The organism is Martinezella lusitana, assembly GCF_010668395.1.
Lineage (GTDB): Bacteria > Pseudomonadota > Alphaproteobacteria > Rhizobiales > Rhizobiaceae > Rhizobium > Rhizobium lusitanum_A.
Map to the genome: position 1 here is coordinate 1 of NZ_WUEY01000033.1, position 48074 is coordinate 48074.

The 48074-nt window shown below is 59.3% G+C and carries 45 protein-coding genes and 1 pseudogene; 22 read left to right on the top strand and 24 right to left on the bottom strand.

The features are described 5' to 3' along the window. Window positions 1-160: 160 nt before the first annotated feature. Complete coding sequence (locus GR212_RS33855) at window positions 161-1138, top strand: 3'-5' exonuclease (protein WP_163993902.1); 978 nt, start codon at window positions 161-163, stop codon at window positions 1136-1138. A gap of 653 nt (window positions 1139-1791) precedes the next feature. On the opposite strand, the gene GR212_RS33860 is transcribed toward GR212_RS33855, so the two are convergent. The 5 genes and pseudogenes from GR212_RS33860 to GR212_RS33880 form a co-directional block, all read right to left on the bottom strand. Next, window positions 1792-2091, bottom strand: a complete 300-nt coding sequence (locus tag GR212_RS33860; protein WP_163993904.1) for a DUF982 domain-containing protein — start codon at window positions 2089-2091, stop codon at window positions 1792-1794. Between the two features lie 67 nt (window positions 2092-2158). Next, complete coding sequence (locus GR212_RS33865) at window positions 2159-2632, bottom strand: Hsp20 family protein (RefSeq protein ID WP_163989924.1); 474 nt, start codon at window positions 2630-2632, stop codon at window positions 2159-2161. 356 nt (window positions 2633-2988) lie between these two features. Beyond that, a pseudogene (locus GR212_RS33870) lies at window positions 2989-3300 on the bottom strand (RNA-binding protein); the annotation flags it as partial. A 168-nt stretch (window positions 3301-3468) separates the two neighbouring features. Further along, window positions 3469-4110, bottom strand: a complete 642-nt coding sequence (locus GR212_RS33875; protein ID WP_163993906.1) for an NrsF family protein — start codon at window positions 4108-4110, stop codon at window positions 3469-3471. Next, a complete protein-coding gene (locus tag GR212_RS33880) occupies window positions 4097-4654 on the bottom strand; it encodes a sigma-70 family RNA polymerase sigma factor (RefSeq protein WP_163993908.1) in 558 nt (185 codons plus the stop codon). Before GR212_RS33880 ends, GR212_RS33875 begins: the two co-directional genes overlap by 14 nt. Window positions 4655-4914: 260 nt before the next feature. Here GR212_RS33880 and GR212_RS33885 point away from each other — a divergent pair, with 260 nt between their 5' ends. The 3 genes from GR212_RS33885 to GR212_RS33895 all read left to right on the top strand — a co-directional run bounded on the left by GR212_RS33885 (window position 4915) and on the right by GR212_RS33895 (window position 7288). After that, window positions 4915-5526: a hypothetical protein gene (locus GR212_RS33885; protein ID WP_163993910.1), complete on the top strand. Its 612-nt coding sequence runs from the start codon at window positions 4915-4917 to the stop codon at window positions 5524-5526. Between the two features lie 128 nt (window positions 5527-5654). After that, on the top strand, window positions 5655-6515 hold the full coding sequence (locus GR212_RS33890) for a cytochrome b/b6 domain-containing protein (protein WP_163993912.1): 861 nt from the start codon (window positions 5655-5657) through the stop codon (window positions 6513-6515). Further along, complete coding sequence (locus GR212_RS33895; RefSeq protein WP_163993914.1) at window positions 6512-7288, top strand: molybdopterin-dependent oxidoreductase; 777 nt, start codon at window positions 6512-6514, stop codon at window positions 7286-7288. Before GR212_RS33890 ends, GR212_RS33895 begins: the two co-directional genes overlap by 4 nt. Window positions 7289-7505: 217 nt before the next feature. On the opposite strand, the gene GR212_RS33900 is transcribed toward GR212_RS33895, so the two are convergent. Continuing rightward, window positions 7506-8066: a TetR/AcrR family transcriptional regulator gene (locus GR212_RS33900; protein ID WP_163993916.1), complete on the bottom strand. Its 561-nt coding sequence runs from the start codon at window positions 8064-8066 to the stop codon at window positions 7506-7508. 267 nt (window positions 8067-8333) lie between these two features. Between GR212_RS33900 and GR212_RS33905 the strand changes: the two genes are divergently transcribed. The 7 genes from GR212_RS33905 (at window position 8334) to GR212_RS33935 (ending at window position 13855) form a co-directional block, all read left to right on the top strand. Beyond that, entirely contained in the window at window positions 8334-8750 is a 417-nt protein-coding gene (locus GR212_RS33905; protein WP_163993918.1) for a hypothetical protein, read from the top strand. Window positions 8751-8931: 181 nt separating this feature from the next. Beyond that, window positions 8932-10233 carry an efflux RND transporter periplasmic adaptor subunit gene (locus tag GR212_RS33910; RefSeq protein ID WP_246726184.1) on the top strand — a complete coding sequence of 434 codons (1302 nt, stop codon included), beginning with the start codon at window positions 8932-8934 and terminating at the stop codon, window positions 10231-10233. A gap of 2 nt (window positions 10234-10235) precedes the next feature. Further along, complete coding sequence (locus GR212_RS33915) at window positions 10236-10958, top strand: ABC transporter ATP-binding protein (protein ID WP_163993920.1); 723 nt, start codon at window positions 10236-10238, stop codon at window positions 10956-10958. Then, window positions 10948-12153 carry an ABC transporter permease gene (locus GR212_RS33920; RefSeq protein ID WP_163993922.1) on the top strand — a complete coding sequence of 402 codons (1206 nt, stop codon included), beginning with the start codon at window positions 10948-10950 and terminating at the stop codon, window positions 12151-12153. The genes GR212_RS33915 and GR212_RS33920 overlap by 11 nt, the downstream gene beginning before the upstream one ends. A gap of 584 nt (window positions 12154-12737) precedes the next feature. Next, complete coding sequence (locus GR212_RS33925; RefSeq protein ID WP_163993984.1) at window positions 12738-12941, top strand: cold-shock protein; 204 nt, start codon at window positions 12738-12740, stop codon at window positions 12939-12941. 333 nt (window positions 12942-13274) lie between these two features. Next, on the top strand, window positions 13275-13475 hold the full coding sequence (locus GR212_RS33930) for a type II toxin-antitoxin system VapB family antitoxin (RefSeq protein ID WP_163993924.1): 201 nt from the start codon (window positions 13275-13277) through the stop codon (window positions 13473-13475). Beyond that, the gene (locus GR212_RS33935) at window positions 13472-13855 is read left to right on the top strand and encodes a PIN domain-containing protein (protein ID WP_163993925.1); all 384 of its coding nucleotides are present in this window, start codon (window positions 13472-13474) and stop codon (window positions 13853-13855) included. The genes GR212_RS33930 and GR212_RS33935 overlap by 4 nt, the downstream gene beginning before the upstream one ends. 131 nt (window positions 13856-13986) lie before the next feature. On the opposite strand, the gene GR212_RS33940 is transcribed toward GR212_RS33935, so the two are convergent. The 15 genes from GR212_RS33940 to GR212_RS34010 form a co-directional block, all read right to left on the bottom strand. Continuing rightward, window positions 13987-15081: a nucleotidyltransferase family protein gene (locus GR212_RS33940; protein ID WP_163993927.1), complete on the bottom strand. Its 1095-nt coding sequence runs from the start codon at window positions 15079-15081 to the stop codon at window positions 13987-13989. A gap of 498 nt (window positions 15082-15579) precedes the next feature. Further along, window positions 15580-16176, bottom strand: coding sequence for a flavin reductase family protein (locus GR212_RS33945; protein WP_163993929.1), 597 nt, complete (start codon window positions 16174-16176; stop codon window positions 15580-15582). 47 nt (window positions 16177-16223) lie between these two features. Then, window positions 16224-16928: an ABC transporter ATP-binding protein gene (locus GR212_RS33950; protein ID WP_163993931.1), complete on the bottom strand. Its 705-nt coding sequence runs from the start codon at window positions 16926-16928 to the stop codon at window positions 16224-16226. Further along, entirely contained in the window at window positions 16928-17713 is a 786-nt protein-coding gene (locus GR212_RS33955; RefSeq protein WP_246726186.1) for an ABC transporter ATP-binding protein, read from the bottom strand. Before GR212_RS33955 ends, GR212_RS33950 begins: the two co-directional genes overlap by 1 nt. Further along, a complete protein-coding gene (locus GR212_RS33960; RefSeq protein WP_163993933.1) occupies window positions 17710-18969 on the bottom strand; it encodes a branched-chain amino acid ABC transporter permease in 1260 nt (419 codons plus the stop codon). The genes GR212_RS33955 and GR212_RS33960 overlap by 4 nt, the downstream gene beginning before the upstream one ends. A 5-nt stretch (window positions 18970-18974) precedes the next feature. Next, on the bottom strand, window positions 18975-19904 hold the full coding sequence (locus tag GR212_RS33965; RefSeq protein WP_163993935.1) for a branched-chain amino acid ABC transporter permease: 930 nt from the start codon (window positions 19902-19904) through the stop codon (window positions 18975-18977). Between the two features lie 40 nt (window positions 19905-19944). Continuing rightward, a complete protein-coding gene (locus GR212_RS33970) occupies window positions 19945-21186 on the bottom strand; it encodes an ABC transporter substrate-binding protein (protein WP_163993937.1) in 1242 nt (413 codons plus the stop codon). Window positions 21187-21558: 372 nt separating this feature from the next. After that, entirely contained in the window at window positions 21559-22353 is a 795-nt protein-coding gene (locus GR212_RS33975; protein WP_163993939.1) for an alpha/beta fold hydrolase, read from the bottom strand. A 9-nt stretch (window positions 22354-22362) separates the two neighbouring features. Beyond that, window positions 22363-23109, bottom strand: coding sequence for a carboxymuconolactone decarboxylase family protein (locus tag GR212_RS33980; RefSeq protein ID WP_163993941.1), 747 nt, complete (start codon window positions 23107-23109; stop codon window positions 22363-22365). A 37-nt stretch (window positions 23110-23146) separates the two neighbouring features. Then, complete coding sequence (locus GR212_RS33985; protein ID WP_163993943.1) at window positions 23147-24169, bottom strand: acyl-CoA dehydrogenase family protein; 1023 nt, start codon at window positions 24167-24169, stop codon at window positions 23147-23149. Between the two features lie 18 nt (window positions 24170-24187). Then, entirely contained in the window at window positions 24188-25351 is a 1164-nt protein-coding gene (locus GR212_RS33990) for an acyl-CoA dehydrogenase family protein (protein WP_163993945.1), read from the bottom strand. 58 nt (window positions 25352-25409) lie between these two features. Continuing rightward, complete coding sequence (locus GR212_RS33995) at window positions 25410-27524, bottom strand: acetate--CoA ligase family protein (RefSeq protein WP_163993947.1); 2115 nt, start codon at window positions 27522-27524, stop codon at window positions 25410-25412. A 26-nt stretch (window positions 27525-27550) separates the two neighbouring features. Next, window positions 27551-28753 carry a CaiB/BaiF CoA transferase family protein gene (locus GR212_RS34000; protein ID WP_163993949.1) on the bottom strand — a complete coding sequence of 401 codons (1203 nt, stop codon included), beginning with the start codon at window positions 28751-28753 and terminating at the stop codon, window positions 27551-27553. A gap of 36 nt (window positions 28754-28789) precedes the next feature. Continuing rightward, entirely contained in the window at window positions 28790-29248 is a 459-nt protein-coding gene (locus GR212_RS34005) for a MaoC family dehydratase (protein WP_163993952.1), read from the bottom strand. Between the two features lie 13 nt (window positions 29249-29261). Beyond that, window positions 29262-29705: a MaoC family dehydratase N-terminal domain-containing protein gene (locus GR212_RS34010; RefSeq protein ID WP_163993954.1), complete on the bottom strand. Its 444-nt coding sequence runs from the start codon at window positions 29703-29705 to the stop codon at window positions 29262-29264. A 198-nt stretch (window positions 29706-29903) separates the two neighbouring features. Between GR212_RS34010 and GR212_RS34015 the strand changes: the two genes are divergently transcribed. Further along, window positions 29904-30821: a LysR family transcriptional regulator gene (locus GR212_RS34015; RefSeq protein WP_204326880.1), complete on the top strand. Its 918-nt coding sequence runs from the start codon at window positions 29904-29906 to the stop codon at window positions 30819-30821. 53 nt (window positions 30822-30874) lie between these two features. Here the strand turns inward: GR212_RS34015 and GR212_RS34020 are convergent, their stop codons facing one another. Both GR212_RS34020 and GR212_RS34025 read right to left on the bottom strand, forming a co-directional pair. After that, window positions 30875-31645, bottom strand: a complete 771-nt coding sequence (locus GR212_RS34020; RefSeq protein WP_163993956.1) for an alpha/beta fold hydrolase — start codon at window positions 31643-31645, stop codon at window positions 30875-30877. An 11-nt stretch (window positions 31646-31656) separates the two neighbouring features. After that, window positions 31657-32535: an MBL fold metallo-hydrolase gene (locus GR212_RS34025; RefSeq protein WP_163993958.1), complete on the bottom strand. Its 879-nt coding sequence runs from the start codon at window positions 32533-32535 to the stop codon at window positions 31657-31659. Between the two features lie 290 nt (window positions 32536-32825). On the opposite strand from GR212_RS34025, the gene GR212_RS34030 reads away from it, so the two are divergent. The 10 genes from GR212_RS34030 (at window position 32826) to GR212_RS34075 (ending at window position 45384) form a co-directional block, all read left to right on the top strand. Further along, on the top strand, window positions 32826-33593 hold the full coding sequence (locus GR212_RS34030) for an ABC transporter ATP-binding protein (protein ID WP_163993960.1): 768 nt from the start codon (window positions 32826-32828) through the stop codon (window positions 33591-33593). Window positions 33594-33600: 7 nt separating this feature from the next. After that, window positions 33601-34476 (top strand): branched-chain amino acid ABC transporter permease, encoded by an 876-nt coding sequence (locus tag GR212_RS34035; protein ID WP_163993962.1) that lies wholly within the window; start codon window positions 33601-33603, stop codon window positions 34474-34476. Beyond that, on the top strand, window positions 34473-35525 hold the full coding sequence (locus GR212_RS34040; RefSeq protein WP_163993964.1) for a branched-chain amino acid ABC transporter permease: 1053 nt from the start codon (window positions 34473-34475) through the stop codon (window positions 35523-35525). The genes GR212_RS34035 and GR212_RS34040 overlap by 4 nt, the downstream gene beginning before the upstream one ends. Window positions 35526-35588: 63 nt before the next feature. Next, on the top strand, window positions 35589-36779 hold the full coding sequence (locus tag GR212_RS34045; protein WP_163993966.1) for an ABC transporter substrate-binding protein: 1191 nt from the start codon (window positions 35589-35591) through the stop codon (window positions 36777-36779). A 4-nt stretch (window positions 36780-36783) separates the two neighbouring features. Next, window positions 36784-37560, top strand: coding sequence for an ABC transporter ATP-binding protein (locus GR212_RS34050; RefSeq protein ID WP_163993968.1), 777 nt, complete (start codon window positions 36784-36786; stop codon window positions 37558-37560). An 11-nt stretch (window positions 37561-37571) separates the two neighbouring features. Next, window positions 37572-38348 (top strand): enoyl-CoA hydratase/isomerase family protein, encoded by a 777-nt coding sequence (locus GR212_RS34055; RefSeq protein ID WP_163993970.1) that lies wholly within the window; start codon window positions 37572-37574, stop codon window positions 38346-38348. Window positions 38349-38368: 20 nt separating this feature from the next. Beyond that, window positions 38369-39358, top strand: coding sequence for a D-2-hydroxyacid dehydrogenase family protein (locus GR212_RS34060; protein WP_163993972.1), 990 nt, complete (start codon window positions 38369-38371; stop codon window positions 39356-39358). Between the two features lie 2 nt (window positions 39359-39360). Continuing rightward, window positions 39361-40989 carry a GMC family oxidoreductase gene (locus tag GR212_RS34065; RefSeq protein ID WP_163993974.1) on the top strand — a complete coding sequence of 543 codons (1629 nt, stop codon included), beginning with the start codon at window positions 39361-39363 and terminating at the stop codon, window positions 40987-40989. A gap of 78 nt (window positions 40990-41067) precedes the next feature. Next, window positions 41068-43149, top strand: a complete 2082-nt coding sequence (locus GR212_RS34070; RefSeq protein WP_163993976.1) for a 3-hydroxyacyl-CoA dehydrogenase NAD-binding domain-containing protein — start codon at window positions 41068-41070, stop codon at window positions 43147-43149. An 894-nt stretch (window positions 43150-44043) separates the two neighbouring features. Continuing rightward, on the top strand, window positions 44044-45384 hold the full coding sequence (locus GR212_RS34075) for a CHASE2 domain-containing protein (protein ID WP_163993978.1): 1341 nt from the start codon (window positions 44044-44046) through the stop codon (window positions 45382-45384). Between the two features lie 381 nt (window positions 45385-45765). On the opposite strand, the gene GR212_RS34080 is transcribed toward GR212_RS34075, so the two are convergent. Beyond that, a partial coding sequence (locus GR212_RS34080) for a caspase family protein (RefSeq protein WP_204326881.1) occupies window positions 45766-48074 on the bottom strand: 2309 nt, incomplete at its 5' end.

Below are 48074 nucleotides of genomic sequence, written 5' to 3' on the forward strand. Positions count from 1 at the left end.
ATGAGCCATGACGGATGCACATGCGACAAAGTTCGGTCGCAGCCAGCATCCGACGTCCGGCGGTCGATATCGGTGGGTATGAGTTCAAAGGCTCGGCCAAGGACTTTTCATGCGGAGACCTCCCCGTTAAACTCTGTGCATCCTTTTGGTCGGATGCGCAATGACGTCTCAACTCGATATGTTCACCGGAAATCCACAGGCGCCACGCCGGTCGCAAGCTCCGAGTGCCCGTCTTCAAAGGACCAAAGCGGCGCCAGACGAAGCAGAAATGGTACGCATTCTGGAAGCAACTGGACGCTATCAGATCCTGCGACAGCTTGAACCACGGGCGATCGTGGCCACCGCCAAGCAGGGTTATCCGCGGCGCGGCGTCGTCCTCGACACGGAGACGACCGGACTCGACGCGCGCCAAGACGAAGTCATCGAAATCGGATTGATCGGCTTCACCTTCAATGACGAGGGCGAGATCGGCGATGTCACTGCCGTCTACGGTGGACTACAACAGCCAAGCAAACCGATCCCCGAGGAAATCACCAGGCTGACCGGCATCACGGATGAGATGGTTCATGGTCAGATCATCGATATGCCGGCCGTCCGAGCGCTCATCGAGCCGGCCGATCTGATTATCGCTCATAACGCCAGCTTCGATCGTCCCTTTTGTGAAGCTTTATCCCCGATCTTTGCCCGGAAGGCCTGGGCCTGCTCGAACTCTGAAATCGATTGGGGAATGAGGGGCTACGAGGGTACCAAGCTTGGCTATCTCATCAACCAGAGCGGATATTTCCACGTCGGGCATCGGGCGGTCGACGATTGTTTCGCACTGTTGGAAGTGCTCGCCCATTCCAGGTGGGATGGCGACCGATCGCCCTTTGCCGAGCTTTACGACGCGGGCAAGCGCTCCAGTGTACGCATCTTCGCGGAAAACTCGCCTTTCGATCTTAAGGACCGGTTGAAGGCAAGAGGCTATCGCTGGTCCGATGGCAGCGATGGTCGTCCCAAATCGTGGTGGATCGAAACCGCTGAGGAAGCGATGGAGGACGAGCTGCGGTTCTTGCGAAGCGAAATCTATCGATGGGAGGAAGCAGACCCGCTGGTCCAGCGGCTGACGGCATTCGAGCGTTTCAGGAGCAGAAAGTAGTTTCAGCGCCTGTTTTGCTCTGCGTCAAACTTATCTGACATCGAGACGTGAGGTTGCGGCCGCGGAGTCGAACCGCCTAGCTCGGCCTTTTGTCACCGACGAGCGCACCGGCGCTCTTAGCCGCATCTCCCCTCCACATTTATTCTCGTGATCATAGTTCTACCACCGGTGCGGCAGTGTTCCAGTTGCCAAATAGTACTAAATTATTGCGCCTTCTGCGCTAGCAACTTCTCTCTACGCATTCAACTCCGACCAAAACGTGCGTCAGATCACTGCGGAAAGAACCGTGGGCGCTGCAACATCGGTACTTTTAGGTAAAAGCCTGGCATCCGTGGCTTCTCAATAAGCATGAAACATAGCCGCGCCGTATTCGGTCTTCAACAACTACCACATCTCATCTTCCGCCGAGTCAACGCGAGATATCGTGGTGAAAAAGTGCTTCGGCACGGAATTACCTCATTGTTTTCGAAGAAACAACCTGGCCCATTAGGCAATTCTTATTTTTACTCCATCACTCAAAATCGGCTCGGGCGCCCCAAGCACCTACCGGAGCGCCAGCTTCAAATCGGTGCGTAAAAATCGACAGCGAGACAGCGAGACAGCGAGACAGCGAGAATCGTCCGCCGTAAGCTGTCGCGCAATAACGCACAATCTCACCGCATGTGCGGATCCCGATCGCGCCACAGGCGTGAGGCGGCGATCACGTTGGTCTCCGGCGCCAGCAAATCGTGTTTCTCGGCAAAGGCGGCAAACAGGCCGCGCGCGGTCTCGGCTTCGATCTCACCGCACAACGCAGCGCTGCATGCCTTGAGCGCGACCGTGTGTGCGACGTCTCGCATTGACACCGGCCACTCGGAAAGATGTCGGTAGGCCTCCACTACGCTGCGAACTTCCGTCGGAAAGCCGAGGCCGACGAGAATGGAAACAGGTCGCTCGAACATATCGGGTTTCATTGCTCTCTCCTTCCCAACCCGGGATGGGCGCCGTAGCCACGGCGCCCTCGTTAGCGGACAATGCAGGTTAAGCCGCCTTCTGCGCTTCGATTTGCGCGGGAGCAGCAGGGGTCAAAGCGGGAGCGCTCTGGATGGAAATTTTCCGCGGCTTCAGTGCCTCGGGAATCTCGCGAACCAGGTCGATCGACAGCAGACCGCTGCTGAGGTCCGCCCCGTTCACCCGGACGTGGTCGGCAAGTTCGAACCGGTGTTCGAACGGCCGGCCGGCAATGCCGCGATGCAGATAGCCGTCATCGGAAGCCTCCTGCTTCTTACCGGTAACGGTCAGAAGATTGGATTGGAAGGTGATGTCGAGATCGTCCTGGGCAAAGCCGGCCACCGCAATCGAGATCCGATAGCTGTCATCGCCGGTCTTGACGATGTCATAGGGGGGCCAGTCGCTGATCGAGCGGGCGCGCTGGGCGTTTTCGAGAAGATTGAAGACCCGGTCGAAGCCGATGCTCGAACGGAACAGCGGTGCGTAGTCGTAAGATGTTGCCATAGCCATATCCTCCTTGAAGCAACATGGGTACGGAAGCGCCGAAAGCGGCGCTCCCAGCAAGGCCGGCCCTGTCATCAGCGGCTGGCGGCAATCGATTTGGTTTTTGAGGATTTGCGATTCAAGAGCGGACAGAGAAAAAATTCGGCATGCCTATTGTTATCAGCACCGGCTCGATGAAGCCCATAGACCGCAGCATTGTCCACCGCACAAGCCCTTATGCGCGATGCCATGCTACTCATTCTTATGGTCATAGAGCAGTTCAGCAGAGGCAAGAGATTCATCGAGAGAGATTCGCGGCTGCGCAGGTCGTGGTCAGGTCGAAGACGGTATAGCAGCGTTAATCTGCGCATCGCTTATTTCTCGTAGACCGAAGCCGAAGAGATGAAGATGTACTGACTGCAATTGCCCGCAAACACCTCGATGTCTCGCGCAATCTGATCCGGTGTGAACGCGATGAACTGGCATATGACGTTATAGTTGGCCCTGGCGGGATCGGAATAGGCAGCCGATCCGAGTTCACCGGTGATCGAAGTCACACCCGAAGGCAACGGGTCTCCCCTCAGGCCGCGATTGTAGACATTGACGCGATGTCCCTCGCCAACAGCCCGCTCGACGCAGCGATATGAGATTTGGCCTGTCCCGCCAATGAAAAGCACGTTCAAAGCCATGTGAAGGGCCTCGGTGTCTGATTGGTAGGATCAATGACCACCATTCATAACATGAAAATGCCCGATCGTCTCCCGCCGACCACCCCCACGATGACTATCACCATCAAAAATTGGGAAAGGCTTCAGGTCGGCAGCATGCCTGCAGCACCTCGGCAGGTCAAAACAAGGCTACCAGCGCAGACTGAATTTGCCGACCAGGCTTCCGACCAGCCCGCTCAGCAAGATGCCGAGCGTGTACCATATCGCGATGAATGGAATACCGTTTTCGACACAGGCCCAGGAGTAGACCCAGCCGCCGATGCCGCCGGCGCAAGCGCCCGCAACGAAACCGGCAAGGACGGGGCGCGTGGGGGCTGCACGCCTGAGAAACCACATGTTGGCGCAGAAAGCGGGAATGCCGAAAGCCACGATCAGGAAGGGGCAAAAAGACGCCGAATATCCGACGATTAAACCCGGATAGGATGAAGCCGGCGACAGTCCGAGTTGAGCGATGGCCAGAAGCACGACGACGCTGAATGTCACGACCAGAACCCGAACCATACTCCCAATCGAACCCTCTGGGCGCGCAACCCGTTCAAGGGCTACGATCGTCGTGCTCATTAGTACGGCGGTATATAAAAATTTCACCCAAAACGCCGCCACCGTCACGTGGTGCAGATGCGGGCGAAAGCTGAGCGACATCAGCAGCGCGATGGCCGCACCGATCACGCCGACAATGATTGTAAGCGCAAGCCTTACTCGCAGCGCATGATGGCGAACCGGAGTGAGATCGCTTACCAGAGCCTCGATGAATTCATCATTTTTCGTCATTGGCAAAACCCAGCTTGCGTCCAATCGCGCGCATCCCGCGGTGAATGCTGACACGAACCATTGCTTCAGACTGCCCGCTCTCGGTGGCGGCTTCAGCAGTGGTCTTTCCGGCAATCTTTACCTGGCGCAGAAGTTCTCTCTGTTTGGCAGGCAATTGATCGAGAAGACGGTCGATGTCGAGGTGGGCAAAGAGTGCCTCCTCTCGAAATTCAGCCGCGATCTCGTCTCCCAAAGCAATTTCGACACCTCTTTTTCTACCATTCACCCTGAAGTGGTCGATCAGCTTGTACTTCGCGATTTGGAAAAACCACGCGGTGAACGGCCGTTGCCGATCATAGGTAATGCGCCGGCTATGCACCGCCAAAAGCACCTCCTGGACCAGATCCTCGGCGTCACGGTCTGCATTCGATCCAAGCCTCCTTCGATAAAATGCCAAAAGCAGATCTCGCAAAATGACGAGCAAGCGTCTGTACGCAGCCTCATCGCCGTCAAGCGAGAGAAGCATCAAGCCTTTCAGGACCTGTTCCGATACCGATTTCGTCATCCGCGTGCAGTCATTCGTTGATCGGCGCTATTTGTTACATCCTGAACCGGATTTTTTGTCGCCTTTATTGCGATCACAACGGCGTGATCACTGTAACGCATTCTCAAAAGCGCCGAATGAGGGGACGGAATTGAGGGACAATCGGTTGTCTCCGGTAGGATGCCATAGCCACCTTGTCTCATTTCCAAAGCGATCGCCCTACCCGCTCCAGATTGCCGGATGGGCATCATATCGAAAAGATGAAAGATATGGAGAGCAGAATGGCGCTCACGAAGTTGAAGATCATGGGTGTGGTGCTGGCGCTTGGAGCCGTGACCACACTATCCGCACAGGCTGCCGACAAGGCACGCGTCCGCGGCGTCGTGGAAAGCCTCAGCGGCGATACGTTGATGGTCAAATCGCGCGAAGGCAAGGACGTGACGATCAAGCTGAAATCCGGCTGGGCCGTCAACGGCATCGTCAACGCCTCCGTGACAGACATCAAGCCTGGGGATTTCGTCGGCATCGCGTCCGTTCCGACCGACAGCGGCATCAACGGGGCGCTGGAAGTGCTGATCTTCCCGGCCGCGATGAAAGGCACCGGCGAGGGCGATTACGGCTGGGATCTGAAGCCGAAGAGCTCGATGACCAATGCGACGGTTGCCAGTGCCGTCACCTCGGTCAATGGTCCCACCCTGTCGCTCACCTACAAGGGCGGCGAGAAGAAGATCTCGATCCCTCCGGGCACGCCGGTCGTCACCTTCGGCAAGGCGACGAAGGACGACATCAAACCCGGCGCAGGGGTCATCATCAACGGCACGACCAATGGAGACAACACGGTTGAATCCGACAGTATCGTGGTCGGCATAAACGGCGTCATCCCGCCAATGTGACGCATCCATGCCGACAACACGGGGCTGCCCGGTTGCCGAGCGCATCCGGGCAGCTCAATGAGCGGCGATAGCGTCGCAGCATATGATTTCGGACACCGCCTTCCGGCGGCACGTCAGGAGAATTATCCATGGCAAGCATCGAGCAGATCGGCACCGCGCCGCCATCTCCCCCGGCCAAGATCTTCATTCGCCGTCATTCGGCTCTTACACGGATAACGCACTGGATCAATGTGTTGTGTCTGACCTTGCTGCTGATGAGTGGCATGCAGATCTTCAATGCCGATCCACAATTACATTGGGGAAATTACGGAGCGGTGGAAGATCCGTCGTGGTTCGAAATCGCCAGCAATCAGGATGGCGACAACATCGTCGGAATAGTGCGCATCGGCCGTCTCTCGATCACCACCACCGGCATACTCGGTGCTTCCACGACCGACGGCGAAATGATGCCGCGCGCATTCCCGGCCTGGGCGACGATACCGAGCTATCAGGATCTTGCAGCTGGCCGACGTTGGCATTTCTTCTTTGCGTGGCTGTTCGTCATCAACGGGCTCGTCTACCTCGCCTACGGCCTGGCCGACGGTCATTTCCGCCGCGATCTCGCGCCGACGGCTCAAGATATCGCACCCACAAATATATGGCATGAAATTAAGGACCACGCCCGGCTGCGCTTCCCGCAAGGCGAAAAGGCGCGGCGCTACAATGCGCTACAGAAGCTGACCTATCTCATCGTTATCTTCATCCTGCTGCCGCTGATGATCGGTTCGGGATTGACCATGTCGCCCGCGATAGACGCTGGTTACCCCTTCCTGCTCGACATTTTCGGGGGTCGCCAATCGGCCCGCTCCATTCATTTCATCACCGCCTGGAGCTTGGTGGCCTTCGTCGTCGTGCATATCGCGATGGTCATTCTCTCCGGCCTTTGGAACAACATACGTTCGATGGTGACCGGCCGCTACGCTATCATCAACGAGGAGACCGACCGATGAGCTCCATCTTCACTCGCCGCCATTTTCTCATCGGCTCGGCCGCCACTCTGGGCGCCGTGGGCCTGACCGGATGCGATGATCTTTCTCAGAACCAGCACGTGCAGAAGGTGCTCGCTCTGGCTGAGCGGCTGACCATGGGCACACAGCGGCTCATCGTTTCGCCACAAACGCTTGCCCGAGAATATACCGACGCGGACATTTCACCGAGCTTTCATCCGAATGGATCAGTTCAGCCAAACAGCGCCGAATATATCCAGATGGTCGAAACCAAGTTCGCCAACTGGCGGCTCAAGATCGACGGCATGGTCAACAGGCCGATGGAATTTTCGTTGGCTGATCTGAAGAAGCTACCTTCTCGCACCCAGATCACCCGCCACGACTGTGTCGAAGGCTGGAGCGCCATCGGTAAATGGCAGGGTGTTCCTCTCGGGTTGATCCTGCAGACTGCGGGGTTGAAGCCAGGCGCTCGCTACGCCGTCTTCTATTGTGCGGATGAACTGGAACAGACGCTCGATGGCAGCGGCCGCTATTATGAAAGTATTGACCTGATCGACGCCTTTCATCCGCAGTCAATCCTCGCCTATTCGCTTAACGGCAAGGATCTGGAAGTCGAACACGGTGCCCCCTTGCGCCTGCGCGTCGAGCGTCATCTTGGCTACAAACATGCCAAATACGTCATGCGCATCGAAATCCGTGACCGGTTCGACGATCTCTGGGGTGGTAACGGCGGGTTCTGGGAAGATCGTGGCTACGAATGGTATGCCGGCATTTGAGATGTCATACCAGACGTCAATAATGGGGCGCGGCGACCGTAGACTATAACCGTGGCATAGGCGTACCTCAAAAGCAAAATTGCACTATGCAGGACCATTGACACCCAAGAGGCACAATCCACATGCGCGACGAGATCGCTCGGGCCTGTTGTACTTCAGAATAGTCGATGGGCAGTTTGCCAGACGCCGGCAAATCACGTTTGATGGCATTGTTATGCTATACATCGCGAGAAAGAAGAGACAAAGCTGCTGCCCAAGCGCGGCCGGCAGATGCGGAACTTTTGGAGGCTCTGGCTTCCACAGTCGCTCCATCTAGCAGCATGATGAACACTTCAGCTAATTTGCGAGCTGCGTCGGCTGGCATAAGGACGACTAGTAGTTCCTCCATCCAGTCAGTCATCTTGCGCCGATATCTGATCGCGATGTCCGAAATCTGAGGATGGTCCGGTCCGAATTCGGCCAGCGCCCGTTCGAAAAGGCAGCCTGCGAACTCGGGAGTGTCAAACCAGGCACCATACCAATCGAAGATTGTTTTTACCCGAGCGGTTGGATCAACTACGCGCGTCAATCTATCGCTGATATCGTCGACGATAAATGCGTATCGCTGCTCCAAAACGGCTCGAATAAGATCGTCCTTCCCCTCAAAGTTCCGATACAACGTCATGCGCGCGACATTGGATTCTTCGATAATGCTATCTATTCCAACGGCTTGGAAGCCGTATTGCGAAAATAGCTCTGTCGCCTTGTCGACAACAAGCTGGCGTTTACTGGGCCTCATGAAAACTTCCATCCCCGTCCATTATTCCCCTTACCTCATCACAACCCGCAGCAAACAACCGTTCTATCCCATTGACAATGGGATAGAACGGTCAGTATCTTTTGAGCCGGACGCTCACCAAAATGAGTGTCTCATCAATCGACTTTAGGATCTAGGCTGCGGCCTCGGGCGACATCTATAACCTGTTATATGGGGAGACTTCAAATGAGGCGAAGTTGGTTGTCTCAATAGATTTTGCTTCGGCTCAATCGAGATCCTAGAAAGTTGATGAATTCGATCGTTGCGCGAATTCGTCCAAGCGTCTTTGCACGCACAATCACCAAAATTACGATTTTTGCGAATGGCGAGCGCGAAAGCGTTTGCCATTGCATGTCCGACCATTCTTTGAAGGAGAATATTATGAAAGTGCTGAAAATTGGACTATTGACAGTCCTCCTTGGTGCCGGGAGTGCGATGGCCTCCACCCCGCCGAATTCTTCCGCCCTGGTTCCAGGCACAGGCCAGAAGACGACACTCTCCGTCGAGGCCGTTGGCCAGGCCCTCAATGCCCAACCAAAAGCCCAGTCGGGCGTGGCCGTGGCCTCCATGGCTACTAGCTGCAGAGATCCTCAGCCGTGGTATATGTTCAGCGGGATTGAAATCCTGACGTGCATATACACCAAACAATGGCCGGTTAAGGGCTAGTCTATACCGTAACGGCGGTCGTCTGGAAATGCGAGCGGCCAGGATCTTGGAGCCGGCCGCTCTGCCTTCGGTAAAGATCGGTGGCCAATAGAAGCGGTAGGTCAAATTTGATTTTCACGTTGCCTCGGTTGCCCATGAAAATCACGCCCGAAGAAATGCTCGGGGTGTAAAGGAGTAGCTCTTGTCCACCTCAGGTCTTCGACCTTTGAAATCCGAAGGGTCGTTTGAACGCCCTGCGGTGAACCTCGAATTGATCTTTGCCAAAAGGGGTATTGAAAAGCAAAAGCGAAAGAAAAGAGCTTTATACGTTATTGCACCAGCTCTTCTCATCATGCTCGCTATCGCCGCAATCGGATTGCTTTCTCGACAGGCAGATACACCGTCTTACGAGACCCAATCCGCAAAATTCGGCGATTTGACAGTCAATATTTCGGCGACCGGATCTCTTCAGCCGACAAAACAAGTGGATGTGTCGAGTGAACTGTCCGGTATCGTGCGAGAGGTCGATGCAGACTATAACAGCGTTGTAAGCCCTGGCGAGGTCTTGGCTGTCCTCGATACCAACAAGCTTGAGGCAGACGTCAAAAGCGCGCAAGCCAACCTTGAATCCGCGACAGCAAACGTTCTCAAGGCAAAGGCCCAGGTAAAGCAGGCAGACGCTGCACTCTCTCGGCAAAAAAGCTTGCGCAAGGGCAATGCATCGACGCAGCAGAATCTCGATGATGCCCAATTCAACTATGACGCGGCAATGGCCACATTGGAAGGCAACCAGGCCGAAACGTTGGTCGCTGAAGCAAATCTTAGATTGGCTCAGGTTGACCTCGGCAAAGCAAAGATCGTCTCGCCGATAGAAGGTATCGTCCTCACACGCTCGGTGAACCCTGGTGCTACGGTCGCCGCCTCATTCTCGGCGCCCGTTCTATTCACGATTGCAGGTGATCTGAGAAAGATGGAATTGAGGGTCGACGTGGATGAGGCTGACATGGGCCAAATCGCGAATGGTCAGCGAGCGAATTTTACGGTTGAGGCATATCCAGATCGTACTTTTCCGGCCGAGATCAAGCAGATACGCTTTGCCTCCGACACGACAAACAATGTTGTAACCTACAAGGCCATTCTCACAGTCGAGAACCCTGATCTCGTTTTGCGGCCGGGAATGACCGCCACGGCAAACATCGTCGCCAGATCAATCAAGCATGCATTGCTTGTCCCAAGCGCGGCACTTCGTTTTATTCCTCCGTCGGCGATGAAAACCAGTACCTCCCAGATTTCCTTTTTTGATGGCTCCAGCGAGCCAGCCAAAAGTTCGGGCTCAGAGCCTGTGACGGGCAACAAACGCAGATTGTGGGTCCTACGCGACGGTAAACCCTCTCCCGTAACCGTCGACATTGGCGCCTCCGATGGCATGCGGACGCAAGTGATTTCCGGCGATCTGCATGAAGGCGACGCCGTCATTTTTGACCTCGCGGGAAAAAAGAGTTGAGAATGACCACAACTGCGAGCTCGAAACTCGTGGAGTTTCGGGCAGTTTCGAAAGTCTATGGAACCGGGGACGCGAAAATCACGGCGCTCGATCGTGTCAATTTTTCGATCCGCAGTGGCGAATTCGTTGCCATTGTGGGAGCATCCGGTTCGGGGAAGTCAACCGCTATGAACATACTGGGATGTCTCGATATCCCAACAGCGGGCGACTATCTGATCGCAGGGGTCTCGACCTCCGGCTATTCGAGACAGCAAAGGACATTGTTGCGTCGTCACCTGGTTGGCTTCGTCTTTCAGGGGTTTCACCTGCTACCGCGCACCACTGCCTTGGAGAATGTTGAGCTCCCGCTGATTTATCGAGGAATCGCAAGAGCAAAACGGCGGACTCTCGCGATAGAGGCGTTGGATAGAGTCGGCTTAAAAGCTCGGGAAGATCATACCCCTCAACAGCTGTCAGGCGGCCAACAGCAACGCGTTGCCATTGCGCGCGCCATCGTCACGAATCCGGAAATAATATTGGCTGATGAACCAACCGGCAATTTGGACAGCAAGACGAGCGTTGAAATCATGGCTCTCTTCAAGCGTCTCAACAGCGAACTTGGGGCGACTGTTGTGATGATCACCCATGATACCGCCATGGCAAATTACGCACGACGTGTCTTGCGGTTCAGCGACGGGCATTTGGAAGCACAATATCTTAAGCGGCATAGCTGCAATGCTGATTGAAGCACTCCGTCTAGCGCTTGATGCGATCTGGCGCAATCTGTTGCGCTCGTTCCTGACGGTACTTGGTATCGTGATAGGGGTCGCCTCGGTAATTGCACTGGTGACTATCGGTGAGGCAACCACCGCCGAGGTTTCCGCAAAAATGTCGAAGCTTGGCACAAACATATTGTTCATCCGACCGGATGCCATAGGCCCACGTCACACCGACACTGAAATCAAACGCTTCAAGATCGATGACGTTAATGCAATACGCGATCAGGTCCTGGGTTTACGGGCGGTAGCTCCCTTTGATCAAACGGGCGCAACCGCTATTTTTCGAGGCCAGAATCACTCCACGACCGTTATTGGCACGACAGACGACTATCTTGTGGCCCAAAACTGGGAGCTGACGAGCGGTCGGGAATTCTTACTGTCGGAAGAACACGGCGGGCAGACGAGCTGTCTCGTCGGTGCGACGATCGTCAAACAATTTTTTGGAACCCTCGATCCTGTTGGCCAACAGTTGCGCATAGACAAGATTTCATGTTCGATTATTGGTGTCCTTGTTGGTCGCGGGCAAACCAGCTCGGGACAGGACGAAGATGACGTCGTTCTTCTGCCAATCTCGACGTTCCAGCGCCGTTTTGGAGGCACAACGGAAATTCCAATGATGGTGATATCCATCTTCGATGGCATCGATGGGGACAGCATCAAATCTAAAGTAACCGATCTGCTTCGGGAGCGTAGGCATATTTCTCCCGGACGAGCCGATGACTTTTCCATCGCGGATATGAGCTCAATTACGGCAGCGTTCACCAGCACTGCTATTCTTTTGACAGGGCTGCTGGCATCGATCGCAGCGGTCAGCCTCTTTGTCGGAGGTATCGGAATCATGAACATGATGTTGGTGTCAGTCACGGAGCGGACAAGAGAAATCGGCGTAAGACTGGCGATCGGTGCTCTGGAGTCCCAAGTGCTGATTCAGTTTCTCGTTGAGGCCATCGTGCTCTCACTCCTGGGCGGAATTGTTGGGATTGTGGCGGGTCTCTCGCTTGCTTACGGCGTAGTTTGCGTCATAGGCATTCCGTTTGTAGCGAGTCCCTCTGTTATCATTGGCGCCTTCCTGTTTTCTGCCACGATCGGCATGGCGTTCGGCTATTTTCCCGCGATGCGAGCTGCGCACCTGAATCCAATTGACGCACTAAGAAACGAGTGAAAATCACTTTAATGAATAACAAGGCGTTAGGGCGAGGACTCCTCTTGTCTGCCATCGTTAACAGGCTTTTCGTTGGAGCACGTTGCGGCGGAATCCAGTCCAAGCGATCAGCGGCTCGTCCGTGACTGAAAACCAGGTCCGGGTCTTCCACCCAGGAACACCTTCACGCGGCACTCGGGCCGGTGGCGATTGCCGGCGGCCCGACGCCGAGGGCGACGGCCAGCGAGGTCATGACGATCGGGCGGAAGCGCCCGCAGGCGGCTTTTACACCCCGGAGATGGTGTCAATGCTCTTGAAGGGACCCGCACCCACGCCCCTATGTGGGCTGCCCATTCAAGCCACAGACGATATTCAGGATTTTCCCCAGTTCGACGCCGGGCCTCAATCGGGAGCTTTGCCATCGTCTACGTGTTACGCCCACGTCTCCCCCTCTTAGTCGCGACGGGAGCGTAGCGACTGAAAAATCCTCGCATACAATAAATTCCCAAGGCGCGCGTTCGCAGACACCATGGCACGGTTTGATCCAGTGATGGGCCGCCGCTAAATTGCCGACGCGATTAAATGGCAAAAATACGAAGATTCTCTTGCCGACTGGCAAGGTTAAGTTCGTCAACGCCGACAAAGGCTTTGGCTTCATCACTCCGGAAAACGGCGGAGCTGATGTTTTTGTGCATGTCTCCGCGTTGCAATATGGCGATGCGCTCAAAGAGGGTCAGTCCGTTTCCTACGATCTGGGTCAGGATCGAAAGACGGGCAAGTCCAAGGCCGAAAACGTCAGGCCACTTTAAATACTATGGAACGGCGCTAATCGATTTCGGGTGGCGTTTTTATGCAATCCCAAGATAGCCCTGTGTTAGCTGAGGCTAGCAAAAGTTTCGAGTCTCACAACATTCTGACCCATATTTCCACTTGCGGGTGCTCCATTCAGTCACCGTCAAACCATTGACGAACTGGATGTATCAATATCGGAGCGGGGTCACGACAAAATGCAAATCTGGGTGAAATCGCGGCGCAAACGAACAAGCAGGGTATTCTCACACTGGGTAGAGAAGACCAAAACATGGCATGGATTTCATCACCAAATGATGCTATTATTGATGCTTCGACAAGGAGCTAAACTCATGAGATCGACTATCAATCTTGACGACGCGCTTTTGGAAAAGGCTCGCGTATTGACCGGCACCAAGGAGACCACCGCCCTCCTCCGTCAGGCGCTGGAGACGCTCGTTCGCGTCGAAACGGGAAGACGTCTCATTGCGCTCGGCGGCACCATGCCGGATGCCGAGGCAGCTCCGCGCCGCCGGAGCGCCGCGGCCAAGTGATACTGGCGGACACTTCGATCTGGATCGATCATTTCCGTCGGGGAGATGCAGAGCTACGTCGGATCATTGAAGACGACCGTCTCCTCTGCCACCCAGCCATCATCGGCGAGCTGGCCCTCGGCAGTCTTAAAGATCGCAACAGCGTGATATCTTTTTTGTCCGGTCAGCGTACAGTGGTGGTCGCCACACATGAAGAAGTCATGACCATGATCGATCGCCACGGCGTATTCGGTATGGGTATTGGCTATACGGACGCCCAACTTCTGACATCTGTTATCCTTGACCAGCACGCCGCCTTATGGACCAGAGACAAGAGGCTCCAGGCTGCTGCCGAAAGGGCGGGCGCGTCCCTATACGTTCCGGCCGAGCTGCCCAACTAAGTTCTGAAATAGGATGTTGGTTCTGGGTTTTGAATTCCGAGCTCTTCAGCGAACTTGAACTCGCGGCACCCTATTTGTCTTCGCCGCGTCTTATCAAATCAACTGCTTGGCTTTCGAAGCGGAAAGGCAGGCTATTCTCCAAACGGAAGCTCGATGTCTTCGCGGTTTTTCTTTGCGCCCTCGATCAGGACCGTCTTGAACCGCTCGGCATCTTGTGTCGGGAGCATTCCCGCCCCGGTTCGAATACCCTCTTGCCACGCGGGTCCGCGCTCCCATGCCTCGTTGTAGACGAGCGCCAAGTCGGCTGATCGCCTCGTCTGCTGCAGGGCTTCGAAGAGCAGCCCAGCTTGGCGAACATCCTTCTCCCGCTTTGCGGACCCCTGCCCGTCAGCCTGTCGGCGGCTGGCGACGATTAGCTTGTGGATCGCGTACCGGGACGGATCGGGGACGACGACTGGGACGCCGCTTCGGTGGAGCAGCATTGTCCTGACGGGTTCCCTGATGAGGAAGTCGAGAAAGCGTAGCGGATCCGCACTGGCGCCACCAAGGGCGGGCATCTTCGCCGGCTGGTCGATGTAGTCGTCCGAACCACGGTTCGACGTCAGGAATTCAACCCGGTAGCCATCGGCATTCTGAAACGCCGACGAGGCCGCGGATCCCGATCGATGGGGAACCGGTCGGAAACTGGCGTCAACGGCCTGCAGCAACTCAACGATCGGAGGCAGGCTGTCTTCAACCTCCCGGCTGATGGCATAGTCCTGGGCGATGTCCGCATCGCCGGTCAGGATCGCAGCTATGGGAAGGCGGACGCCCAGCAGTCCTGAATAGCACTGAAAGGCCACCGTGCCGATGAGAACACCCCGGAGCCGAAAAAGACCGCCATCGGCAAGGGCCTCGACGATGTCGCCTGACATCGCGTCAGGGGCGATCATCCCGCCTTCGCGGGTCAGGGTATTTACCAAGCGCCTGCGAGCGCGTAGATCGTCCTTGTCCCGCTTATGATCAGCTACGCGCTGGGCGATATCCGGATCATCAGCAGAACCGACGTAACGACGTTTCGTACCACCATGCCCATCTGGAATGTCGAAGTACCAGTACTTGCGCCCCTTGATATTCGCCGGGGTGAACCGACCCTCCGGAGGGAAATCGGCCGTCCAAGCGGCGTCGAGCGAGCGCTGACCTAGCTCGGCGAGCATTGTCTGGTAGATGAGGTCGATGGACTTCATAAGCTCGACTCCGAGCGTTATACTTTTTTTCAAAAACAGTATAACGGTCGAGAGGATAGGTCGCAAGATAGGATGCTAGCTCTATGGGCTCTTGAGCCAAATCGAACCGTCGACCCGTTCATCGACCTTCCGCGTCGACAGACTAACCGAATACGTTCGGATTCTTCGATGTCTTGCGCTTATCTACGACAGTTTCAACCTGACCGATTAGGCTCGTGAGCTCGGGTTCCCTAACCAGGGCGGCAGCTTCATGCGGAGGAGCCCAGATCAGCAAACGCTGCTCTTTTTTCCTTGAACTCTACGGCCATCGCGGCGACCTCCTTGCGCTGCTGCCGAAGGACAAAAGCGACGCTGGGGCCAAGTGCGGCCGCGACACAGGCCAATCGTTGTATTTTCTCTCCTAAAACCCGATTGCTTCATGGTTCACCACAGGTTGCGGCCGGAATTCTTCACGTGGGATATCATTATCCATTCGCGTTGTGCCGCCAATCGCTGGCTCTATCCGCGCTCGTCGATCGTCGGTGCTGGAAGGCTGAAGATTTCTCCAAGCGAGGCATATTTGCTCCCTCCAAGGCGAGCGAGTGGCCTTAGGAGATCCGGTTGCACGCGACCGTCTGACCAAATTGAAGGATCGCAATGCAGATGGATAATTTCCCCGATCACGAGCGATGACGTACCGACGGTCACGATATCCGCCAGGCGGCACTCGAAATGCGCCTTGGCGCGAGCCACACGCGGCGCAGCGACTTTGACAGACGGTGCGCGTTCAAGACCGACAAGCTCAAATTCGTCGACGGAGGGTGCAACGGCAGCCGAAGAACCGACAATGACATCAAGCAAAGATTGATCTGTGATGTTGACCACGAACTCACCCGTCTCTCGGGCATTCACGACGCTATCTTTGGTGTCGGACGCGCTGCTAAAAAGAAGGTGCGGCGGCGCGGTGGAGGCGACCGTAAAGAAGGAAAACGGCGAAAGGTTTGCAATTCCCTCCTTTGAAATTGTCGATATCCAGCCGATGGCGCGGGGAACGACGAGGCTCGTCAGCAGGAAATTCATCTCTGCGGTGTCGAAGATCGCGGGATCGATCTCCATCGGTTCGATCAATGTCTCGGGAGGCTTTGCCATATTTGATTTATCCTTCAGGAAACTTCCAGCCATTGGCGGCGGATGCTCGGATTGTCATGAAACTCCTGCGCCGTGCCGTTGAAGACGATCTGCCCGTGGCCCATGACCATGATGCTGTCAGTCACCCGCAACGCCATGCTGAGCTTCTGCTCCAGAAGCACGATACCGAGGCCCCGCCGCTTCATCTCCATCATGACCTCGGTGACGACGTCGACAATCTTTGGCGCTAGCCCTTCGGTCGGCTCGTCCACCAGAATGACCGAAGGATTGCCTAAAAGCGTGCGGAAAATAGTCAGCATCTGCTGCTCGCCGCCCGACAGGTAACCGGCCCGCACCCGCCGGCGCTCTTTCAAGCGCGGAAAGAACGCGTAGAGTTCCTCGACGGTCCAGCTGGCCACTCCGGATCGGGCCGGCTTCATGCCGAGCTGCAGGTTTTCCTCGACCGTCAGCGTCGCAAAAATCAATCTCTCTTCCGGCACATAGCCGATGCCCGCACGGGCGATGTCATGGCCCGCGCGACCGGCGACGTTCTCGCCGTTCAGCTTCACCTCGCCGCGGGCCGGCTTGAGAATGCCCATGATCGCCTTGCAGGTGGTGGAACGGCCGGAACCGTTGCGGCCGAGGATCGTGGTTATGTGGCCGCCGGCGACGTCGAGGTCGACGCCGTGCAGGACATGGATGTTGCCGTAATAGGCATGCAGGCCGCGAACGCTCAGCATCACTCGGTACTCCCGTTGAGATAGGCGTCCTGGACCTGCTGGTTGTTGCGGATCGCTTCCGGGGTCCCCGTTGCCAGGATGCGGCCGTTGGCGAGCACCGAGATCGTGTCGGCAAGGCCGAACACCACGTCCATGTCGTGTTCGACCATCATCAACGTGCAGTTCTTCGTCATCCTGTCGATGAAGGCCACCATGTTCGAGGTCTCCGACCGCGACATGCCGGCCGTCGGCTCGTCGAGCAGGATGATGCTGGGGCCGGTCGCCACCGTCATGCAGATTTCGAGCGCCCGCTGTTCGGAATAGGCAAGCGTTCCCGCCTGCTTGCGGGCAAGCGGCGTCAGTTGCGCCAGATCAAGCAACTGCTCGGTCTCCTGATGGATCATCTTCCAGACCGGCCCGAAGCGGCTGATGGCCCATCGCCGCTTATGACGGCTCATCACCGCGAGGTAGATGTTGTCGTAGAGGCTGAGGCCCTTGAATATCTGCGTGATCTGGAACGAGCGGGACAGGCCCATGCGATTCAGCCGGTGCGGCGCGGTTCCGTCGATCCTCTTGTTGTTGAGGAGGATCGAACCCTTGGTGACGGCGAAGCGGCCGGAGACCAGATTGAACAGCGTCGACTTGCCGGCGCCGTTCGGGCCGATCACCGCGCGTCTTTCGCCGGCGGCAAGACTCATGTTGATTTCGTCCAAGACGGCGATGGGCCCGAAACTCTTGGCGACGCCCCTGACGACGAGAACGGGATCGGCGGCGCTTTTCGTGGTCATGTCGGCAACATCGCTCATGCCTTCTTGTCTCCATTGAGCGCCAGATCGCCCATCAGCTCTGCCGTTCTGCGGCGCATAAAGGGCATGGTGTCGCGCAGCAGCAGCCAGCCGAGCACCAGCAGGATGGCGACGGTGCTGAGCGTTATGGGCGAGGACGGATGCCAGGCGATGTTGAGAACTTCCACTGGAGGCCAGGCGATGCCGCTGGTCTTTGCCTCCGCCGAATAGGCCGGCGTGACGACGACGCCAATGATCTCGACCGTAAGGATCGAGCCGCTGGCAAGCAGAAGGCCGCCGATCGTCCGGCGCAGGATCTTGCCATAGGGCAAGGCTTCGCCGGCACGTGCGCGCTGGACAGCATCGAGCGCCAGGCCGGTGATGCCGCGTGGCGCGAAGACGACGATGATGATGAACAGGACCCCCATGTAGAGGAGCCAGTAGAAGGTGGCATTGGCGATGTAATAGCCGAACAGCGTGGTGAGCGCCGCGCCGACGACCGGGCCGAGAAAGACGCCGGCGCCGCCGATCACGGTGTTGACCAGCACCATCGTCGAATTGGCGCCCTCGAACAGCGCGACATTGGTCGATTCGTTGCTGAAGGCGAGCAGCGCTCCGGCCATGCCGGAAACGCCGGCGGAGATGGCAAAAACCAGTGTCTTCAGCGTGTGGGTGTCGTAGCCGAGGAATTTCACCCGCTCTTCCTGCTCGCGTATGCCGCGGATGACGACGCCGAGCGGGCTGCGCTGCAGGCCCCAGAGGAAGAGAATGCCGATGATCGTCCAGATCAGCGTGAAATAATAGACGCTGGTCAGCGACTGGAAACTGAACGGCCCCCAATCGTTGCGCATCGAGCTGATGCCCGCCTCGCCGCCGAACACCGAATCCCACCGCTGCACGATGGCGCGGACAAGCTCGGTGATCGCCACCGTGATCATCGCGAAATAGACGCCGGTGCGGATCGTCGCGAACCAGCCGGCGATCAGACCGAGCAGGAAGCTCGACAGGCCGCCGACCAGCGGAAGCAGCGGCGTCGGAAAACTCGATCCCGCGTCGATGACATTCATCATCATGATCGTGGTGGAGGCGCCGAGCGCGAAATAGGTCGCGTGGCCGAAAGAGATGAGGCCGGCCTGCCCCCAGAGCAGATTATAGCCCATGGCGTAAAGCGCGGCGATCAATACCAGCACCATCGCGTTCAGAAAGGCCATGTCGCTGAACTGCGGTACCGCAAGCACAACGATGATCACCAGGCAGTAGAAGAGGATTTTCGCCATGATCATCAATCCCGGTTGCCGGCAAAGCCGGCCGGGCGGCAGAGAAGAACCAGCAGCATCAAGGCATAGGGCAGCACGCCGGCCACCGACGATAGTTCGACGTCGTCGAGCCCCGATATGCCGCTGAGACCGACCGCATGGAACAGGTCGCCGAAGGTCGATTCGACGCCGACGGCAAAACTGGTCATCACCCCGATCAGCAGCGAGGCGGCAAGCGCGCCGTTGAGCGAACCGAGACCGCCGATGACGACGACGACGAAGATGATGGTTCCGAGCTCCTGGGCCATGGCCGGGCTCGTCGGATAATAGATGCCGGCAACCGCGCCGGCGAGGCCGGCAAGGCCGGCGCCGACGGCAAACAGTCCGCTGAAGACGAGCGGCACGTTATGGCCAAGCGCCGAGACCATCGCCGGCTTTTCGACGGCGGCGCGGACGATGAGGCCAATCCGCGTCAGGCTGAGGACCGCGTAGATGCCGACGAACATCAAAAGCGCTGTTGCCCCCATCAGGACGCGGAAGAAGGGGAACTCCGCCTGCCCGATGGAAAAAGCCGTGAAACGCAACTGATCCGGAATGGTATAGGCGACCGGCGTCGGCCCGAAGAAAAGCTTCACCACCTCGCCGATCACGAAGAACAGGCCGAAGGTCAGCAGAAGCTCCTGCGTGTGCCCGAAAGCGCGGACCCGCCGCAACAGCAGCCGCTCCGTCCCGAGCCCCACAACAGCGACGAACAGGGCTGCGACGAGCAGCCCCATCCAGAAGCCGACATAGCGGCTCGCCAGGAACGCCGCATAGGCGCCGAGCATGTAGAAGGAGGCATGGGCGAAATTCAGAACGCCCATCATGCCGAAGACCAGCGTCAGGCCGGCGCTGACCATGAAGACCAGCAGCCCGTAGACAAGACCGTTCAGCACGGTGACGAGGAATGCATCCATCTCAATCGCTCCGGATAAGAGGAGATCGGCGATCCCGGCCTTAGCCGGGGCGCTTCATGTGGCAGCTTCCGTCGAGCGGTACTTCGGTCTCGTCCGCCGAAAGCACCGCCACCGGCTTCAGCCCCATATCGGTGCCGTCGACCTTGAACTTGGCGTCGGTGGACACTTCGCTGACGACGAGCGGCAGGCGAAGCTGATGGTCCTCGGGACGGATGCTGACCTCGCCATGCACCCAGGGCGCCTTGGCCTTTTCGAGCGCCAGCGCGATCGCCGTCGGATTGTTCATGTCGCTTTCCGGGATCGAATTGATCGCGTTCTTCAACAGGCGCAATGCGATGACGGCGTTGTTGCCGGCGCTGACCGGATCGGCGCCGGTCTTGTCGTGAAACTTCTTGAGATAGGCTTCACCCTCGGGACCACCCGCCTCGGCATTGAAGACGTTGGCGATGTAGCTGCCGAGCGCTGCACGGCCGGCGCTGGCGATATTGCCCTTTTCGTCGAGGAAGGCGGTGGCGAACTTCGCCTTGAGGTTGGCCGAAGCGACCGATTGCATTAGGAGCAGCAGATCGCGCGCCCAGTTGCCGGTGACGACGGTTTCGGCGCCGGATTCGCGGATGCGTTCGACATAGGGCGAGAAGTCCTGGATCTTGCTGACTTCATGCAGCACCGAGCCGACGACTTCATAGTGATAGGTCGCGGCATTCGCCTTGACCGCCGCATCCATCTCACGACCCCAGCTGTAATCCTGGTCGATGGCGAAGACCTTGGTGCCGAGCTTGTGATTGTCGTAAAGCGCTTTCATCAGCGCCTTGACGCGCATGTCGGCATTGGTCGAGGTACGGAAGGCATAGAATTGGCAGTCTTTGCGGGTCAGATCGGCCGCTTCCGCGCCAAGCATGATCAACAGGACTGGATTGTCGGCATTGCGCTCGTTCCAGCGCTTGACGTCGGCCGCAATCGCCGCTGCGACCGCCGATCCGCCGCCCTGCAGGATGATCCGCGCACCGCTGGAAATCGCCTGGCGAACGCGGTCGGTGCCGCCCTGGGCCGTGCCGGTATCGTCGAGCACCCGCAGCGAAATGTTGTTTCCATGGAAGCCGCCGGTCGTGTTGACCTCGTCGAACACGTAGTCCAGGGCGTTCTTGAAGAGTTCGCCGGTGCCAGCCGTAGGCCCGGTCATCGGCAAAATGGCGTTAAGTGTGATGTCTGCCGAAAAGGCTGGCGTTGCGACCGAAATGGCGATGGCAAAGCCGGCGCCGTACAAGGCTGATGTCCAGTTCATGCGTTCCTCCCGCATTGAAAATAATGTCGTCCGATGCAGTCGCCCTTCGCGGTCCCGTTGCCAACGCCGCGTTCTCGATGTTCAGGATGGTAGATATCGACGATCGCTCCCCGTCGCCGGCATGCCTCAGCTTCCCCATGCCTTGCGACTGAGCAGTATCTTAAGCGTGGCGAGTCCCCCCGCAATATGCGGGCGCTGTAAAGGACTGTTGCAGCATCTGCACGGATGACGGGATTTTGCCGGCAAAACACATCCGAAATGCAAGGTATGTTACGGGACGCAACGCAGGTTTGTGGGCAGCGAGGTAGCGGCCAAAAGAAAAGGGCACGGAACGAACCGTGCCCTTTGAATCCGGTGGTTTTGTCGCTGGCGTTAAGCAGCCTGAAGAAAGGGCTTGATAGCCTCCGCGACCTGCTCGGTGCTCTGAACGCTCATGAAATGGCCACCCTCGACGACAGCGAAACGGACATCGGGAATGACCTTCGTCGCGGCTTCCACGATCTCCGGCGTGCCAAATGGATCGTGCCTGCCTGCAAGCGCAAGCACCGGGCAGCGGATGGAAGCAAGCTCCGCCCTGATATTGGCATGGACCAGCATACGATAGGCCGCCGCATAGCCGAGGGGATCGGCACCCAGCCAGCGCGCCTGTGCCTTGCGCTTCTCGGTTTCGCTCTTCCAAAGGGCCTCGGGAAACGCCTTCGGAAACACGTCGCCAGCAATGGCCCGCATGCCCTTTTCGTCCAGGAGATCGGCGATCGCCAGCGCCGCCGCATGCCTTTCGGGCGGCACGCCGAGCGCCGGGCCGATCAGGATCAGGCGATCGCAACGCTCCGGAAAACGGCAGGCGAAATGCGCAGCAACCGCACCGCCAAGCGCCGCGCCGGCGACGATCACCTTGCCGCCGATGCCAAGCCCATCCAGCAGCGCAACGATGTCGTCGCAGACGAGATCGAGATCGAGCAGGCCGCGCACCTTTTCCGACATGCCGGACCCGCGCAGATCGAAGCGCAGCACCCGCAGATCTACGGGAAGCAGCGGCAGCAGCGCATCCCAGCTGTTCAGGCTGCCCGCAAGCTCGTGCACGAGAACCAGCGTCCTCAGCCCCTTGCCCGACAGCGCATAGCGCAGGGCGGCACCGTTGCATTCCATCCAGTTCATGTCAGTCATCACCGTCTCCTATTCGACGAGCTTGCCGTTCAGCACATCTTCCCAGCCGGGGATGCCGATGGTGCAGGTATGGACGGAAATCGCGGCGGCGAGCTGCAGCACCGTCGATATTTCCTCGACCGTCGCGCCCGCTTGCAGGGCGCCACGAATATGCCGGCGCATGCCGGGCTCGAACAGCGCCGTCGGCGCGGCGCAGACCGCCAGCGCGATCAGTTCCTTATCCTTGCGGTCGAGCGGCCCCATCTCCCAGATGGCGCGGCCATAGGCCATGTAGCTCTCGGCATAATCGGGCGTTCTGGCCAGCAGCAGGTCGCCGGCAGTCGGCCAATGCGCCACCGCGTCGCTGTAGCTGTTCTTCGTCGCCTGTTGCTCCGGCGTCAGAACCGGCAAGGGCTCGCCCAGTTCCTGCGCGAGGATCTCCATGCCCGTATCCAGAGGCTGATGCGCCGCCACGACGGTCGCAAGCAGCAGGACCTGCAACAGCTCCTCCTTCGTCGCACCCGCCTTCAGGGCAAATCCCATATGCCGGCGCGCGCCGCGCTCGTACATGTGGTTTACCGACGCATCGACGGCGATGTAGATGAATTCGCACAGCTTCGGCTCAAGCGTTTTCGATCGTGTCGGCGCTGCCTGGAAGTGGACGTAGGCCTTGAGGAATTTCGGCGCGTTCTCCAGCAGCACGTCGTGAAACCGTGCCCAATAGCCGCGTTCGCTGATGATTTCCGCCTTGAGGGCGGCCTTGTCGATATCGTTCATTCATGTCCTCCTCCCGCGAGCCTGAAACGGCTCGCCTTTATGCCTCCGCCAGCACCAGCGACGCGATCTGGTCGCGGCTTTCGAGCGGGCGAATGATGGTGTTGGTGCGGTAGAGAATGCGCCTGAGATAGCGGTGCAGGCCGAAATCCCAGGTGAAGGCAATGCCGCCGTGCATCTGCACGCAGCGCTCCAGAACCAGCCGCGCATGCTCCCCGACAAACGAGCGAGCGGTCAGAAGCGCTATCCGCGCTTCCTCCGTCTGCGTTTCGTCATTGGCGGCCTGATCCAGGGCCCAGCCGGCATATTCGATCCCGACCTTCATGATCTCGACGTCCGATGCGGCGTCGGCCGCAAGGTGTTTGACCGCCTGATTGGTGCCGATCGGCTTACCGAACTGCTTGCGCTCGCGAACATAGTCCACCGTCTTTTCCAGCGCGATCTCCGCACTTCCGACGATCTCGGCCGTGGCGAGCAATTCCAGGACGTCGGCAAGGGATACCGCCCCTCTGCCAGGGATAAAAACGCTGGAAGGCGCACTCAGCGCTTCCGCCCGGAAGACATCGGCGGTGATATCCATGCTTTCGAGCGGCGAGAGCGAAAGATTTTCGCTGGAAAAGACACCCCATTCGCGGCCGGAAACCGGCGCAAGAACGGCAACGGCTTCCGCAGCGAACGGCACGACGATTTGGCCCCGAAGACCTTCGCCCCGGCGCCCGAAGCCGCCGCTGACGGCAATGGTCGTCATCGCGCCGGCAGCGATCGCTCGCGCCAGCTCTGTCTGAGCGGAGGGAAGAACGAGAGAAGCGGCAAGCTGCTCGATCACCGGAGCGGCCGGCAAGGCTCGCCCGACCTCCATCGCGACGACGACCGCATCCACGAAGCCGAGCCCCGGCCCCTCGACATCGCCGGTTCCCCATACGCCGAGTTCCGCCAGCGTCCGCGTCAACTCCGTCGCGCCATAGGGATAGGGCGCACGGTTCATGACGGGCGGCAGCTTAGCAAGGGCGCTGCGCACGCTCTTGCCGATGAGCTGCTGTTCGAAAGAGAAATCGAAATCCAAGGCTCTTCTCCCCTTCGCTCAGCGACCGAGCTGCAGCATCCGCTCGGCGATGATGTTGCGTTGAATTTCCGAGGTGCCGGCCAGAATGGTTTCGGCCCGCGAATGCAGATAGAGAAAACGGAAGCGCTCGGCGTCCGGGGCATCGAGCACGAAATCCTCGGCGAAGACATCGCTCGCGAATTCGGAGATGCGCTGATGCAACTCGCTCCAGAACAGCTTGATGATGCTCGCTTCCGAACCGATGCCCTTGTCGTTCACGACCCGGCTCGCCGTCTTCAGATTGAGGAGGCGCAGCATCTGCAGCTCCGAAAAAAGCGTGCCGACCTTCTGGCGGAAATAGGGATTGCCGGCCTTTTCGGGGCGTTTTTCCAGGCTGAGCGCCAGTTGTCGGAATTCCGCCAGGAATCGCGCCTGCCGGTAGAGCCGCGCCGTCGCGCGCTCGAAGCCGAGAACGCCGACGGCAGCGTTCCAGCCGTCGTTGATCGCGCCGACATGCATGGCGCGCGGCAGCCGGACATTGTCGAAGAAAACCTCGTTGAACTCTGTGCGGCCGGTAATCTGGCGCAACGGCCTGATGTCGACGCCCGGCAGCCGCATATCCAGCAGGAACAGCGTCAGCCCCCTGTGCTTGGGCGCATCCGGATCGGTCCGCGCCAGCAGGATGCACATGTCGGCCTGATGCGCGAAACTCGTCCAGACCTTTTGGCCGTTGATGACCCAATCATCGCCGTCAAGCACGGCGCGCGTGTGCAGGCTGGCGAGATCCGACCCCGCATCCGGCTCGGAAAAGCCCTGGCACCAGATATCGTCGATGTTGAGGATGCGTGGAATATAGTGCCGCTTCTGCTCTTCCGTGCCCATTTTCAGGATGATCGGCCCGACAAGCTCCTTGCCCATCGTGTTGATGCCTTCGGGCGCGGACATCCGGCCGAGTTCCTCGTTGACGATTAGGTGCTCGACCAGCGTCAGCCCCTGCCCGCCATACTCCTTCGGCCAATGTATGCCCTGATAGCCGGCGGCATAGAGCTTGCGCTCCCAGGCCTTTTGAAGTTCGGCATTGGCGCGGTCGTCATCGGGGCCGGTGAAGCGGAGACCGCCCCAATCGGGCGCGAGATTGTCCTTGAGCCAACGCCGGAACGTCCGCCTGAAACTCTCCTGCTCCAATGTAAACGAAATATCCATGCCAGCCTCCCGTCCGCATTGATCGCCTTTTGCCGACGGCGAACGCCGGAACGGCTGATTAGTCTTTCCGCGCCCGCATCTGCACCAGCGCATCGAGCGCCACGCCGCTCTTCGGCAAAGCGACGAACGGATTGATCTCGATGCTCTCGATATCGTCGGCATTGGCGGCAGCGACCGCGGCCAGTGACGCGATCGCCGAAGCCAGTGCATCGATGTCGGACGGCTCGGCACCGCGCCAGCCATCCAGCACCGGCCGTGCGCGCAGCGCATCGATCATCCGCCGCGCCGCGCCGAGACTGACCGGCGCCGGCGCAAAGACCACGTCCTGCAACGCCTCGGTCAACACGCCACCAAGGCCGAACATGACGACCGGGCCGAAATCGACGTCGTTCTGCGTCCCGATGATGGTCTCGACCCCGCCTTTCAACATGGGCGACAGGGTCACGCCGATGAGACGGGCCCGCGGCGCCCTTTCAGCGACAGTCGCCATCATCGTTTTCCAGGCGGCGCGAAGCCGCGTCTCATCGGCGATATCGAGATCCACGCCGCCGACTTCCGTCTTGTGCTGGATATCGGGGGAATCAATCTTCAAGACGACGGGATAGCCGAGCTCCTTCGCGACCCTCACCGCCTCGTCTTCAGTTTCAGCACTGCGAACCGGCAGATCCGGCAAGCCCCATTGCTTGAGCAATCTTGCCGCAGCTGGAGCGCTGGACGCAGCGTCTTCGAGAAGCTGCCGGTCGACGGTTGTGGTCGTTACCGCTGGCTCATCGGCAAGCGCGAAATGCGCAGCGAAATGGCGCAGGCCGCCGATCGCGCGGATCGCCCGCGTCGGGTCTTCGAACACCAGATATCCGAGCGCCGACATTTCGTTGCGAAACTCCGGCGTCGCGCGGGTCACCAGCGTCATCAGCCGGTCCTTGTAGCGCGTCGCCACATCGATCAGCGTCGGCCGCAACAGATCGACGACGCCAGGCGTCTTGCCCATGTGGGACATGAAGATCACCAGCGTCGGCACCGTCGTCTGGCCGGCGGCAATGTCGATCACCGAGCCGAACAGGCGAAAATCGTTGGCCACCTGTGCCGTCGTGTCGAGCGGATTGCCGGTGCTGGCGAGCGGCACCAATTTCTTGATGTCCGCCTGAGCGCTTGCCGGAAAGGGCGGCAGCACCAGCCCGGCCCGGTCGGCGGCATCCGCGAGCATGATGCCGACGCCGCCGGACGGCGTGATGATCGCGGCATCCGGGCTTGCGGGGAACTTCCCCTGCGCGCAGGCATAGGCGAGGTCGACTGCCTCCTCGATACTTTCGGCCGGCCTTGCGCCATAGGAATTCAGCACCGCGTCGAAGACCCGCTTCGAGCCGGCCAGCATGCCGGTATGCGACTTGACTGCCGCAAGGCCCGCTTCGGTCGAACCGGGCTTGATGGCGATGACCGGCTTGTTGGCCGCAGCGGCAGCGGCAAGCGCGCGCTTCAGCCGGGCGCCGTCGCGGCTGCCTTCGAGATAGACGACGATGACCGATGTCTGCGGATCGGCGGCCATCCAGGCGATGCAATCGGCGACATCAATATCGGCTTCGTTGCCGGTCGCGACGAAATGGCTGAAACCGATACCGGCTTCGGCGGCGAGCGCCATGATATAGGTGCCGACCGCGCCGCTCTGGCTGGCGATGCCGACATTGCCGGGCTTCGGCCAGACATTGTCGAGCGCGGCGGAAAAAGTGGCGTAGAGACCGGAATGGAAACCGATGAAGCCGAGGCTGTTCGGGCCGAGGAGGCGAACGCCCGCCGCCCGGCAGCGATCGGCAATCCGCTCCTGCGCCGCGAGACCGGCGGCATCGATCTCGCCGAAACCGGCGGTGAACAACGCAATCGACTTGACGCCGGCGGCCAAACAATCGCCGACCGCCGCTTCCACCGCCGTCACCGGCAAAGCGATGATGGCGAGATCGGGCGGCGGCGAGACGCTGGCGATATCGGGTGCGCAGTCGAGACCGGCGATGGTGGCGCGGTTCGGATTGATCGGGATCACCGTCCCCTGGAAATGTCGCTTCATCAGCACGACGGGGATGCCGCCGATCTTGCCAGCATCGGAGGACGCGCCGATGACCGCAACACTGCGCGCCTTGAACATGATGTCGAGCGAGGCGGTCCTGGCGTCTCTCACTTGCATTTCTTTCCTCCCGCTCCCCATTACGATCAGTCCCCGAAGGCTCCTCTCGCCTTCAGCTCGGCAATCTCCGCCTCGCTGAACCCCGCCTCCGCCAAAATCTCCCGATTGTGCTCACCAAGCTCCGGCGGCAGCCGATGCATGCGGCCGGGCGTGGCGTGCAGACGGAACGGCGTGCCGACATAGCGCTGGTCGCCCTCCCCCTCCGGAAAATGGAAAACACCACCGACCGCATCCAGCTGCGGATGATCCGCCGCCTCGCCGATCGTCTGGACGATCGCGACATTGACCTTCACGGCGCTGAGCTTGGCATGCACCTCGGCATTGGTGAGCTTGCCCGTCACTTCGGTCATGGCGGCGATCACGTCCTTGCGCAGCCGCAGCCTCTCGGACGCGGTGCGATATTCCTCGCGATCCAGCGCCTCCGGGTCGAGCGCGGTGGCGCAGCGCCGCCACATCTCGTCGCTCGGCGCGATGATGACCGCATAGCCGTCCTTGGTCGGGAAGGCCTGGTTCGGAACGCTCAAGTGATTGGCGGTCCCCATGCGCCGGTGCATGCGGCCGGTCAGCCAATATTCCTTGTAGAAATAGCTCATCAGATGCGCGGCGCTCAGCATCAGCGACGTGTCGACCCGCTGGCCCTCGCCGGTGCGCTCGCGATGATAGAGTGCAGCCAGAACGCCGCCGACGATCGCAAGGCTCGCGTGCAGGTCGACAATGGCGCTTCCGGCCCGTGCCGGCGCGCCGCCCTCTTCGCCCGTGATGCTCATCAGCCCGGAAAACGCCTGCAGGGCAAGATCGTTCGCCCCGATATGCGACAGCGGTCCGACCGGTCCATAGGAATGGAAATCGCAATAGATGAGGCCCGGTTTTCTCTGGTGCAGGTCGTCGTAGCCCAGGCCCCAGCGCTCCATCGTGCCGGGACGGAAATTGTTGACGACGACATCGGCGCCGTCGATCAGCCGAAGCGCCACGGCCCGGCCGCTTTCGGTCGAAAGATCGAGCGTCAGGCTGCGCTTGTTGCGGTTGAGCGCGCGAAACGAGGGGCTTGGCCCCGTTAGGCGCTCCAGCTCCTCGCGGGTGACGCCGAGATAGCGGCATTCGTCCCCGCCTTCGGGGTCTTCGATCTTGATGATGTCGGCCCCGAGATCGCCCAGAATCTGCGTCGCGTCAGGGCCTGCAAATATCCGGGAGAAATCCACCACCCGGATGTGTTCAAGTATGTCAGCCATTCGCTTGCCTGTGAAATCCGGAGGGCGGTCCGTCGCTCAATGAGCGGCGGTGCGAACCACGATGGCTTCTCCCACCGTGACCTTCGTCTGCTTGTCGTCCTCGCACCAGACATCGAGATAGACGGTCCGTTTGCCCGGCTGCTCGTCCGTCACCCGGTTGACCCGGGCGCAGGCGATCGCAATCTGATTTTCATGGATGGGGGCGATGTATTTCGTCTTCAGCCGTCCGGCGCGCGTCACATCGGCGCCGAAGACGTCGATCAGCAGGCCCATGATCCAGTTCGTCGAAATCATGCCGTCGGCGATGATGCCGGGCAGGCCCTGCGAACGGGCATAGTCGTCGTCGTCGTGGATGGTCGGCTCCTGCGTGTGGATGCGGCCGTCATCGGCGGCAACCGTCGGCTGGGCGTCGACATACCAGCGCATGCGCTCGCGCGTCATCGGACGCGGCCGGCTGCGGAACTCCATGCCTGGTTCCAGATTGATCTCGCTCATTCCTATCCCCTCCCTACGCAGCCTTGCCGCTCTCACCTGAGAAGGCGAGGATGACGCGATCCGTATAGCGGATCAGCAGCTCACCCGTTTCCACCCGCTTCAATTCCATTTCGAGCACGACATATTCGCGGCCCTTCTTGGTGTAGCGCTCCTTGATCAGGCCCTGCACGCTCAGCCGGTCACCGACATAGACGGGCGCGAAGATCTCGGCATCATATTCGAAGTGAATGCGCGCCGTCGGCCCGGTCCCGCCGGGGCAGGCTTGGCGATAAAGCCTGAGCTTGTCGAGATGGATCAGGGTCGGCGGCATGATCTGGCCTTCGACACCCTGGAAAATCTCCTGATGCAGCTCCACCGCATGGCAATATTCGCGCACGACGAAAGGGCTCAGCGTATATTCGACAGGCCCCAGGACATCTCCGGTGTCCAGATCCGTCACCATTTTCCCCGTTGCCATAACACACCCTCCCGAATGGCCGTTGACGCTGTTTCGCCCGCTCCCAGTAGGAACGAAAGCGCTTTCCAGGATTCACTACACGTTGTTCCGGATGGCGGGTACCGACACAAGACAAAGAGCATCTTTCCGGATTTCGCAAAGATAGGCATATTCACCGCGGAGGAGTTTTCGCATACGAGCAGATAGGGAGGAGTTCGCTTGGAATGGGTTCAGACATTAGGATCATTCGTCAACGCCGTGCAGCAGGGCAGCCTGTCGGGCGCCGGACGCATGCTCGGTTGTTCGCCGGCGTCGGTTTCACGCCACATCACCGCATTGGAGGATCAGCTCGGCACGCAACTGCTGAAGCGATCGAGCCGTAACCTTGCGCTTACCGAAGCGGGAGAGCTTTATTACAGCCAGGTCGAGCAGGTGCTGCAGCAGCTCTCCGAGGCCAACCGCAGCATCAGCCAGCTTCATACCAAGCCGCAGGGCGTGCTGAAGGTGCATGCGCGCATGCTGGTGGGTCAATTGATGATCCTGCCGCACCTGCCGGAGTTCCTGGCGCACTACCCCGACATCACCGTCGACCTCGTTCTATCGAACAATATCGCGCCGGTGATGGAGCAGGGCACCGACGTCGACATCCGCATCGGCCGGCTGGAGGATTCCTCGCTGATAGCGCGCAAGCTGGTGTCCAGCGAGCGCATCGCCTGCGCCACGCCCGGCTATCTCGACCGACATCCTGATATCACCCGGCCGTCGGATCTGAAGAACCACAATTGCCTGACCTACCGCATCAATCTCGGCACACCGGTCTGGCGATTCATGGATGCGGAGCAGCGTGTCGAGGAAGTGCCAATCAAGGGCAGCTTCCAGACGGATTTCGGCTTCGCGCTACTGGAAATGGCGCGTGAAGGCGTCGGGATCGCCATGATGCCGGATTGGTCGGTGCATCGCGATCTCGCCAGCGGCAAGCTCGTGCGGCTGTTTCCGGAATACAGGGTCAGCCATATCGACTTCGACAACGGCGTCTATGCCGTCTTCCCGAAATCGCGGCGAACCTCAGTGAAACTGCGCATGTTCATCGACTTTCTCGCCGGCGTGTTCCGCCGCGAACTCGCGCATGATTCCTGAGCGCAAGCCCTTGCGCCGTTACCTGGCGCAAGGGCTTCCTCCGATCTCGTCGCCTACCAATCCGCCTTCTCAGCCAGGAACGGCCTGAGGATCGCCAGGAACCGCTCCGGCGCCTGGAACGGAATGAAGTGCGCCGCTTCCTCTATTCTCACCGTTTCGGCCTCCGGAACCAGCGATGCGACGATGGCCGCGCCGTCGGCCGGCATCAGCGTGTCGTTGCCGCCGGGAATGAGCAGCAGCGGGCATTCGACCTTCGGCAGGTCGGCACGAATGTCGATGTCGAGAAAACCGAGCACCGACAGCGCATACCCTTCCGCGCTCTGGGCGGCGTAACGCTCGACATAGACATCGAATCGCTTGTCGCGCGGCATGCCGTGGAAGGCGCGTTCGGCGGCACCCGGCAGAAGCGCCTGCATGCCCTCGGCCCGCACCTGGTCGACACGGGCGCGCAGCACGCCCTTGACCTCGTCGGCGTTGCGGACGCCGGGATTGGTCATCACCACGCCGGCGGCAAGCTCCGGATGACGAGCGGCAAGAGCCGCCGCGATCATGCCGCCGATGGCGCAGCCGACGAAGACGGCGCGTTCGATCCCGAGATCGGTGAGCACACCGGCAAGATCGGCGCAATGCTCCTCGAGCTCGACCGGCTTCGGCGGCAATGGCGTCGATCCCGCCGCCTGCAGATCGGGCGTGATGCAATAATAGGAATCGGTGAGTGCCGGCAGCACGTCGTCCCAGAAACGATGATCGGTTCCGAGTGCGTGGATGAGCAGCAGGGCGGGATTGGCGCGGTTGCCCCGCGTCACAACATGCAATTTGGTCATGGCTGGGCCTCTTATGGCAGGACGGAAGACGGTTCGAACGCATAGCCCGAGGCCGTGCGTCTGACATAGCCGCAATGCGGCGGGCCGAAGTGGCCGGGAAGAATCAGCGCTCCCTCGTCGGCGGCGTGCTTCAGCACCTTCGCCCGCGTCTCGCGCGCGACATCCTGGTCCTCGCAGAACTTGCTGTTCCAGTCGGGATAATAGATCTGGATCGGATTGTGCATGACGTCGGCGATGAAGAAGGCTTCCCTGCCGCCGGAACGCACCTGCACACCGGCCTGGCCGGGCGCATGTCCGGGGATCGGCACGAGCTGGATGCCGGGCAGCAGCGTCTCGGCGCCTTCGACCACGCGGGCGAGACCCGCATCAAGGATCGGCTGGATGCTGTCATAATAGGTATTCCAGGCGCCTGGCGGCCGCGAGGCCCCGCCCCGCTTCGGGTCGCGCGTCTCCAGTTCCTTCGCCGTCAGGACATATTGCGCGTTCGGAAACATCGGCACCCAGCGGTCGCCCTCCAGCCGCGTGTTCCAGCCGACATGGTCGACATGGAGATGCGTCAGGATGACCATGTCCACCTTGTCGGGTTCGATGCCCACGCCCTTCAGCTTTTCGACGAAATTGGTCTGCAGCTTGTGGAACCGGGGCGACAGCGGCCGATCCTTGTCGTTGCCGCCGCTGGTATCGATGACGATGGTCTTGTCCGGCGTCTTCAAAATCCAGGTCTGGATCGTCGAATAGAAGACTTTCCGCTCTTCATTATAGAAGTTCGGCGCCATCCAATCGTGATGTTTCTGCAAAATCGTGTCGTTCCAGTGCTGAAAAAGACCGGTGTCCTCATCCAGCACGATCTCCTCCACGCGTGAAATCTCAAACTCGCCAAGGCTAATCAAGGTCTTCCTCCATTTTTCACCATGGCGATTATATACCGGGATATTGGTCCTATCTTTACAAATACTGCAATAATGGTTTGCAAGACCAATGGTTTCACCGCAGGAAAGCCTTGGGCTAGTGTTCTCAGCGAAACAAGCCGCCCGTCGAGGAGGATGGGCCATGGCGAGGGAGGAGCAGGCACTTTGGTCGCGAGCAACGATCCTCAAGGGATCACGATAGAGGACAATCATCCTACTTTCGGTGAGCGAAGGAACCATTCGCAGCGATCAGTCGTGCTTGTCGACGATTGATGGAAAATCTTCTGGAATTATCTGATGTCAGCGTGAGCTTCGGCGGCATCAAGGCCCTGTCACAGGTCTCGATGTCCGTGGCGGCAAACAAGGTGACGGCGGTGATCGGCCCCAACGGCGCCGGCAAGACCAGCCTGTTCAACGTCATCTCCGGCTTCTACCCGGCCGACACCGGCGCCGTCGTCTTTGCAAACGACAATCTCTTGAAACGGCCGGCGCATATGCGCTCCATTCTCGGCATTTCCCGGACCTTTCAGAATATCGCCCTCTTCCCCGGCATGACGGTGGAGGAAAACATCAAGCTCGGCGCGCATGCGCAATTGCGCACCAACCTGCTGTCGGCCGCCTTCTATCTCGGTCCCGCCAAGCGCGAGGAAGCCGCGATCACCGCCGATATCGGTAAGCGCCTGCTCCCCCTGCTCGATCTCGACGAATACCGGCATCGCTCGGTTTCCGGTCTGCCCTATGGCGTGCAGAAACGCATCGAGCTGGCGCGCGCCCTGGTCAATCAGCCCAAGCTCCTGATGCTCGACGAACCCTTTGCCGGCATGCCCCCGCCGGAAAAGGCGCGGATGTCGAGTTATATCCGCCGCATCGTCAACGAGACCGACCTCACCGCATTGCTGATCGACCACGACATGGAATCGATCATGAACATGTCGGACCATATCGTCGTGCTCAACTTCGGTAGCGTCATCGCCGCCGGTTCTCCCGTCGAGATGCAGACCAATCCCGCCGTCATCGAAGCCTATCTGGGCGGGGAGTGATCGAACCATGCTGTCGCAATTCCTGGAATTCAGCCTGATTGGCATCGCCTCCGGCGCGATCTACGTGCTCGCCGCCTTGAGCTTCGTCATCGTCTATAAGGCGACGAACGTCTTCAACTTCGCCACCGGCCAGATGATGATGTTCGGCACCTATCTCTTCTATATGTTCGACAAGCAGTTCGGCATCGGCTGGGTCGCCGGGCTGGTCGCCGCCATCATCTGCTCGGCGCTGCTCGCCATGGCACTGGAACGCGTATTGCTGCGGCCGCTGCTCGGCCGCCCGGCGGTCGTTCTCGTCATGGTGACGCTCGGTATCTCCAGCATTCTTGAAGGCCTGGCGCAGCTGATCTGGGGTCCGGATGTCCGGCAGCTGACGGAGATCCTGCCGCGCAAGCCGATCTTCCTCGGCGATATCCTCATCCCCGGAAAACTCGCCTGGGGCTTCATCATCGTCGGCATCATCGCCGCGCTGTTCATGGCCTACTACCGCTATTCCAGGGCCGGCACCGCGATCCGCGCCACCGCCGTCGACCAGATCACGGCGGAAAGCCTCGGCATCAATATCCGCTCCGTCTTCCTGCTCTCCTGGGGGCTTGCCGGCGTGCTCGCCACCGTTTCCGGCATCATCACCGGCTCGGTCAACGGCGTCACGCCGCAGCTTGGCGATGTCGCGCTCAATGTGCTGGCCGTCGTCATGCTCGCCGGCATGACCAGCGTCGGCGGCGTGGTGATCGCCGGTCTCTTCGCCGGATGGCTCGAGACCGTCGTCGGCGCCTATCTCGGCGCCTCCTGGCAGAGCTTCATCCCCTACCTTGTCGTGCTGATCGTCATGCTGATCAAACCGACCGGTCTCTTCGGCGAACGCAGGATCGAACGCATATGAGCCATCAGCAGATTTCCGCAGCCCCCGCCGTCGCGCAGGACACCAGAGCGGCACCGTCCCATCTGCCGGAAACGGCAGCCTGGATCCTGCTTGCTCTCGGCCTGTTGCTGCTGCCGTCCGTCGGCTCGGTCTATGTCATCTATATGAGCTGCCTGATCGCCATCAACGTGATTGCGACCGTCGGCCTCAACATCACGGTCGGCTATACCGGCCTGCTGTCGATCGGACATTCCGCCTTCCTCGGCGTCGGCGCCTACGTCAGCGCGCTGATGTCGCTCTATCTCGGCACGCCGCTGGTGGTGAACATCATCGCCGGAGGGATCGCCGCCTTCGCGGTCGGCCTCGTCTTCGGCATCCCCGCTCTGCGCATCAAGGGCGTCTATCTCGCCATCGCCACGCTTGCCGCCCAATATCTGCTCTACTTCATCTTCCAGCAGTGGGAGACGGTGACCGGCGGTGACCGCGGCCTGTCGCTGCCGAAGCTCGACATTTTCGGCATGGGCGACACCGGCTTCTATTATGCCGTGGTGCTGGTGACCTTCATCACCTGCCTTGCGGCGCGCAACTTCTTTCGCACCCGCGTCGGCCGGTCCTTCATCGCCGTGCGCGAGAAGGACTATGCCGCCCAGGTTCTCGGTATCAACGTGGTCCGGACCAAGCTGATGGCCTTCGGCATCGGTGCGGCCTATGCCGGTGTCGCCGGCGGCCTGCTTTCGGCCTTCCTGCGTCTCGTCAATCCCGACCAGTTCACGCTCGCCGTCTCCGTCTTCTATCTCGCCGCCGTCGTGGTCGGCGGGCGCGCATCGATCCTCGGCTCGATCCTCGGAGCGCTGTTCATGACGCTGATGCCGGAACTGCTGCGCTTCGGGCTTGAGAACATCGCCGGCAGCGGCGCCGATCTTGCCAGCCTGCTGTCGCCGCTGAGAGAAATCTTCTTCGGGGCGCTGATCGTCGGCTTCCTGATCTTCGAACCGCGCGGCCTCGTCGGCCTCGTCAAACGTGCCTTGGGCCAAGCCGATACTGTGGAAGCCAAACAATCAGAACACTAAGAGCATCCTATTTTTCATCACGGGAGGAGAACCGTCATGCATGAAATAACCAGGAGAAATGCATTGAAATTGACTGCCGCGGCATCCTTCCTGCCCGCGCTGACCATCGCCAGCCGCACGGCCTTCGCCGCCGCCGAGCTGAAGTTCTGGATCCCCCTGCCGCTCACGGGGCCGCTGGCGGTGACCGGCCAGGCGCAGCAGAAGGGCTGGGAGCATGCCATCGACTGGCTGAACAAGAATGGCGGCATCAAGGGCCGCAAGATCGCCATTTCCTATTATGACGACCAATACAAGGTCGAGCTCGGCGTTGCCGGCTTCAAGAAGGCGGTCGCCGACGGCGGCGTGGTGTTCACCGGCGGCGACGGCACGCCGTTCGTGCGCGCCATCACCCCTGAAAACAACGAGACCTACAAGGTCCTGATGTCCAACACCGGCGCGACCTCCGATCTCGTCGATACCGACAAATACAGATACCATTTCCTGGTCGGCCCGACCTATACCGACATGGTCTCCATACTGCTCGACTACGTCAAGGCCAGCTTCAAGGGCAGCGCCGCGCCGCGTGTCGCCTTCGTCTACAGCGATTCCGAATTCGGCCGCGACCCCCTGGAAAACACCAGGGCACGCTGCAAGGAATTGGGCATCGAGCTTGCCCTGGAAGAAGAGACGAAATTCGTCGAAGTCGACGTCACGGCGCATGCCATCAACCTGCGCAACGCCAAGCCCGACTTCGTCATCTTCCACGGCTATGCCGCCAATGTCTGGCCGGAGATCGCCAAGCTTCTGCGCGACTACGGCGTCGATGCGCAGCTGATGGGCACGCTCTACAGCTCGCATCCCGACGTCATCAGCTCGATCGGCGACGCCGCCGATAACTACGTCGGCACCGTCTCGGTCAATCTGTTGGCCGCCGCCAGCGACAAGCCGATGGTCAAGACGATCGACACCTACCTCAAGACCTGGACGGACAAGCCCTACACCGGCTACGCCAATATCGGCTACATGCAGAGCTGGGCGACGGCGCTCATCCTGCAGCAGGCGATCGGCAGCGCCATCGACAAGGGCGCGGCTCTGAACGGCGACACGCTGATCGGCGAAATCGCCGCCATCAAGGATTTCGACGGCGGCGGCGTCTTCGGCATCCCGATCAGCTTCGACAAGCATCGCATCCCCTACGGCGTGCTCTACCGCTACAACTTCAAGGACGGCAAGATGAGCGTCACCGAAGCCTCGCCCTGGGCAAAGACGGCGTGAAACCATGGGAGCGAGCCTGAAAATCACCGGCCTCAGCGTCATCTACGGCGCGGCCATCGAAGCCTTGGAAAACGTCTCGCTGACGGTTCCGGAGGGCGGCTTCGTCGCCCTTCTCGGCGCCAACGGCGCCGGCAAATCGACGTTGCTCAAGGCAGTTTCGGGCCTGCTTCGCTTCGAGAACGGAAGGGCAAGGGCCGGCAAGATCGAATATAACGGCAAGCCTATCGGCGGCCTGCCATCGTATCAGCTCGCGCGCCTCGGCATATTGCATGTGCGGGAGGGGCGTTTCGTCTTCCCGAACATGACGGTCGAGGAAAACCTGGAAGCCGCCGCTTTCGCGCAGGCGGGCCGAGGCCCGAAGTTGCCGGGGCACGTGTATGACGAGATATTCGGCTATTTCCCCTCGCTGGAACGCCGGCGGGGCTCGCTCGCCGGCTATCTCTCCGGCGGCGAGCAGCAGATGCTGGCGATCGGCCGAGCGCTCTTCGCCCAACCGGAACTGCTGATGGTCGACGAAGCCTCGCTCGGGCTTGCCCCGAAGATCGCCGCCGAGATCTTTGAGATCCTGGCACGCATCAACCGCGAACGCGGGCTGTCCATTCTCGTGGTCGAACAGAATGTCTCCCTGGCGCTGCGACACGCTGCCTACGGCTATGTGCTGGAAAGCGGCAAGTTGGTGCAGGAAGGCAATGCCGAAAGCCTGATGGACCGCGAAAAACTCTCCAAACGCTATCTCGGCGGCAGCGTCGGCGAAGCAGCGCCCAGCCCGGCCGCCCATTGAAAGGAACGATCATGGAACTAGAGGCCTGCCGCCTGGAGGTTGCCGACCATATCGCAACCATCACGCTCAATCGCCCGCCGGTCAACGCGCAGAATCGCCGCCTGCGGGACGAGTTCATCTGGCTGATGGATACGCTCAGCGACCGCGACGACGTCCGCGTCGTGGTGGTGACGGGAACCGGCAAGGTGTTTTCCGCCGGCGCCGACATCAAGGAGCGCCGCGATCTGGTTCAGGCGCCCGGCGACTACATCAACCACAATAGGGTGACGCGCGAATTCTTCTACGCCGCATCGGATTGCGCCAAGCCGGTCATCTGCGCCGTCAACGGGCCTGCGATCGGCGCCGGTTTCGCGCTCGCGCTTTATTGCGATATCATCCTTTGCAGCGACGATACCTGGGTGAAGATGCCGGAAATCGACGTCGGCCTTGCCGGCGGCGGCAAGCTGATGATGGAGCATTTCGGTCGCTCCTGGTCACGGCTTATCTATTTTACCGGACGCCAGATACCGGCTACGGAGCTCTACCGGCTGGGCGTCGTGAGCGCCTGCGTGCCGCGTGACAAGCTGATGGACGAAGCGATGACGATCGCAGGGGAAATCGCCGCCAAGAACCCGCAGACCGTGAAATGGGTCAAGCGCGGCTTCGGGGTTGCCGAAACCATGCCGCCGCGCGATGCTTATCGCTACGAGCAGACCATCACCCACGATCTTTCCCAGGCACCCGAGACCCACGAGGCGCAAACCGCCTTTCTGGAGAAGCGCAAGCTCGACTACTCGGGCAAACCATAGACAACCGGAGCATTCCTATCATGCCATTGCGCTGCGCCATCCTCGACGATTACCAGAAGGTCGCTTTTTCCATGGCCGACTGGAGCGAGCTTGACGGAAAAATCGAGATCGACCGCTTCCACGACCATATCGGCGATGCCGACGAGCTCGCGGCCAAGCTTGCGGACTACGACATGGTGCTGGCCATGCGCGAGCGCACGCCTTTCCCTGCGGCATTTCTAGGCCGCCTGCCGAAGCTGAAATTGCTGTTGACCACCGGCATGGTCAATGCCTCCATCGACATGGAAGCAGCGGCGCGTCTCGGCATCACCGTCGCCGGCACGCGCGGCTCGGCCGGCGCCGCAGCCGAACTCACCTGGGGCCTGCTTCTGGCGCTGGTCCGTCATATTCCCGCGGAGAACGCCAATTTCCACCAGGGCGGCAGCCAATGGCAGCTCACCGTCGGCCGCGACCTCAAGGGCCGGACGCTCGGCGTCGCCGGCATCGGCCGGCTCGGGCAACTGGTCGCCGGCTACGGCCGCGCCTTCGGCATGAATGTGCTGGGCTGGTCGCGCTCGAACACGCCGGAACGCAGCGCCGAACTCGGCATCGGCTTTGCCGCCTCGCTCGACGCCCTGCTGGAGGCTTCGGATATCGTGTCGCTGCACCTGCCGCTGAACGCGGAGACGAGAGCCATCATCGGCAAGCGCGAGCTCGATCTGATGAAGCCGGGCGCGATCCTGCTCAATACGTCGCGCGGCCCGCTGGTCGATGAAAACGCGATGGTCGCGGCACTGGAAAGTGGCGGCCTCGGCGGCGCCGGCCTCGATGTCTTCGACACCGAACCGCTGCCGCTGGACCACGCGCTTCGCCGGTTCGGCAACGTCATCGCGACCCCGCATCTCGGCTACGTCACCGAAGAAAGCTATCGCATCTACTTCAGCGAAGCGGTCGAGGATATCTCCGCCTGGCTCGCCGGCAATCCCGTGCGCGTCCTGAACCAGCCCGATCCGGCTCTGTTGAGGCGATAATCATGGCCGGGGGGGAGGACATCATCAACGAAGGCGAATACGACTACATCATTGTCGGCGCGGGTTCCGCCGGCTGCGTGCTCGCCAACCGCCTGTCGGCCGATCCGAAAAACCGCGTGCTGCTGCTCGAAGCGGGCGGCAACGACAATTACCATTGGGTCCATGTCCCGATCGGCTATCTCTACTGCATGGGCAATCCGCGCACCGACTGGATGATGCGGACCGAGCCGGATGAGGGCCTGAACGGTAGGTCGCTCGCCTATCCGCGCGGCAAGGTGCTGGGCGGCTGCTCGTCGATCAACGGCATGATCTACATGCGCGGCCAGAGCAACGATTACGACGGCTGGCGCCAGCAGGGCAATGTCGGCTGGAGCTGGGACGATGTCCTGCCCTATTTCAAGAAGTCCGAAGCCAACTATCGCGGCGACGGCCCTCAGCACGGTGGCCACGGAGAGTGGCGCGTCGAGCGGCAGCGCGTGTCCTGGCCGATCCTCGACAGTTTCCGCGACGCCGCCGAAGAGCTCGGCGTTCCGAAGACCGACGATTTCAACACCGGCACCAACGAGGGCTCAGGCTATTTCGAGGTCAACCAGAAAAAAGGTGCGCGCTGGAACACCGCCAAGGCCTTCCTGCGGCCGGCAATGACGCGCCCCAATCTGCGGGTACTCACCAATGCCCACACCGAAAAACTGACGTTCGAAAACGGCCGCGCCACCGGCATCCGCTTTCTGCTTGAAGGACGCGTGCGCAGGGCGACCGCGAGAGGTGAAATCCTGCTATCGGCCGGCGCAATCAACTCTCCGAAGATCCTGGAGCTTTCAGGTGTCGGGAATGGAGGCCTGCTGCAGAAGCTCGGCATAGAGATCGGCACGGAGCTTTCAGGCGTGGGCGAAAACCTGCAGGACCATCTGCAGCTTCGCACGATCTACAGGATCAGCAATGCCCGAACGCTGAACCAGCGGGTCAACAGTTTTGGCGGCAAAGCGGCGCTCGGCCTCGAATATCTGCTCTTCCGCAGCGGCCCGCTCTCCATGGCGCCGAGCCAGCTCGGCATCTTCACGCGCAGCGATGCGCGCCAGGAAACGCCCGATCTCGAATATCATATCCAGCCGCTCAGCACCGACAAGCTCGGCGACCCCCTGCACAGCTTCCCGGCCGTGACCGCCTCCGTCTGCAATCTCAGGCCGGAAAGTCGCGGCACCGTTCATATCGACACGTCCGACGCAAACGCCCAGCCGCAGATCAAGCCGAATTACCTCTCAACGCCGGGAGATCGCCAGGTCGCCGTCCGCGCGCTGAAACTGACCCGCGCCTTGATGCGCACCAGGGCCATCGCCCGCTACCAGCCGGAAGAGGTGCTTCCAGGCGCACAGTTCCAGAGCGAGGACGAGCTGATCCGCAAGGCGGGCGATATCGGCACGACGATCTTCCATCCGGTCGGAACCTGCAAGATGGGCAGCGATCCCCCCGCCGTCGTCGACAGCCGCCTGCGGGTTCACGGCCTGTCCGGGCTGCGCATCGTCGACGCCTCCATCATGCCGACGATCGTCTCCGGCAATACCAATTCGCCGGTCATCATGATCGCCGAGAAAGCCGCCGACATGATCCTCGCCGATGCGAGAAGCGGCTGAACCTGTCATCGCCGGGACTTTCATGTCCCGGCCTGAATTGCCGCCGAGGGGTTGGCGGCCCATATTTGAGGAGCATCAATGAACACGCCGTCCACCCTTGCTGCCCCGCGCGTCCGGTTCGAGATCGACGGCGACGTTGCCGTCATCGTCATCGACAATCCGCCCGTCAATGCCGGCTCGACGGAAGTGCGGGCCGGCCTGCGCGAGGCGATCGCCCGGCTCGCCGCCGATCCCGCTCTCGTCGCCGGCGTGCTGATCGGCGCCGGCAACAGCTTCATTTCAGGCTCCGACATCAAGGAATTCGCCGGCCCGTTGCGCCAGCCGGAACTGCCCGCCGTCATCGAGGACATCGAAGCCTGCCCAAAACCGATCGTTGCCGCCATCCACGGCGCGGCCTTCGGCGGCGGCCTGGAGTTGACGCTTGGCTGCGACGGCCGGGTGGCGGTCAGGGGCGCACTGGTCGGCCTGCCCGAGGTGCAGCTCGGGATGATCCCCGGCGCCGGCGGTACCCAACGCCTGCCGCGGCTGACGGGCATTGCCCGTGCCATCGACCTCATCATCTCGGGGCGCAGGATCAAGGCGGAAGAAGCAGCCTCCCTCGGGATCATCGACAAGCTCGTCGATAGCCCTGAACATCTGCGCGCGGAGGCGGTTGGCTTCGCACACATGCTCGCCGGACAAAAACATCTGCTGCGTGACCTGCCGCTACCGCAGGAAGATGCCGGTGCGATCGAGGTGGCCGAATCGACCGCCCTGAAGGGCGGACGGGCACGCGAGAACGTCAAGGAAGCCATCGCCTCGATCAAGCGGACAACAAGCCTTCCCTTCGACGAAGCGCTGGCCCAGGAGCGAGCCATCTTCCAGCGACTGCGCCTGAGCGAGGAAGCCGCAGCTCTGCGCTATAATTTCTTCGCCGAGCGCGCTGCCGCCAAGATCGAGGGGGCGGCCGATCATCCGCCGCGCCCGGTCCGTGATGTCGGGGTTCTTGGCGCAGGTACGATGGGCGCAGGCATCGCCGCCGTCTTTGCCGCCGCCGGTTTCAACGTCACCTTGACCGATGTCAACCGCGAGGTGCTGGATCGGGCTGCCGGGCGTATCGCACAGGCGATCGGCGATCTCGTGCGCTCCGGCAAACTGAAAGCAGATAGAGCAGCCGCCGCCGGCGCGCGCGTCACCTATGCTGCCGACATGCAGGCGGTTTCCGACGCCGATCTGCTTCTCGAGGCGGTGTTCGAGGAACTCTCCGTCAAGACGGAAGTAATGAAGACATTGGGCCGGCTCGCAAAGAAGACGGCGGTCATTGCTACCAACACGTCCTATCTCGACATGAATGAGTTGGCCGCCGCGAGCGGCCGACCCGAGGATGTCATCGGCATGCATTTCTTCGCGCCGGCCTACCGCATGCGGCTTGTGGAAGTGGTGCGCGGCGACCGCAGCCTTCCTGACGCGGTCAACACCGGTATGTCGGTCGCAAAGGCCATCGGCAAGCTTGCCATTGTGGCCGGTGCCAGCGAGGGCTTCATCGGCAATCGTATCTACTCGCGCTATCGCGGCCAGTGCGAGTATATGTTGGAGGAAGGAGCTTTTCCGAGCGAGATCGACGCCGCCGTCGAAACGCTCGGTTTTGCCATGGGCCCGTTCGCCGTCTCAGATATTTCAGGCCTCGATATTGCCTGGCTGATGCGTAAGCGCAAGGCGGCAACACGCGATCCGCGCGAACGCTACGTCCGCATTGCCGATCGCCTCTGCGAACTCGGCCGTCTCGGCCGTAAGACCGGGTTGGGCTGGTACGACTATGCAGGTGTCACCTCCGGCCGCGGCAAAGTCGATCCGGCGGTCACGGCGATTATCCGCGAGGAAGCGGCCAAACGTGGCCCGACGCGCAGTTTCACCGAAAAGGATATCCAGCGCCGGGTGCTTGGCGCGATCGTCAACGAGTCGGCTCTGTTGCTCAACGATGGCACCGCCCGTTCTGCTGCGGAGATCGACCTGGTGCTGGTGAACGGCTACGGCTTCTCAAAGTTCAACGGCGGCCCGCTGTTCTTGGCATCGCATTTAAAAGATGCCGACATCGAAGCCATGATCGAAGAGGCCGAACAGGCTGTGGGTTTCGGGTTTCGACGCGGGAATACTCGAGCCTTGCTGGAGTCACTGAGATGATCAGCTTAACTCCCCTAACGAAGCTTCTGCGTACGCCGCGTCCCACCTGCGGTCCGGCGCGTTCACACTTGCGAAGCTCATTACGATCGCCTTGAAAGGAGTCGAACAGGCGGCCCGTTCATCAATCGTTGTGGCGTTGACATACTAGTTCGGATTCTTCGATTTCTTACGCTTGCCCGCGCAGCTTCAACCTGACCAATTAGGCTCTTCAGCTTGGTTTCCCGAACCATGTCTGCAGCTTCATGCGGCGGAAACCAATCGCCTATTTGGTTTTCCATAAGGCGTTAGTGCGTGGACTGCTTAGGGGTGCGGGTAAATAGTAAATCGGAGAGATCTGATTTTCGCTGTCCTCTTTCTGACGCGGCATCTCCCGTTTGATGGACCGAAATAAAGAGAGCGGTCTCACGCTGCCCGATGGCCGGAGCGCTCCTACTCCAGTGCATGTACGGTCTTTGATTACTCGGCGGACGTCTACTCGCTCAAAAGCAGGCTTGCGGCGACCCTGGCACTAAAGCGGCCCAGCGTTCCAATCATCTCATACGGTGTGATTAAACTGAGGCGAAACTGGCAAACTCGCCGAAAGTCTGAAATCAAAGAGGTGCTATTGCAGGCTATCCAAGCCAACAGCTGGATCTTGGAGGGAGGCCCCGGCCTCTTGCCGTTAGTGCTTTCTCCAGCGGACGCAGTAGTGTGGTTTGATCCGCCTGAAATAGTATGGATGTGACCCGCCAGCAGGGCGACCTTAACAGAGCCCGTTGTGCAGACTAGCTTTCGGCTATCGCTGCGGTAACCCGGGCTGACTACCAGACCTATAAATTAAACTTATCTGCGAATTGACGAATTGCCGAAGGTATCTGAGAGTAGCTCGTTATATCGGCGCATGGGGACCATCCCTTGATTAAGTATTTTCGGCGAATTTGGAGGCGGAAGCATCTCATATTTTCTCGAGCAGTTATAGCTTTAATCGTCGTACTAATCGATCCGCTTGGAATTGGAGCTTCAAAGACAAGCCTGATTGACAACAACGTAGCTTGGCTCGCTGGCAATGTGAGCCCGGTCAAACCAAGCGAGAAAGTCGCTGTCGTCCTCATAGGAGACGACGATTTAGGATCTGACCATTTTAAGATGGACTGGCCTTTTACCTACAGCAAGACGGCCAGTATGGTTCATGCTCTGGCGTGCGCTGGGGTTGCGGGAATATTTTTCGATTTCACCGCTTCTTCCCGTTTCAATCTGGCCGCGGGGCAAGACGAACTTCAAAAAATAACTCTCGACAGCACTCAGGGACCGCTGTGCGACGATGACAGCCAGGCAGCCAAGATTCCGGTTTTCTTTGGTAAAATTCCCGAATTGACGACCCCCCTTTCGGATATCTTGGATAAGAATGGCAGGTTGCTTCAGATCAGCAACGGTCCCAACGATTGGGTATATCCCGCGGGCTTAGCGGAATTTCCGGACGAACCAGCCAGAGCTCAAGATACACCACCGGCGTTCGCAATTATGCGAGCTGCTTGCGTGGGTGAAACGAAGATGGCCGAGATTTGCGACAAACAAAAAGTTTCCATGATGTCGGGAGATCCTCTACGACTTGTATGGAGCTCTCAGGTTAGCACCGCGCAGGCGTCGGTATCCCAAGACGTGGATGGGACCGCTACGTGTCGTTCGAAGCTGTCGTATTTTAAGACGTTGTCCTTACTGATGCACTTCACCGACGCAGGAAGGTATCAGCCATGCTTTCCGGTACTCACCTTGAGGGCTCAAGACCTCTTCAGAGGCGCTTCCTTCATAGAGAAATTTGGGAATCCTGTTGCGGTCTTAAAAAATCGGTTCGTGTTCGTCGGTTCTGCACTCCATGGTCTGAACGATACCGTCGCGTCGCCGGTCCACGGGCCTCTTCCGGGCGTCTACAAGCACGCCGTCGCTTTGGACAATCTGATTAGTTTTCCTCTGCCCTACCCTACCGAACCACCAGGGTACGTAACTTGGCTCCTTTCCGCGCTCATTATTGGTTCGATGGAAATCGCTCGAGACCTAATCCGGCCCAGTCATCGACGTGGACTTCTTCAAATAGTTGTGCTCATTTCATTGATGATTATTACAACCATCATTATTGAGATCAATGCATGGCCTATCTCCCTCTTATTTCTGTTCGGATATTATCTCGGGTCAGAACGAATTGTGGCGTTTGCATCAAGTATAAAGACGCACCAACCACATGCCGGAGCTAGCGTGTGATGAAGTGGGCATCCGCACTCATTCTCTCTACAATCTGCCTTGCTAGCGCGGCCCGGAGCGAAGAGCCGACGTCGCTGGTTATCGACGGGATATCGACCACAGCAGTTTGCCGAGACGCTGCTGGGAAAAAAATTGTACCGGAGCTGCGGCCAACGCCACCGTTTCGCGCTAAAATGGCCGACAATGAGCGCATCGTATCTCTCGTGGGAAAGAAGGACTGCTTTTTAAACGCCAGCGAATACCACCTCGAAAGTGATTACTCTGACCGGTGTTCGAGTGCGAAAAGCGATATCGGTGACGGCCGATACGTCGGCACTAGAGGTTTAGTAGCCCCTCATTGCGACCAATAGTGCTGAAAATTCAGCCATCGCTTCTCAGGCCTTAATTTAAACGGCCAACCGTCAACGCATCGCCCGCGAGGGGAGATATCGAATACTTGCTGTTATCGGATTCAAGCGTGATCGTTCCGTCTTGCGCTATCGATACGCTATTGGTTCGCTGGCAATTGCAATCTTCATTCTCCCATGTCGAACCATATGTTTGATAGTTCAGCTTGCCGCCGGCATATCCAGAAAACCATTTCAAGTCTTGGTCGAAAAATAAGGTAACCGGCCTGAGGCCGTCTATCACTCCGACCCATTTTTTTTGATTCAAAAGAGATTTATCCGGGCCGAAGTCGTCAAATTCTCCATCCAAATTATTCATCAGCTTCGCACCGCTCAATACGATTAATGCCGATGAAGAGCCTTGGTCTTCCGAGGGAACCGAAAAGACTAATACCAGGTCGCGCACACCATCGTGGTCAACGTCATCAACTAGGAGCTGGTCAAAATTGCACCCAAGCGGAGAGACGAAATTCGCTCGGTGTCCTTCGCGGCTGAATGAGAACGCCCCACCATATTTGTTTTCGCTGAAGACCAGTTCTTCCGTCTTCCCGTCTTGGGCTAGATCCAGCGAAATCTTAGATTCGTTGCAGCTCGAGATCGCTCCATCTCGTTCGACAGAGCCAAGATTTTCGAAAGTGTCCTGATCACTTGGTGGCACAATCTGATATTGCTGCCTGATGCAGCGCAGCGTCGACATAATTGACATCTGATAGCCGCTTGGCCCTGACCGCGTTGGGCCACATCCCTGGTCAATCTCTGCTTTTGCCTTGATCACTGTGAGCGGAGTGGATGACCACTGTTGCCTCTCCGAGACGATGTCTGGACCAGCTTTAATTGTTGCATACGGTCTCGGCTCGTTAAAGGAAATAGAGATCGATCTGAACACGGAAGAATTAAAAGCGAGGTCCTCGTCCCAGCTCATTTCCAGAGCTGGATATTGGCGTTGAGACGTCAGCGTCTTGACCCCTCGCCTAGTTTCAAGGATCGCATTGATGAGACTGCCTTTTTCCCGCAGATTTTGGGCAAAAATCTCAGCAAATGGACTATTTACGCCATTGATGGTGTCGAGAGCAGATTGACCTTGAGACGCCGAGAACGCAATCGCGTAGTCGAGGCCTTGCAAATATTGGGTATCCGCATGTGTTGATACGGAACGCACCTGCACCTTAGGCATCGTCTCAATGGGAGCGCGGTCGTTTGCCTTAGGGTCTGTCGTGTCCAATTCGATTGAATCTCGGCACGCATCAAAGACTACAAGGATTTTTTTGTACTTAAGGGCAGCAATCATCTTCAAGACCGAAGAGATGGATTGATATTGCCCATTCGATCCAGTGCCACTCATTTCGAAGTCTGTATATATGAGCGAGCTTATGCCGTTTATGTCGGCCGCATGCCCTGCGTAGTAGAAAATAAAAACATCTCGGTTTTTGCTTTTGTCAAACGATTGAATTGCCTCGGCCAGCTCGCCGCTTTTGACATTTGCCTTTACAACGCTTGAGATGCCCCGGCTTAGAAGAGCTTGTTTGATAAGTAGCGCGTCGCTCTGCGGGGTCTTTAGTTTGGGAACGCGCTGATAGTCATCGTTTGCTACGATCAACGCATCGACGCCTCTCGTCGTCGAAGGGTCGGTCGCGATATCTATGTCTACACGGTCTATGCCGCTGACTGATTGCTGAGATGATACGACGGGTTTTGGCGAAGCCCTTGATAGCTGAGCACCTAACGATGCGGCAGTGGCTTCCAGTTTTTGAATTTGACTGTCATAGGATTGCTGAAGGCATTCGACATTTGAGGCACACACTTCCCGCTCGGAAAGCCATTGATGTTGCAATGACTTGGTAGCTGCTTTTTTCTGTTCATCGGACGCAGCCAATATATCCGTATATAGCTCTTCTAGACGCAATTCTTGCCGCTGGAGGGCCGTGTCCGAGCATATAGACGTCTCAGATGAGGATTTTGCCGACCCGCACCATTTGGGAGTCTGCCGGTCGGTCTCCGCTTGCAAATTCGTAGATTGCAACGAATTTTGGCCCGGGGCCAGGATGGTCAACCTCGACGCATAGACAGATTGAAGGCACGTAGTGTCGGAACCACAGGACTCCCGTTCCCCTATCCAGTTCTTCTGCGCCTGCTTGAGAGCCTTCTTTTGCCCCTCAGACGAGGACTTTAAAGCCTGCCTGCGGATTCCGACGTGAAGCCGGCCGGCATTCCGATCAAAGACCGGCCACCATTCCGATTTGAAGCCGGCCACTATTCCAATCAAAGACCGGCCGATTTTCGGCACTGAAGAATACCCCCCTGGGT

Coding starts and splice junctions, on each gene's coding strand:
- GR212_RS33855 (WP_163993902.1), top strand. CDS start 161: ATGACGTCTCAACTCGATATGTTCACCGGAAATCCACAGGCGCCACGC.
- GR212_RS33860 (WP_163993904.1), bottom strand. CDS start 2,091: ATGAAACCCGATATGTTCGAGCGACCTGTTTCCATTCTCGTCGGCCTC.
- GR212_RS33865 (WP_163989924.1), bottom strand. CDS start 2,632: ATGGCAACATCTTACGACTACGCACCGCTGTTCCGTTCGAGCATCGGC.
- GR212_RS33875 (WP_163993906.1), bottom strand. CDS start 4,110: ATGACGAAAAATGATGAATTCATCGAGGCTCTGGTAAGCGATCTCACT.
- GR212_RS33880 (WP_163993908.1), bottom strand. CDS start 4,654: ATGACGAAATCGGTATCGGAACAGGTCCTGAAAGGCTTGATGCTTCTC.
- GR212_RS33885 (WP_163993910.1), top strand. CDS start 4,915: ATGGCGCTCACGAAGTTGAAGATCATGGGTGTGGTGCTGGCGCTTGGA.
- GR212_RS33890 (WP_163993912.1), top strand. CDS start 5,655: ATGGCAAGCATCGAGCAGATCGGCACCGCGCCGCCATCTCCCCCGGCC.
- GR212_RS33895 (WP_163993914.1), top strand. CDS start 6,512: ATGAGCTCCATCTTCACTCGCCGCCATTTTCTCATCGGCTCGGCCGCC.
- GR212_RS33900 (WP_163993916.1), bottom strand. CDS start 8,066: ATGAGGCCCAGTAAACGCCAGCTTGTTGTCGACAAGGCGACAGAGCTA.
- GR212_RS33905 (WP_163993918.1), top strand. CDS start 8,334: ATGAATTCGATCGTTGCGCGAATTCGTCCAAGCGTCTTTGCACGCACA.
- GR212_RS33915 (WP_163993920.1), top strand. CDS start 10,236: ATGACCACAACTGCGAGCTCGAAACTCGTGGAGTTTCGGGCAGTTTCG.
- GR212_RS33920 (WP_163993922.1), top strand. CDS start 10,948: ATGCTGATTGAAGCACTCCGTCTAGCGCTTGATGCGATCTGGCGCAAT.
- GR212_RS33930 (WP_163993924.1), top strand. CDS start 13,275: ATGAGATCGACTATCAATCTTGACGACGCGCTTTTGGAAAAGGCTCGC.
- GR212_RS33940 (WP_163993927.1), bottom strand. CDS start 15,081: ATGAAGTCCATCGACCTCATCTACCAGACAATGCTCGCCGAGCTAGGT.
- GR212_RS33945 (WP_163993929.1), bottom strand. CDS start 16,176: ATGGAGATCGATCCCGCGATCTTCGACACCGCAGAGATGAATTTCCTG.
- GR212_RS33950 (WP_163993931.1), bottom strand. CDS start 16,928: ATGCTGAGCGTTCGCGGCCTGCATGCCTATTACGGCAACATCCATGTC.
- GR212_RS33955 (WP_246726186.1), bottom strand. CDS start 17,713: ATGAGCGATGTTGCCGACATGACCACGAAAAGCGCCGCCGATCCCGTT.
- GR212_RS33960 (WP_163993933.1), bottom strand. CDS start 18,969: ATGGCGAAAATCCTCTTCTACTGCCTGGTGATCATCGTTGTGCTTGCG.
- GR212_RS33965 (WP_163993935.1), bottom strand. CDS start 19,904: ATGGATGCATTCCTCGTCACCGTGCTGAACGGTCTTGTCTACGGGCTG.
- GR212_RS33970 (WP_163993937.1), bottom strand. CDS start 21,186: ATGAACTGGACATCAGCCTTGTACGGCGCCGGCTTTGCCATCGCCATT.
- GR212_RS33975 (WP_163993939.1), bottom strand. CDS start 22,353: ATGACTGACATGAACTGGATGGAATGCAACGGTGCCGCCCTGCGCTAT.
- GR212_RS33980 (WP_163993941.1), bottom strand. CDS start 23,109: ATGAACGATATCGACAAGGCCGCCCTCAAGGCGGAAATCATCAGCGAA.
- GR212_RS33990 (WP_163993945.1), bottom strand. CDS start 25,351: ATGGATATTTCGTTTACATTGGAGCAGGAGAGTTTCAGGCGGACGTTC.
- GR212_RS33995 (WP_163993947.1), bottom strand. CDS start 27,524: ATGCAAGTGAGAGACGCCAGGACCGCCTCGCTCGACATCATGTTCAAG.
- GR212_RS34000 (WP_163993949.1), bottom strand. CDS start 28,753: ATGGCTGACATACTTGAACACATCCGGGTGGTGGATTTCTCCCGGATA.
- GR212_RS34005 (WP_163993952.1), bottom strand. CDS start 29,248: ATGAGCGAGATCAATCTGGAACCAGGCATGGAGTTCCGCAGCCGGCCG.
- GR212_RS34010 (WP_163993954.1), bottom strand. CDS start 29,705: ATGGCAACGGGGAAAATGGTGACGGATCTGGACACCGGAGATGTCCTG.
- GR212_RS34020 (WP_163993956.1), bottom strand. CDS start 31,645: ATGACCAAATTGCATGTTGTGACGCGGGGCAACCGCGCCAATCCCGCC.
- GR212_RS34030 (WP_163993960.1), top strand. CDS start 32,826: ATGGAAAATCTTCTGGAATTATCTGATGTCAGCGTGAGCTTCGGCGGC.
- GR212_RS34035 (WP_163993962.1), top strand. CDS start 33,601: ATGCTGTCGCAATTCCTGGAATTCAGCCTGATTGGCATCGCCTCCGGC.
- GR212_RS34040 (WP_163993964.1), top strand. CDS start 34,473: ATGAGCCATCAGCAGATTTCCGCAGCCCCCGCCGTCGCGCAGGACACC.
- GR212_RS34050 (WP_163993968.1), top strand. CDS start 36,784: ATGGGAGCGAGCCTGAAAATCACCGGCCTCAGCGTCATCTACGGCGCG.
- GR212_RS34055 (WP_163993970.1), top strand. CDS start 37,572: ATGGAACTAGAGGCCTGCCGCCTGGAGGTTGCCGACCATATCGCAACC.
- GR212_RS34060 (WP_163993972.1), top strand. CDS start 38,369: ATGCCATTGCGCTGCGCCATCCTCGACGATTACCAGAAGGTCGCTTTT.
- GR212_RS34065 (WP_163993974.1), top strand. CDS start 39,361: ATGGCCGGGGGGGAGGACATCATCAACGAAGGCGAATACGACTACATC.
- GR212_RS34070 (WP_163993976.1), top strand. CDS start 41,068: ATGAACACGCCGTCCACCCTTGCTGCCCCGCGCGTCCGGTTCGAGATC.